Here is a 57,671-nt window from a genome sequence, read left to right on the forward strand (position 1 = left end):
ACAGAAAAAACCTGGAAAAGCGAAGCGTTCGCCTTTATCCCCGGATTTTCCCCTTTGGAAAAGGGAATCAAAAAATCTGGGGATAACAGCGAATGGAAGGTTATTCTGTCATCGGAGTGACTGTGTAAAATCTCTAGTTCAACTTATTTACACCCGCTCAAACCGGAACATTTCGCTCAGGTAGTCTCCAGACTCACTACCTACAGCAATACCCCCATACATCAAGGCATCGCCTGTAAACGTCTCTGAGCCGCCTTTCAGGCGGTAATCCGCATTTGGATCAAGCCCTTTCAGCTTCAGACGTTGAAGCGGTGCATTCGGTTCAGAGAGTACACGGAAGTAGAATACAATCACTTCACCGCCATCTGGTGCAATGAACATCCATGCCGTTTCATTGCCTTCAAACGGACTGAGTAGACGACGGAAGGTTCCGTATTGTACCGTACTGCGAATTTCCTTGTATAGTTCTACCTGTGCTTTTACAACTGCATTCTCTTCGTCTGTAAACTTCGTCAGATCCAGCTCATATCCAAAGTTGCCCGACATCGCAACATGACCGCGAATCTCCAAAGAAGTGATCCGGTTCACCTGATGGTTTGGCACAGCCGAAATATGTGAACCCATGGAACTTACAGGATATACAAGGCTTGTTCCATATTGAATCCGCAAACGGGAGATCGCATCCGTGTTATCACTGGTCCATGCTTGAGGCATGTAATACAGCATGCCCGGGTCAAAACGTCCGCCTCCGCCAGAGCAGCTTTCGAACAAAATATGCGGGAAGGAGGTAACGATACGCTCCATTACTTCGTACAGTCCGAGCATATAACGGTGCGCCGTTTCGCGCTGTCTGTCCGCCGGAAGCAATGCAGAGCCGACCTCTGTCATGTTCCTGTTCATGTCCCACTTCACATAAGTGATCGGTGCAGAGCCCAGAACATCGGACAACATCCGAACGATCTCGTCACGCACATCCTGACGGGAGAAGTCGAGCACAAGTTGCTGTCTTCCTTCGGTACGGCGGCGATCAGGCACATGCAGACACCAGTCCGGATGCTTACGATACAGCTCACTGTCCGGGGAGATCATCTCTGGCTCGAACCATAGCCCGAACTGCATGTCCAGACCTGTGACACGGTTAGCCAAGTCATCCAGTCCTTGAGGCAACTTGTTTTTGTCCACAATCCAGTCGCCCAAGGATGAATTATCGCTGTCCCGGTGACCGAACCAACCGTCATCCAGCACGAACAACTCAATGCCGAGCTTCTGCCCTGCACGTGCGATCTGCTCAATCTTATCGGCATTAAATCCGAAATACGTTGCCTCCCAGTTGTTAACCAGCACAGGACGCTCAGCATTGCGGAATTGTCCACGTGCCAGACGTTCGCGGTACAATTCATGGTAGGATTGAGACATGCCATCCAGGCCCGTAGCCGAGTAGACCATAACAGTCTCAGGTGTCTGGAACGACTCCTGCGGTTCAAGCTTCCAGCTGAACTCAAACGGATTAATACCAACAGATACACGAGTGGTATAGAACTGATCCACTTCTGCCTGTGCAGTAAAGCTACCGCTATATACTAAACTGAATCCATACACTTCACCTTGATCTTCATCCGTTCCCGGTGTCATCAAGGCAATGAACGGGTTTTGCTGGTGACTGCTGGAGCCACGGCGGCTCTCAATTCCTTGCAATCCGGAAGCGAGTGGACGACGAACGATGTCACGTTCACGAGTCCAAGCACCCGAGAGTTGCAGCAATTCGTAATCTGCATGTGGCAGGTCTACAGACGAGCTGAGTGCTCGCAGTACATTTACCACGTTAGCGCTCTCATTCACGATACGCATCGAGCGTGTAATGGCGTTAAAGGCAGTAAACGCAGTATACGTTAACTCAATTTTCACACCCGACACCTGATCTTGCATTTCAATAATAAGCGTATCCGCTTCATCTTCGGATTCTACATACGTTGCCGGAAGTCCCGTTAACGCCTCTTTTCCCTTGACCAAACGATGGCCTGTATACGTAAACTCGGATACCGTTGAACCATTCTCCAGTTCCAGCTGGATGGCCGGGTTGCGGAAATCGCTCGTTCCATAGACCGGAAGTTCCACTGGCAGGGTGTCAAACGAAATCGTACGATCCTCCGGCACCGGATTTGGACTAAAGGATGCTCTTTCCGTCCGAACATGAAGCCAGCTCAGGTCGGTATCACGCAGTTTTTTACCATAATACAAATGCACCAAATACCCCGAAGGCAATACCTGAAATACGTAGCTCGCCTCGCGGGTCTGTAAATGAAACTGAAGTTTCTCCTGATTGATGTAAATGCTCATATGTCTCCTCCATCTATCTATATATGTCTTTCGGGTAAACGGTTTCTCAGGTTCCATTATAACGAAAAGATCATCAATGTTCTACGCTTTCACCAAGTCTTAATCAAAAGAGCGCACAACACCCATAAAGGTATCGTACGCTCTTAAGATTACATTCTGAAATTGTGTGTTCCCTCACAGGAACATCCGTTGTCAACAGACAGGCGAGCAAGCACATCAAGTGCTACGCTTTACCCTAAAAATCGATTAAACCCAAGCTGATCTGCAAGGCCTCGTTGACCAATTTCATGGTCTCCTCGTCCAAATGCGTAATCTTGTCGGTCAGCCTCTGCTTATCGATCGTCCGAATCTGTTCGAGCAAAATTACCGAGTCCCGGTCAAAGCCATGCGCCGCTGCATCAATCTCGACATGCGTCGGCAGCTTTGCCTTCTGAATCTGGGCGGTAATCGCCGCCACGATACAGGTTGGACTGAACCGGTTGCCGATATCGTTCTGGATGACCAGAACCGGCCTGACGCCACCTTGCTCAGAACCGACAACGGGAGAAAGATCCGCAAAAAAAACGTCACCACGTTTTACGATCACTGTCTACACCCCGCTAACTAAGCGGTCCAGAGTGCTGTCCGCATCTTCCTCCGCGTGAAAGGCTTCGGATGCCATGGTCAGGTTAATTTTCGCCATCTCCATGTACCCTCGCTGCATTGATTCACGGATATAACGTTTCTTCCGTTCAGTCAAGTACAGCTTCATTGCTTGCCTAATCAATTCGCTGCGGTTGGAATTCTCCAGCGCTACGATGCCATCCACTTCCTGCAAAAGATAATCAGGCAAACTGATCATAATCCGCTTGGTGTTCTGCAAGTTGGCCACCTTTCTTCCACCCCCACAAACCTTTCGCCATTGTGAACCAGTATTACGCTTTTCCAGAACTTTTATACAAAGGAATATATATGCCCCGCGTATATCAAGTATGCTGTACTCCATTATAAACACGGGAATCATTATTCGTACAGACTAAACATCGCATTTCAGGATTTAATTCCTGACAACGTACATATTTCGAGATACTGCGACAGTATTCCTTCTGTTCTGAAAAAAACTTTACTGGTAATCGTGTCCAATTTGCGAATTACGTTGTCAAAAGGGGATTGATTCTGGCGACTACCTCTCCTCCCCGGGTATAGACCCGAGGAATACGATGTGCCATCATGCAGATCACTTCATAGTGAATCGTACCAAGCTGGTCTGCCACTTCACTAGCGGTAATTACACCACCAGACTGGTGACCGATGAGAACAACCTCTTCGCCGGCTTGAATTGCTTCCGCTTCTTCTGCGAAAGATTGTAGCGACACCATACACTGATCCATGCAGATCGTACCAACGACAGGAACGCGGCGGCCACGTACAAGCACTTGTGCTTTGCCTGTCAGCATTCTTGAGAATCCGTCTGCATAGCCGATAGGCAAGGTCGCTATTCGTTCATTTTCATGTGTAAAATAACGGGTTCCATAACTGACTCCCCAATGGGACGGCAGTGTTTTGACCAGAACCGCTTTTGTCTTCAGTGTCATTACCGGGAGCAGTTTCACTACCTGATGATTCACCTCTACCGAAGGATACAGTCCATACAGACTTATGCCCACACGTACCATACCATAGGATAATTCAGGTGTATCAATAGTAGCGGCACTGTTCGCCGTATGTATAATCGGGATGACACATCCCTGATTCCGAAGCGTCTCTGTAACGCTCTGAAACCGTCGATACTGTTCCAGTGTATAGGTCTTGTCTTCTTCATCTGCTTTGGCATAGTGAGTAAACATACCTTCCAGCATTACCTGATCAAGTGAGGAAACCTCTTGTATAAAGTCAATGGCCTCATTGCCAGGTAGCAGACCCAATCTGCCCATGCCACTGTCGATCTTGATGTGAACTTTCAGCTGATTTGCGAATGTGCCTGGATTCACCTGTTTGATAGCCTCAAGCACTTCTCTGCTAAACAATGTAATCGTCACATCATGTTGCCACGCTACAGCGACTCCTTCAGGCGGCGTATACCCCAATACCAGAATCGGGCTTGTGATGCCGTGCAGACGCAGTTCAAGAGCTTCGTCCAGGAACGCTACACTTAAATAATCCACGCCTACTCGTTCCAATTCTCTGGCTGTCTCTACTGCACCATGCCCGTAAGCGTTGGCCTTTACACAAGCGAGAAATCTCGTACCCTGAGGTAACGCCTTACGAAAGGCGGTTACGTTGCCTCGCAAATGATCCAGATTGATCTCCGCCTGAGTCGGCCGATATTGTCCTTGCACGTTAAGTCACCTTCTCTAATCTTCTTAATCCGGCTCACGTCAGACTCCATCGTAATGCCCCAGCATGTCACTGTCAAATAAGCAGAAATTTCGCTTCTCAGATCATATGCTGTAATAGCCTGCAGAGAATCATAATCAAGTGCAGAAGACGGCCGATAAGCACAGTTATTACAGTCCGCTTGGGTCTCAATATACAGCTGTATATAACTTGCTTACATCAGCTTATTACCCGGTTCACTGCGCGTAGAAGCGTATTTTGTATTTTTAGACTGAACTAGGCATGTTCTTGGGTACTGTAAAAATAGATAAAGCACCGGAGAATTGAATTCTCCGATGCTCTATATCATTCCTTGGGATAGCACGGCTATGCGTTCTCGTTTTATTTACCTGACTCTTCCTGCATGGAGGTCGCTATACGTACCATCTCATTCTCAGGTAGATCCGCGCTTGTAATTCGGTATTCCACGCCATCGGAAGTCCAGGTCAGCGTCTGCAAAGCATCTCCGCTAATCATACCCGCTGTAAATCCAAGATCAACCAGACGGGAAGGGGCAAGGGATACAGCACGATCCTGAGGTCTTGCTTCAAATATGGTGTAATTATAGGTTCCCTCATACCGAAGCAGAACGGAATAATCCCCGGCTTCTTCCAGAATCTGATCATCCTTCAGCTTGACACCTTCCGGCGCATATGTCGGTTGAATAACACCAAAGCTCTCTGCTTCTTGCGGTTCAGCCACAGTAGGTTCTTCGGTACCCTGCCCACTTGCTGCCCCTTCTGAACCTTCTGCTCCTTGTGTTCCTTGTTGATCCGTCCCCTCACTTACGCCTGTCTGCCCATCAACAGCTCCCCCGGTTCCCTCGGAGCCTGGCGTAGCCTGAGGATTAGCAGGCTGTTGTCCGGCGGTGTCATCGGTTTTCTCGGCTGGAGCAGCACCTGCATCTGTTCCTGCCTTATTCCCTTCTTCTGTTGCAGCCGTCATGTTGCGTTGCATATCAAAGGCATCTTTTCCAAATTCGGCTCCGAACTTGAAGCTGTCAAACTTCACGTCCACCACCACATTGGCATTAGAGTCGGACACCTCTACTTGTTTTGGTGCGTAATCACTCTTGTTCAGCCAGATTTTTTGTCTTACGAGAGCATGTGTATTGTAGTTGGCAGCAACATCGAATACATAGCTTTCCTTTTCATCTGCAAACTGACGGGTCGTATCCCCTGTAATGCTTCGGATCAACGTTTCATACAAGTAAACCTGACCCTGGTTATCTGGCCAATCACTTTGGAAACGGAAGCTTTTATTCTGGCTCGGTGTCAGTACAAACACACCTTCATCGTTACGAAGTACAATTTGCGTAACATCTTTCTTAGCATTGGTTAACGCAATGCGGTAATACGAAGGCTTCTGATGCCATACCTCGACCTTGTACTGCTGCGGTGTTTCTCCGGTATGCAGCGTCATAACGCCTGCTCCCTGGTAACTTTCCATCTCTCCAACGACTTCGTTCAGATCTTTGACCACAGCTGCCGCATCCTTCTTCCCGCAGGCGGCAAGTAAGGCCGATAAGACCAATACCATGGCAAGCATCCATGATATTCGGCGCATGACATCATCCCCTTTAGCACATGTTTTCACTTCAGGATTGTGCGTACAGCAGAACCCCTACTTGATTAGTACATGTTATGAGGGACTTGTTCGATATATGCGGACTAGTTTGACAAGCATGGCATGAAACGTTGTTGAAACGGATTTTTGTTGTCCCACAGCCTTAACTACAGACTCAGACAAGTCAGTTGCAGGAAGCTTCCAGACTTCACCCCTATCAAATAGATGCTCGGCCACGTAAGTTTTGAGAGCTTTTCGGGGCTCTTTTTACGTTTATTTGAGTTTATGCATCATCATAAAAAGTAAATAATCATATTCATTTTGTATATTATACTTTACATTTAGTCGATTATCATATACATTATATTCATGGAGGTGAGTACATGGAAGAATTACACAATCACGTTCGGGAGTTACGAGCCAGAGACCGATTGTCTCAGGCAGAACTGGCGAAGCTCATCGGCGCATCAAGGCAAACTATTGCTCTGATTGAACGTGGAGATTATTCTCCCTCGGTCGTTCTGGCATTAAAAATAGCTCATGTGTTCGGCGAATCTGTTGAAAAAATATTTGAATTGAAAGGTGGAAATATAGATGAATCAAACCGCTAATACCTCATCCAAAAAAAGAAGAATGCGTCTTCCGCTCTATGCCGCTGGCGGTGCTGTTGTCGGATTTATTTCCTCAGCCGCGTTCACCAAGCTTCCTTCTGATCTGAACTGGACCCTATCCGTTTATTACGATTACGACCTGCTATTTGCCCTGATCGCTCTGGTGGTGCTTGTTATGACCATTTGGAACAGCATTAGTCTGGCTCGTACCCCCTCTGCCCGTCCTGAAGAAGAAGAAGCGGATGATATAAGTGACCATCCCTCCTTGATGTCTCCGGCTGAACGTTCACTTGGAAGCGCCATGATGCTTAGCACGTTCAGTGTGATTACTTCATTTGCATGGGTCGCCCTTGCCTTGTCGTTATACGCATCGAGTAGAGACTTGCCCAAGTCTAGCAATCTGTTTACGCTTGGAAATTTGGTCGCCGCCTGCATCGCTGTAATCATCGTCGTTGTCCTGCAGAGCGTGACGATCAAACGTTACAATCGCTACTTCCCTGATCGCGCACTGGACTTGAACTCCCGCAACATGCAGAAAAATCACTTCGAAAAGCTGGATGAAGGCGAAAAATGGATCGTGTATCGTGCAGCCTATCGCTCGTTTCAGATGATGAATCTCCTGCTTGGCGTCGGCATGGCCGCTTTAGTCGTATATTCGATCTTATATTCCTTTGCCGCTTTCCCGATCATACTGCTGTCAGTCATCTGGATCATCAACATCGGCGTTTATTTTCGTGAAACTTATCGTGCTCAGAAGCAGTAATACACAGTGAACTACCTACTTTGGTAAAAATGACTAAAGGAGTGATGATGTGTATTTATTCAACCGAAATACCCGGTCCAAATGGAGCGCCCTGACCAGCGCATGTATGGCACTTGTTCTTTCTTTAAGCCTCTGGGCTCCCCAGGTTCAGGCTCAGACCGGGGCAACAGCCCCTGACTCTGACGGCTCGAAACAGCCTGTAACACTGAATACCGAATCGGCTAATGCTTTTCTGGATAAGTTCTTCGCCTCATCTGAAACCAAACCACATTACGTTGGTGCGTCTGTCGTCGTTGTAAAGGATGGTCAAGTTATTGCTGAAAAAGGATACGGTCATGCCGATCTGGACAAAAAAACACCTGTCGATCCGAAAAACACCGCTTTTCGTGTCGCTTCAGTCTCCAAAACCTTCACAGCTGCTGCGGTCATGCAGCTTGTTGAACAAGGCAAGGTCGACCTGAAGGCTGATTTTCAGACCTATGTGAAGGGGTTGCACTTCGAGAATCCGTTCGATGCGGAAGTAACCGTAGAACATCTGTTGACCCACACCACCGGGTTTGAAATCCGTGATCCACAGCCGGAAGACATCCACACAGACCAAGGCAAGTACATAACGATGGAGGAATACGCCGAGAAGCATATGCCTCCTGTTGTGCGAAAGCCTGGTAGCGCCTACATGTACGATAACTTCTCGTTTTTGCTACTCGGGTTGATCGTCGAAAATGTCAGCGGCGAGCCGTTTGAAACGTACATGCAAGAGCACATCTTTAAGCCTTTAGGCATGAACAACAGCAGTTTTATGCTAGATGAAAAATTCCAGAAACAGCTTGCCACTGGTTATGATGCAGCTCACAATCCGGTTGACATGTACTTCATTGATCCCAATCCATTGCCACAGGGTGGCATGCTGTCTACCGCGGATGACATCGGCAAGTTTATGATTGCCTTTCTGAATGACGGCAAGAAAGATAACCAGCAGATTTTGAAACCAGCAACCGTGAAAAGTATGGAGCAGTATCGCTCTTCCATTCACCCGTTGCTGCCGGATAGCACGTACGGATTCGAAGCACCATTTCAGCTCCCTGGGGCGGGAAGCAGTTCCAAAGTAATTACCAAAGCAGGCGACCTGTCAGGTTACAGCTCTTATCTATTTTTTATTCCTGAGCAGAACACAGGCGTATTCCTGACCTATAATCAGAATGGAGCTCTTCGTAATCTGCTCTACCAAGCTTTTATTCAGAACTTCTTCCCGCAGTACGCTAAACCGGTACAATTTAAGGAATACACGCCACAATCCGCGGAAGAGTTGCAACGTCTCAACGGTTTTTATGCCGACCTTCGGATCAGTGCACTTATCAGCAAACTGCAAACTGGCGGTGAAACGTCAAGTCAATTAAGCATTAGTGATCCGTATCTGGGTGAACGTAAGCTGATTCAAGTGGAAGACAATCTGTTCACGGATGAATTAACAGGACAGTTCACAGCCTTCAAAACCTATGAAGATGGAACAACCTACATGAGAGAGCCGTATCTCAACCCATTCGGATATGCCAAAAAAGGGCAAAAAGCGGCGGGCTTCCTGGATGTTAAGAAGAGCAATCCTTATGCTCAAGCGATCCATAGCTTGCAATCGCTTGGATATTTCGAAAATGAAGCTAACCAGTCTTTCAAGCCTAAAACGACTGTAACTCGTGCGGAATTTATCGAGGATATTCTTAAATTAAGTGGACTCAAGCCTAGCAAAACACCAGCACCTGCTGACACCGACTGGGCTACCCATGCCTCAGCTGGTTATATCCAGCTTGCTTATGAAATGGGTATGATTACAGGTGCAGACGAGAAACAGTTTAAACCCGATCAAGCCATTGTTCGGCAAGAAGCAGCAGTTATGATATGGAGAGTATTTCAGCTGCAGTATCCAAGCGAACTGTTTAAGGACGTTAAACTTGCAGGCCACACAGATGCTTGGGCTGTGCCTGCAGTGCAAATGATGGTGAAGCTGGGTATCTACGGCCCTGAGGTCAAAATGCTGGAGGACAATGCTGCAGATTACCTCTCACGCAAACCTCTCATTCGTCAGGAACACGCTGCGATCATGTATGCGTTAATCACACAGCCTACTGATCGTATTGTCGCTGAATTGATGGCTGCACAGCAACCAGAGCAGGCAGGATCTGAGAAGAATACTAAAGAAGCCGCGACGCCAGAGAGCAAAGCTGAGAATGCGCCTAATCAAGCGACAGAAAGCGCTCCTCCAGCAACAACCGTTCAATAATTATGCTATACAAGTAAATGACAAAAAGGCTTGTTCGAAAGGATTTCTCCTTTACGAACAAGCCTTTTGAATTATGCAATTAATGAGGATACATGTGTGTTTCCGTTGCGCTGATCAAACTTGGCTGCGGTAGCCTGGGCATACTCTTCAAAATAATCTGCAAGTTTGAGTAGGTTTCCCGGATCTCCCTCATACGAGAAGGAAGCTGGCAGCCGCAGACGATACCCTTCTGAGTCCTTTTCTTCAGCCCAGCGCCGCAATAACAAAGCTGCCTTCGCATAATACATCATTTTGGCATACGCATCTTCATGATCGGCTGCAAGCACCAGTGTTTCTTCAAGGATATCAATCCCTTTGGACGGATTCGTAAGTGCGAGATACTCCATCTGCTCGGAAAAACTCTGCACGAAATCATTCTCACCTTTGATTAAACGATATCCTTTAACCTGATGTTTATCTGCCTCATCCTTCCGTCCCAGACGATACAGTGGCATCAGAACTTCGGATAAGGTCAGATGTGGGATCTCCGCACAGCTCATGCGTCCTTTGAGAATCGGCTTGGCGACTTCCAGCACCTTCTCGTCGTCTCCTTTTAACATAAAATAACGCAGAATCTCGTCCTGCTCACACGCCTCGCAGTCACTCATGAAGTCACGGTCTAACGCTCTAAACTTGTCATAACTGCGCCCCGCTTCTTCCAGCTCTCCGAAATCCATAAAAATGCGGAAACGGTAGTACCAGTAAGAACGCTCGCTGTACCCATAGGACTTAAACCTTGCTCCGAAATCCTCGAGCAGCTCCATGATCTTTTCACGTGAGATTTCCGGGAAATCGGGCATTTTGCCAAGAATCCATTTATAAGACCACAATAACGTTTCTTCATCATACAGCTCTGGTTGCTGATCAAACTTGCCTAGTTGCCAGGAGAAAGCGATCAAAGCTTTCATCGGATATCCACAGAAGGTGGCGACATCCACAATCTCTGAACGTGCTTCGTATGCCTCCTCAACCATACCATTGAGATCAGCCACCCGCGCTGCTTCCTCCAAAAAACCAAGCTTTGCGGAACCATTCGGCAGCTGATAGGCCTCTTCCATCAAATCTTCGAATTCCATCTCTGTCTTCATCAGGCATCTCCCTCATGATTCGTATTTGCGCTTAAACCCCAATCAATAAACCGTACAATTCCCTGGTTCAATACTTCAAGCTCCTGCTTGTTCATTGCATAATGCCCCATCATCAGTGCATTGACATACAACATTTCAATAGCAATCGGTGTCATCTGATTATCTGGTGACGTCAACACCCGTTTAATGATCGGATTGTTCACATTCAGATACAACGTCGAGTACCCTGCCGAATTAATACCTGATGACAACGACCCAAGAACAGAGGAAAATAAGTCTGTGCTCTCTTCGCTCGCTTTTTCCAGCGCACGCAGCGTGGATGATTCCTGCGAAAGGGTGAACAACACCGGCAAGTCAGCGGGCTTGAATCCTTTCACTTCTGCGCGGCAGCGGAAACGTTGTAATGCCGAATCTGCCAGGCGTAGCGCATCATAATACTGGTTACGTTCAGCCGGTGCAACATCCGTGAATGTCATCGATACTTCATCTGGTTCAATACGCTCGGTCTCTACGTTATTCAGTATGACAGGCAGCATCCCCATCAGTTCTTTATCGTAGATGTAACCTGCGTTAACGACCAGCATGGACTGTGCAGAAGCCACATGGTGGATCTGGCGGTATTCATCAATGGTACTGGTATAGTACAGTGTCTCTCCTTCATCAATCAGTTCACCCAGTTCCCGGTGTCCTCGCGTTGTATCGAAAGGCAACCAGCGGTGAATCATCGCGTAAAATTCCTGATCCTGAACAGCCAGCGCCTTCATCGAAAGGGCGTGCAGACGAATCAACTTCTGTAGACGTTCAGTCTGCTGTTCAGCCATTTCGGTAAGTCCCATCCGCAAGGCGTCTCCGAGCTCGGAGCGCACTTCTTCCAGCTTTTCATTTTCATAAAAATGCTCTCTTGAAGCTGTCGGCTGCAGCTCGTCGGTCCAGATCAGACATTTTACAAAGAACGCCCATTCCGGCAAAATATTCTCGGCCTTCTCCGAAATAAGCATTCGCTTCAGATAGACCCGGTGAGAACGCTTGGCATTCAAATTCACGGCGTGCGGCAACACATAGGCAATGCCTCCCGTGCGCCCCGAAGCCGTTGTCAGCGGGATGAAATCCTGGAATTTCTCCCCAAGCAGACGTTCACCAAAGGCAAGCACTTCCGCACGGCAGGAACGAGCAAGCTCTGGACGTGTTAACCAGATCGGAGAATCCTGATTAACTACAGATTGCTTCCCGTCATGAATCAACGTGACCGGATATGGAAGAAGCGCACCATAATAAAATAAAGCTTCTTTCACATACTCCGCTTCAAAGTAGTGTGCCGCCTCCGGCGTACAACGCAGGTATACTTTCGTTCCGGGAGACAATTGCGTGTCCAGCTGCCTGATCGTATACGTACCATCCGGCTTGCCGCGCCACTCCATGGAAGGGCCGCCCTTCACCGATTGAGTCAGCATGACGATCTCATGACTGACCATGAAACAACTCAGCAGACCAATACCAAAACGCCCAATAAACGATGTCTCTCCATCCAGCAATTCCTGTTGTCCCCGCTTTGAGGATTGTCCAATCATCGCTAGAAATTCATGGATGTCCGCTTCGGTCAGACCAACTCCGTTGTCCTCCACCATCATCGTCAATTGATCTCCGGTTCCTGTTAGCTCAATACGAGCTTCTCCCTGATATCCCGGTTCCACTTCCTTGCGTGCCGTAATCGCATCTGTTGCATTCTGCATAAGCTCACGCAGAAAAACTTTTGGACTGCTGTATAAATGATTCGATAAAATTTGGATCATTCCGCTCAGGTTCACCTGAAAGCGATATTCATTGGGTGTACTCATAAACCACTTCACCTTTCCTTTGGATCTAACACAACACTTAGCCGGCTTTAACATCTTCACACTGAATAAATGGATGTGTTAGACGAACTCATTATGTATATATCGGCCTATACTCTATTACTCCATTATCTATAGCAATGAAACAGCAATCAAACGGCCTTCATACCTTCTTTTCAAGGATACATTGTACAGCCTGTCAAAAAAACAAACCTTAGACCCGATTTGGTGGAATTTCCCGGGGAATTATGCACTAGGATTTCAGGACTATTGAAGCAATAATATATTTCTTTAGTCTTAGTTGAACGATCTGACACCGCTGGACGTATAATCATCAAATTTAGAAAACGGACGGTGATTATACATGATTGAGGTTCTCAATATAAACAAATATTTCGGGGAGCATCAAGCGCTGCAAGATGTCAGCTTCACGATTCAACAGGGCAGTATAACCGGGCTTATTGGCCCAAACGGCTCGGGTAAAACAACCCTCATTCGGATCATGAACGGAGTTCTGGGCGCAAACAGCGGGCAGGTTACCATCCAAGGCATGGATACATCAATAGAAACAGAAAAGGTGCTGGGAATCTGCGGAACACTGACCGAGCAAAGCGGCTTGTACGAAAATATGAGTGGGCGGGATAATCTTCTGTTTTTTTCGGATGCCTTTGGGCTAAAACGTGCAACTGAACGCATTGACGAGTTGGTGCATCTCCTTGAGATTCAGGATTACCAGCATCGTAAGGTCGGTACCTATAGCACAGGGATGAAGAAACGTTTAGGTCTGGCACGGGTGCTGTTGCACCGCCCTTCGATTTTGTTTCTCGATGAGCCGACCAACGGTCTCGATCCTGACGGAATCCAGACTGTGCTTCGTATCATTCGTCAGTTAAATACGGAGCTGAACCTGACGATTCTCATCTCCTCACACGTGCTTACTCAGCTTTCCGCCGTGTGTGATCATTATATTTTTATGGAAAAGGGTCGTGTTGTTGAGAAAGGGACTGAACAGGAGATCATTCAGCGTTATCAATCAGCACCGCGGCTAGAGGTCGAAGCAGATATGCCACACGGTTGGAAGACGGGGATTTATTCGCCTGAGACGGTTACAGCGCATACAGCAACATACCAACTCTCGTCTCGAGAGCATATTCCGTTGTTGCTTCGGCAGCTGACCGAGCATGGTCAGGTCTATCAGGCACGTATGGAAGGTAATGATCTGGAAAGCATCTATTTTGCGATAAGGGAGGCGAATGCACATGAATAATCGCCAAGCGATACGTGCACTCATTCGTAAAGATATTCGTTCTGTCACATCCAGTGTGCAACTATGGCTGCCTATGCTGATTGTACCGCTAATTATCGGAATCATTGTTCCCTCTGCTATGTTGTGGGTTGCATCCCGCGTGGACCTACACTCGATTAGTAACTTAAATGTTGTATTGGACACATTAGACAAGCTCATTCAGAGTGGACAGATGCCCTCCCTTGCTACCATGAGCACAGACAATCAACGCATTGTTTATTTTCTTGGCTTGTATATGTTCGCCCCCTTGTTTCTCATCATTCCAGTGATGGCTTCCAGCATCCTGACTGCCAACAGTTTCGCTGGCGAGAAGGAACGCAAGACACTGGAAGGTTTGCTATTTACACCAATGAGCATGAGTACACTGTTTAGAGGTAAAGTTCTGGCTGCTTTCATTCCGTCAGTGTTGTTGTCCTGGGTGACCTTCATCATCTATGGGGTCATTGCCAACATCCTGATGTACCCGATCTTCGGCACACTGATGTTTCCGAACTGGAACTGGATCATTCTGATCCTTTGGGTGGTCCCTACATGCAGTTTAGCCGTTATTCTCCTCAATGTGCTGATCTCGGCTAAAGTACGGGGATTTCAGGAAGCTTACCAGCTTGGCGGACTTGTTGTCTTGCCCCTGATTGCCTTGATTGCTGGTCAGGCTACCGGCATGTTAATGATTGGGCCATGGATGTTGCTGGGCACCGGTGCAGTGATGCTGCTCACGAGCTTTATTTTACTCCGTCTCGTAACCATGTGGAACCGCCGTCAGCAACTTGCGGAGAGTCAGATCTGATTGAGAAATAAACAGACGCGAGTTATGATGTGGAGACATGTACTTGGGATGATTATAGAGAGGAATGGAACAACAGCATGGAATACAACCTACTCCAGAAATTAAAATATGCTTCATCATTAACGGCACAGGAGAAGCATATTGTGGACTTTATCCTGAACGACCCCGAAGTTGTATTCCACTCTACAGCCTATGAACTGGCTCAGCAGACTTATACAAGTGCGTCCACTATTGTTCGCCTATGCAAAAAGCTGGGTACCAAAGGGTACCCAGACTTTCAGTTAAAGCTTGCGCTTGAATATCAACAACAACCCTCTTCCCCCTTACGGACGCCGGATCATACAATCACAGAACAAGGCAATGTACTGGCTGCGATCGACTCGGTTCCCTACCTATATCACCAGGCGCTGGATGAGACACACCGTATGTTAAACGCTCCTGTTTTAGTACGAATCGCGAATTGGGTCAAAGAGTCCGCACGTATCGATATCTACGGTAGCGATATGAATTATTATTTGGCACAGCAGGCTTGCGCCAAATGGAACGAGCTTGGCGTTGCGGCGGTAGCACACAATGGTCCCAACATGCATTATTTAAATACAATGAATACCAGTCAGTTCATCCTGTCTTTTGTCATATCTCATACGGGAGAGAACTCATCCATGATTGAAGCCGCCAGAGTACTGAAGAATATGCAACGGAAAGTTATCGCCGTGACCGAAAACAATCTTTCAACACTGTCCAGACATTGTGATGAAACGCTGCTAACCTATGGTTATAACGAACAATTGAGGTTATCCAAAATGTCTTCCATGATCTCGGTACTCTATCTGTTTGATATGCTGTATATGGCGAGCATCAGCGACAACTACTGAGATTTATCATTAATCATTTATCCGCGTCCGCGGCAAAAACAATTCCCGCATTTTTGCGAGCTTCCGCCAGTACGTTCATTACAGAACGGCTGTGTTGAAGCAGTTCATAACACCGCTTATAGTTTTTAGCCAAATAAATATCTCTGAACACTTCCCACTCATAGTACAGCCAATTGGCTTTGTTCTGCGCACTATACTCCTCAGATGGCTCTTTCCCGATCTGAAGCTCGATTTCCCGGCAACCGTTCGCTCCTCCTACAACCTGAAGGTACCCTTTTTCTCCCTGGATGAGCACAAAGTTCATGCCATTCGTATCTTTAGCACCTACACATTCTGCAATGAACTCGGGATACTTGAGGACCACAACTCCTGATGTATCAATGCCGTTCGCATGCTGATTCGCTGTATACGATACGGTATTCGGACTGCCAAACAAACTCATAACCAGATGCAGATTGTAAATGTTGATATCCATCAGCGCTCCACCAGAGAACTCGGGATTAAATACGTTCGGTGTCTGCCCCGCTAGAAGATCATTGTATTTACGGGAGTATTGACTGTAGTTACACTGAATCAGTTTGATCGCACCAAGCTTTGGTAGTTGCTCCTCGATGATTTTGATATTGGGCAAATGAATGTTGGAGATGGCCTCAAACAGCAGCAGGTTCTTTTCTTTTGCAAGTGCAATCAGCGTTTCTGCTTCCTGAAGCGTGGACGTGAACGGTTTTTCACATACAACATGTTTACCATGTTGAAGTGCCTGATAGGCCTGTTCATAATGCATACTATTGGGCGAAGCAATGTAAACGAGATCTACATTTTGATCCAAAAATAAGGATTCCAGGTCTGTATAGATTGTACTTATCCCAATTTTACCTGCAAGCTCTTGCGCAGTCTCTCTCTTACGGGAGTACATCGCTGTGACCATGACATCCTCCAGTTCATTGATCGCGGATAAAATGGCATCTACAATGGAACCTGTACCTATGGTTGCTATGTTCATCATATCGTTTCTCTCCTGTCGTTGATGGTTCAGTCACATTCATGTTACCACGACCAAATTAGGTGGAGAATATTTCAGGGCGAGAATGGTAGCATCATGCGCAAATGGATTTCAAGTTGAACCGAGTATGAAATTCAATTTCATTTTCTTGCTTTTTCTCCTTTTATCCCCGCTCTCATCCCCATTCTAGATCTAACATAAATTCCATAGTTTACCGATATAACATAAGAAATTGACGACATATATATATATCCAAGGGGAGGATGAAAGAATGAAAACAGGGTATACATACGTACAACGCACCCTCTGTACATTGCTATTATTTACACTCATTACAGCAGTTACATTAACAGGCGGAACCGCTGCCCAAGCAGCTTCACTAAGCCAGTCAACCGTCTATTATGAATCTGATGGCGTACTTTACAAAGTATCCGGAGATAGTAGCAATCCAGCAGAAGTATTAATTGATTTTGAAGGCGTAGATTTGACTGCAGCGGGATCATATCTCTACTACACTCAGTCCTCTACTTCCACAACATTACTTCGCGTTCCAAATGACGGTTCCAGTGATGCACCAGAGACATTCGCTTCTGATGTCATCAATTATTATGCGGATAACGGATTTATCTACTACATAGACTCCAAGGGAAGCATATATCGTGCCAATGGCGACCAAGGTATATCATCTGCAACCAAAATTGCGGACAAAGTTAATACGGACCACCCACTTCTAATCGTGACCAAAGGACGTGTGTACTATAATACCTTGGTTGGCGGGAATACGTGGGTGGCTTCCAAAGCATCAAACGGTACTGGAAACGTACAGAAGCTGGCCCAAGGTGCTGTAGAGAGTCGTTATTTTGTGAACTTTGCCAAAAATGAATTACAACTCATGGTCAACACCAATCCTGACGAGCAATATTACTCTACAAAAGCTATTGTGATGTACAAGGCCAACTACAACACAGGTAAAGGCGCGGCCGTGAATGCAAAAGCCAAGCTTGATGTAAATGCCGTTTATTCCGGTGGCTGGAGCAACAATCTATATGTGTACAATAGTGGTATTAAGCTGGACAGCAACAAGGATTATAACTATACCCTGGGCAAAGCTTATGCATTGACAACATCCGGTAAAACATTTCAACTTCACTCCAAAAGCGTGCGAGAAGTCAGTGCAGTTGGAACAGACAAGGTGGTAATCATTGATGCGGATCAAAAAGCGTACGCCAAAACGGTTACTGCGAGCAAGGTGAGTAAAACGTCTAATCTCAACTTGAGCAACGTAACCTACGTTACGAATCAATGGATGAATGATAAACCGGATGTTGCCTACATTTCTGGAAAAAACGGCCTTTATGCAGTCAATCCATCTCTAAAAGTAAGCAAAATAGCCGCTGACGAATGGGAAACGTTCCACTTGCGAGATGATGTTCCAGGAATCTTCTACATCCATGCGAAAGATGAATTCCGTTTATATCATTCAGAGTCCAATGGAACAGGGCAACAAGCATTAAGTGATATATTCCTGGACAACATTCTTTTGATTACACTGAATTAAGTCCTTTCCAGATTCGTTAGATTTTCAGGTTTGATTAATAATGTAAGAATAAGATGGCTCTACAGCTTTGGTGCTGGGTGTCATCTTTTTTTGTGCTTACATTTAACCTATACATTTGCATTTTGTTATCGTGTTTTCTGATTTGTCGAATTTATTTTTCAAAAACGCCTTCCATTTGAGAATGATAATTGTTATCATTAAGAAAATAAGACAAAAGGATGGTCCGTATGAATGAATCGTTTCCCGTATTAACCGAAACCTCTTCTTTACCGCTACTCTCTTCCATGTGCCGAGTACGTCGCGGGAAAAATTTCCGTATACAAGGCATCACGGTAAGCCGGCCCATACTTTGTCTTATTTTAAAAGGCAACGGCCTTCTGGTTCTGGATGACATCGTTTACGAAGCACAGGCTGGTGAACTGTTTCTGATCAAACCCGGTTTGACTATCGATGCAGTGGCTCATTCAGGAATCACTGAATTCCTTATGTTAAGTATGGAACAAGTCAATATGCAGCGAGTACGAGGCAAATGGAAAATGACCGCTTCTTCCTCTCTTCCATTTGAATGGCAGGCTGGCAAAATGCGCATCCGGCATGAACAGCAGGCAGCAGAACGAATGGCCAAGTTGTATGATTCCTATCGAGGGGAACTTGCAGATCATTTTGTCAGCATACATAGTCAGTTACATGAACTGCTACAATTCCTGTCAGAGCATCGACTGGAAGAAAACCTTGAAAAGGTAGATCCTGCACTGGAGCGTAGCATTTCATATATGCGTCGTTTCATGAGTGAAGGTATTAGCATGGATCATCTGGCCAAAATCGCCGGACTGACCCCAAGCTCATATTCCCGCAGCTTCAAAAAAGCAAAAGGCATGTCACCTACCGATTATCTCAATCGGCTACGGATTGAAGAAGCTAAAAAGCAACTGATAGAGGAAAACTGTGTTCTCAAAGAGGTTGCAGAATCCGTTGGATATGGCAATGAATATTATTTTAGTCGTAAATTCAAGCAGATGACTGGCATTGCGCCAAGTATATATATGAAGAAACATCGGTTACGTGTAGCCACAATATCTAGCGCTGGCTTTGATGAGCACCTACACTTCTTGGGATTGAAGCCAGTTGAATCACTGAATTTGGGCCATAGTCAGAATAAGAAGACAGCGGAGCAAGAACGTAATCTAACGAACCAACTGGAACAACTTCGCAAGGCTAAACCCGATCTAATTATTGGTGACGGTTCCTGCCAACCTTATACTGATCAACTGAAAGGTATTGCTCCTGTTGTTATTGTTGAGGTGACCGATGATTGGAAAGAGACTCATATTCGGTTGGCAGAGCTTACCGGGCGTGAGAAGCAAGCAAAGCACAATTTCAAGGAACTTGCACTTCATCGGTTGGAAGTCGCTCCATCCTCTACATTTACATCGAGTCGCGACCGGAAGCATGTCGTTTGGACAGACCGAATGAATTCTCCGCTTATTCATTCACAAGCCAAAGGCTCCACATTGCGGATTCCCTCACAACATATACAGCGGAAAAAGAAAAACCTATTGAAGCCTGTTGTCATGCATCCTTCTACGGCGTTGGCACACGAAAACTTGAGTGTCATCGGGCGATAAAAAGCAAAGGGACCCTTCCTGACGGAATGGGTCCTTTGTTTCGAGCTTATAACTGTTCTTTCATTTCTTCTTTAATCTCTTCTTTTGGAACAAGCTTATAGATTTCTTCATCTTCCATCGTATCAATAAGCCTGTCGAGCCATCGGTAGTATGCTTCCGCTTGCAATACTTTACGCTTGTCCTCATGCAGTACTTGCAGAAGCTCAGCGTCAGTCTGCTCATCAAGCTGATCCATCAACCGGTTCATCTCATCTACGGATTTACGAAGAATCTGAAGGTTGCTCTCCACCGCTTTTCTCCATTTAATGGCGAAATAATCCGTAAACGTCTGATGCCAGTCATACTCCACTTCATATAGATCTTTTCTGGAGCCTTTGCTCCACACCTTATTTACCATTTTTAGATCCAGCAGAGTTCGTACTCCGGTGCTCATGCTTGTTTTGCTCATTTCCATTTCCCGGCCCATATCATCAAGGGTCATCGGTTTTTCTGCGAAAAATAGCAATCCATATAAATGTCCCGTGGACAACGTTACGCCGTATAGATCCATATTTCGTCCAATGGCTTCGATAACGCGTTTACGGATCTTCAGCACCGCTGTCTGCTGATCCTCTTGCAAATGGTCCAAGCTCATGCTTGCAACCTCCATTCTGACATTCCAGTCTTGGCAAAAAATCAGCATGTTCAAGCTCTGCTTACATGGGAAAGCATGTAACTGGATATTCTATAAGCTAGAAAACACCTCACACCCAATGGATTATCTTGGGAACTTTACCATGCTTCAATTTGCCTACGATGATCATTTAACCAAAAAAATAAGCTTTAATTCAGCTCATTTTCTATTGTAGGAAAAGCAATAATAAATGTAAAGATGTCTGATTAGCCATAATAAGGAGATAAACAGAGCATTTCGAAGGAAAACTTTGTACAGTTTTTACTGTATAAACATTATGTACTGTTTATTCGGTTGCTATACTGGTTAACTATTGTTAGAATACAAACCGTTACCCAGAAAGACGGGAAGCGAAGCAAAAATTACCGGATTTCGTGGCTGGGCGCACAAGTGTATGGGCTTGTGGTTGCTGAAGGCCGTTCGAAGTGCACAACACATCAGAAGGGGTGAAAACATGACCATACTTGAAGTAAAAAACGTAAGTAAACTGTTTGGCCCCCAAACCGAGCAAGGTCTTGAATTACTGGAGCAAGGTTGGGGCAAAGAAAAATTGGCCAAAGAAAAACAAATAACGGTTGGTGTCAATCGGGTCAACATGGAAATTAAAGAAGGCGAAATCTTCGTTATTATGGGCCTGTCCGGTAGTGGTAAGTCCACACTGGTTCGGATGTTCAATCGCCTGATTGAACCAACATCCGGAGAAATACTGGTTCATGGCAAAGATTTGCGAAAAATGAACAAAGAACAATTGCGAGAAGTACGCCGGAAAACGATCAGTATGGTGTTCCAGAAGTTTGCGTTGTTTCCGCACCGCACTGTTCTTGATAATGTGGAATATGGTTTAGAAATTCAAAAGGTAGATAAGGAAGTTCGCCGTGAGAAAGCCAAGACCTCACTCGAACTGGTTGGCCTTAAAGGCTGGGAAGACAAAATGCCGGATGAACTGAGCGGCGGGATGCAGCAACGTGTCGGCCTCGCTCGGGCACTTGCGAATGACCCGGAAGTACTGCTGATGGACGAAGCCTTCAGTGCGCTTGATCCATTGATTCGTCGTGATATGCAAGATGAGTTGATTGAGCTTCAGGATAAGATGAAAAAGACGATTATTTTCATTACCCATGACTTGGACGAAGCGCTGCGCATCGGCGATCGGATTGCTCTTATGAAAGACGGCGCCGTTGTGCAGATCGGTACACCGGAGGAAATTATGATTCAACCGGCCAACTCATACGTGGCCCGCTTCGTCGAAGACGTGGACTTGTCCAAGGTCCTCACAGCATCACACGTTATGCGTCGCCCTGAAACCATCACAACCGATCGTGGTCCCCGTGTTGCTCTTGAGTTAATGCGTGAACGCGGGATATCAAACCTGTTTGTCATTGATCGCTCCAAAAAATTGCTGGGTGTCATTACAGCAGAAGATGCTTCGCGTGCTATGCGTGAGAGCAAAACTTTGAATGATATTCTGATCACCGACGGGCCAACCGTTGGACCAGAAACCTTAATACATGAACTATTTGAAATCACAAGTTCAGCCCATGTGCCGCTTGCCGTTGTTGGTGAGAACGGCCGACTGCAAGGTGTTATCGTCCGCGGTGCCCTGCTGGGTGCACTTAGCGGTGAAGTCGCAACAAAGGAGGAACCTGTGAATGATTCCCAAAATACCACTAGCATCGTGGATTGAATCCATCGTTGACTGGATGAGCTCCTCGCTCTCCGGATTGTTTAAAGTGATCTCTGTCGTTATTCAGGAAGTCGTCGGATTTTTCTCGGGGCTGTTTATGTTGCCTCATCCGCTCCTGTTTATTGCTATACTAGGTGTACTGGCGTTTTTGGTAGGCAGATTGCCTCTTACCCTGTTTACTGTTATCGGATTCCTGCTTGTCGATAACCTGGGCTACTGGTCTCAATCCATGGACACGCTCGGCCTTGTTATCACGTCAGGATTGATCTCAATTCTGGTCGGTGTACCTGTTGGTATCTGGCTGGCATACAGCAAAACTGCTGCACGGATTATCACACCGCTGCTTGACTTCATGCAGACGATGCCAGCATTCGTTTATCTGTTGCCAGCGGTTACGTTCTTCAGTCTCGGCGTTGTTCCCGGCGTTATAGCATCGGTGATCTTCGCTATTCCGCCAACCATTCGTCTGACTCACCTGGGGATTAAGCAAGTTTCCAGTGAACTGGTTGAAGCAGCGGATGCTTTTGGATCAACTTCGGCTCAGAAATTGTTCAAGGTACAGCTTCCACTCGCCTTGCCTACGGTGATGTCCGGTATTAACCAGACCATCATGTTGTCCCTGTCCATGGTTGTTATTGCATCCATGATCGGTGCACAGGGTATCGGTGCAGAAGTGTACCGTGCTGTAACGCAGCTTCAGATTGGTAAAGGTTTTGAAGCCGGTCTTGCTGTCGTGGTACTTGCCATCGTGCTTGACCGCTTTACGCAAAATCTGTTTATGCCTGGCCGTAAAAAAACTTCCCGTGTCTCTACGAAACAAAAGGCATGGATTACTGCAGCGGCAACACTACTTGTACTTGTTGCTGGCTTCTCTCAATACTTCACGGGCAGCACAACATCTGCTGGTGGCAACAACGGAGCAGCCAATGCTGTAGGTAAGGAAGTGAACTATCAGATTATTGGTATCGATCCAGGTGCAGGCATTATGAAATCAACCGCCAAAGCCATCAAGGATTATAACTTGTCAGACTGGAACCTGATTGAAGGTTCGGGTGCCGCGATGACCGCTACACTGGACAAAGCCATCAAAAACGAACAACCAATCATCATTACTGGCTGGACTCCTCACTGGATGTTCAACAAGTATGATCTGAAATATTTGGAAGACCCCAAAAAATCGTTTGGTGATGCCGAAGAAATTCATACCATCGCTCGTAAAGGCCTGAAAGAAGATCACCCGGTTGCTTATGAGTTCCTGAAGCGCTTTAAATGGACTTCGGATGAGATGGGTGAGATGATGATTGCCATTCAGGATGGTACATCCCCTGAACAGGCTGCCAAAGATTATGCAGAGAAACATGCGGATCAGATTGACGAATGGACAAAAGGTCTGACACCGGTGAACGGTGATGCGTTCAAACTGAGTTATGTTGCATGGGATTCCGAGATTGCAAGTACCAACTTGCTGAAATATGTCATGGAGAACAAACTCGGATACAAAGTCAACGCACTTCAAGTTGAAGCTGGACCTATGTGGACGGGTGTGGCCTCAGGTGACGTAGATGCATCTCCTGCGGCCTGGTTACCACTGACACATGCTGACTACTGGGAACGTTACAAAGATCAAGTTGAGGACCTTGGAGCCAATATGACAGGTGTACGCACAGGTCTGGTTGTTCCTAAATATATGACGGACGTTAACTCGATTGAAGATTTGGAAACGGGGGCTTCAACTTCTGGTTCATCCTCTGAACCTGCGGCAAATGCCAACGTTGGAGATGAAGTCAACCACCGGATTATCGGTATTGACCCAGGTGCCGGTATTATGAAAACCACCGCCAGTGCCATTGAAAAATATGGCCTGACCAACTGGAACCTGGTAGAAGGGTCCGGCGCAGCCATGACGGCTACGCTGGACAAAGCTTACAAGAATAAAGAACCAATTATTATTACAGGTTGGACTCCGCATTGGATGTTCAACCAATATGACCTGAAATATTTGGAAGATCCCGATAAAGTCTATGGAGATGCCGAAGAAATTCATACCATCGCTCGTAAAGGTCTGAAAGAAGATCATCCGGTAGCTTATGAATTCCTGTCCCGCTTCAAATGGACTTCGGATGAGATGGGCGAGATGATGATTGCCATTCAGGACGGTACCTCACCGGAACAAGCTGCCAAAGACTATGCGGAGAAACACAAAGATCAGATTGATGAATGGACGAAAGGTCTGACACCCGTGAACGGTGATACGTTCCGTCTCGGTTATGTTGCCTGGGACTCAGAGATTGCAAGTACGAACCTACTGAAATATGTAATGGAAAACAATCTCGGTTATAAAGTCAATGCACTGCAAGTTGAAGCCGGACCAATGTGGACGGGTGTTGCATCAGGCGACGTGGATGCTTCTCCGGCTGCATGGCTTCCTCTGACACATGCTGATTATTGGGCTAAATACAAGGATCAATTGGATGACCTTGGTGCCAATATGACAGGTGTAAAAACGGGGCTTGTTGTTCCAGCCTATATGGATGTCAAATCCATCGCAGACTTAAAGGATAAATAAATCTTTTCTCTTGTTCAAACATTCTTTGCAGTAAGTTGATTTTGTTCTTATAGCATTGTTTCTTTTAATGGAAACGGCCTATCTCGAATGTACGAGATAGGCCGTTTTCGTTTAACTAACAAAGAGACGAAAAGGGCCTTTGTGCCTCTTCGTCTCTTCTCTTATATCATTTTTATTATGAAAGGTTTACGCGTAATCCCTTAGGTGTTAATTGCTTGATTATTTCCCTGTGCCAAGAAATCCTTCTTTGAAAATATTCAATACATAGTCGAGTGTAATCGGGTCACTGTACGTCACCGCTTTGGTATCGAGCTCGATAACCTGTTTGTTCTGAACGGCCGGAATTTTACTCCAGATTCCCGACTTCATAATCTCGTTATCCCGAGTCATGTCTCTACTGAGCACGATGAAGTCACCCATGTACTCCGGAAGAACTTCAAGTGACAAGGAGTGATAACCGTCTTTTAACGTATCATTCTTTACTTTTTCAGGCATATTCAACTTCATCGCTTGGTACAGCGCTTCCGTTCCACGTGCCCAGTGATCCCCCATGGCAAAAACTTCTTTATCAGCGATTTCGATGGTGGACACCGTTACTTTATCTCCATACTTCGCTTTAATCTCATTGCCGATCTCCCCGGCTCTTTTGGTGAAATCATCAATCCATGCTTGTGCTTCAGACTCTTTGTTCAGCACTTTACCAATCTCCAGTTGCTGTTGCAAATAATCGAGTTTACCCCATGTGTATACAATCGTTGGGGCAATTTTGGAAAGTTGTTCAAGATTTTTCATATGTGAACCTGCAATGATCAAGTCAGGATTCAAAGCGGAGACACTCTCCGGATCTTCATCACTTACGATAGCAACGTCTTTTAATTTATCCTTGAACAGCGGATTTTCTGCTGTCCATTTATCTACGCCCACTGGCGTTACATCCATAGAAAGGATATTGGGACCGTTCGTCAAAGCAACGATTCGTTGAGGTTTAGCCGGAATTTCCACGGGCCCTGTTTCGGATTGATACGTTATCGTATCCGAAGTATTCGCTGCTTCACTGCTTGTCCCTTCCGTTGCAGTTGCCTCTTGTTTTCCATTGTCTGATGCACCGCTTGAAGCCCCGTTACCGCATGCGCTGGCAATCATCGTAAATAACATCAGCACGATGAACGGTAGAATCCATTGCTTTTTCATCTGTATAGTCTCCCCTAATCGTTAATGATAATCATTATCAATTTAATGAACGTGTTGATTATATGATATGAGTCGATAGCATGTCAATCATTTATCAAAATCCCTTGTCCCAAAGTAGACTCTTGGAGAAATGTGCCTGCTTGGATACAACATATTTATCGTAACAAAAAATACAGCTTGCAGAATCGTTCTGCAAGCTGTGTCCCATCATTTCAACTTCATTTGAAACACTCTAATTATGCTTCCAATCTGGTACGAAATCCTTATTGCTGCGATCTAAACTCAATGGCGGAAAGGATTAGAGTCACGACTTCAGCCCTCGTCGCTTCTGCCTTTGGATTAAACCTGTTACCTCCCGTCCCCTTCACTAATCCTGCTTCCTGTGCAGCAGCAATGTATGGAACAGCCCATGCAGGTACTTGTGTTGCATCTGCAAACGTCAGTGATGACTTGGAATCCAGCGGCAAGCCAAGGGCTCTCACCAGCATAACGGTCATCTCTACCCGTGATATTTTGCCTGTTGAACGGAATGTATCATCCGTATATCCACTAATAATGCCTTGGTCCACTGCCTGTGCAATGAAGCTTTGAGCCCAGATAGGAATGGATGCTGCATCTTTGAAGGCTAGCGCTCTATTGCTTGCAGGCAATTCAAATGCTCGTGCCAGCATCACAATGAATTCAGCACGTGTCGCCGGCATATTCGGACGGAAGTTCCCATCCTGATATCCATTGACAATGCCCCGGATAATGGCAGCTTTGATCGCTTCTCCTGCCCAGTGACTGCCGATATCCTTCAATTCCACCAGTGGGTTGGCTGGAGCCGTGCTACTGCCATTCCCGGAATTGCCCGGTACTCCCGGTGTAGCTGGATTTGTCGTTCCTCCATTACCCGGATTGCTCGGAGTTGTTGGTGTTACAGGTGTCGTTGGAGTTGGATTGCTTGTACCACCGCCATCACCCCCACTTCCCGGTGTACCGCCATTGTTGCCGCCGCCGTTACCAGGATTGTTACCATTTCCATCTCCATCTCCTGGAAGAGGGGCGCCTTTAAGATCGGTGCTACGACCTTCCACAGCTTGATTTACGGTGCCGGTCCGATCCAGATGCTCAAGGAAAATCTCATAATCAACCAGATTTAATTCATAGTATCGGCCATCGTTTTTCGCGGCTCTCATGCTACGGTAGAAGTCTCCTCCGTTAGCCATAAATGAGTTTGTGGCCACAATATAATATCCGTTTGGATCAATATCGGTAAATGTTCCATTACCATTTTTAATCTGAACTTTTATCACACGCTTGCCTTCTTGAGTTACGGTATTTGTAGTGGAATCCATTTTTTCTCCAGGCTTTATGGAATCATAATAAAAACGCATACCTGATACCTGCGGGAACCGCCCTTCTCCCGTTTCCACACCGCTTACCCCGTTTTCGAGCGCGGCTGTAATTTCCTTGCCTGTCATTTTAAGTGCCGTGAGATTATTCCCGAACGGCATTACGGTCAGCAAATCCCCGAGCGTAATATTTCCTTCCTTGAACGAAGCACGTATACCTCCACTGTTCTGGATCGCGACGTACCCTTTGACGTCATTCTCTTTTACGATCGATTTTACTTTTTCCAGCATGCCATCGGTCATAAAATTCCCCAGATTCGTTTCCTGCTTCCTTACACTTCCGCGCTCTCCATCCAGGAATACGTTTGTTTTACCGATGACTTTTTTCTTATATTCGGCCAAAGGTGATGCATATTCTTGCAACTTCGCCAGTGCCTGTGCATCATCTTTATACACGAAAGCATCGTCGGCTCCCTTGGCATCGAGGTTCAGCAATCTTCCATTCCACTTCTTCAAGATGCCTGCTTCATCAAATGTCACATCAAGTTTACCAAGCGATACATCATATTCTCCCGTCTGCACCACCAGGGTTGGTTCCTCTGCATCCCCAACCACGATCGGTTTGTTCAAAATGGTATGGGAATGTCCGCCGACAATGATATCGATGCCTTTTACGGCTTCAGCCAGCTTCAAATCCTCGGAGTAACCGAGGTGTGTCAGGGCAATAATTTTGTTAATACCCTCTTCTTGCAACATATTTACCGTTGCTTGTGCACTAGCCTGAACATCCTGGAATTTCAGATCATCTCCTGGTGAAGACAGGGACACTGTGTCTGAAGTGGTTAAACCAAATATCCCCACTTTCTCCCCGTTCACCTCGGTTATAATCGCCGGATAAATTTTGCCATCTTCCCCTGGTTGCCCGATGCTGGCTTGATACAAACTGCCCAGATCGGTATCCTTCGTGTAGTCAATATTGGCACTTACAAAAGGGAATTCCGCTTTATGAATGAATTCTTTCAGCACGGCCGGCCCTTTATCAAATTCATGATTCCCGAAGGTCATCGCATCATATCCGATCATATTCATAAACTCCAGATCAGCGAGACCATTGAAAAGGTTGAAATATAATGTCCCTGAAAATACATCCCCTGCATCCAGCACAAGTGTATCGTCGTTGCGAGCTTCTTTTATCGCTGTCACACGGCGAGGAATGTTGTCCAGATGCGCATGTGTGTCATTCGTGTGTAGCACGCGTAGCTTAAAATCACCTGCTTCTGCCGGTTCTCCGATACTCAGCTGTGCCAGCAGCGGATCATGATCACTAACTCGTCCGTGTGAGGTTTCAAAGTCAGCGTTGACATGTACTACCTCAATTGCCGCCGTGTCTGACAGATTTTTACTCACCAGAATGTGATCCAGAGTCTGGGAATTGCCATCGTAGATGTAGGAATAACGCTGATTCTCAGGTAGCTTGTCGACCAGATTATCAAGTTCATTGCCTGCAACGATGTTTAACGTCTTGGAAAACTGAAAATCGTTAAAATCACCAAGTACAGCTACATTGACTTCAGGGTCTTTGGCAGTCAATTCTTTTACAAAACCGTTCACAAGCTCAGCTTGCTTGGCCCGCTGCACTTCACTGCTCCGCGTTGCAGGCTGGATACTGCCAAACGGTTTCAGATCACCGCCTTTGGAATTAAAATGATTCGCAATCACAACGACTCGCTCACCGTTGAATTCGAATTCCGCAGCCAGCGGTTTACGTGAACTAGCAAATGCTTCATCCGTCGGAGCAATACGGCCAGGATTAAAAGACAAGCTTCCGTCAGCGGAAACAGCGACTGCTTTGGACGCATTGCCTTTACCTATCCCCGCCGCCAAGGAAACTCGTTCTGGTTGGTATAGGAAACCTACACGAATGTTGGCCCCTGGTGCACCGCCATCCTTATTATTTTCCGGAGCAATTTCACTGAATTGATAAGTGGGGCCATGATTGGTCTTGATCGCATCGATCAGCGTCTGAAAGCTCTCATTCGCTTCCGTTGTCCCCGTATCCGCATCACCGTCATTATCCTGTACTTCCATAATGCCGATAATATCTGGTGCTTTCAGATTGTCTACAATGATTTTCCCAATTTTCACAGCTCGTGCAGCATCCTTTTTGCTGAAATTCTCCACATTAAATGTGGCGATGGTCAGCTTGTCCTCCGCTTTCTCAATAGTCGTCACCGCTTGCTGGGTTGGACCCGAAATGACGGGTGGCAATGCCCCATCGGGATTAATTCTGAAATTGCCGTTCGTATAGGTCATCACCCCAACGACGTTACCGTTCAGTTTATCTCCGGTCTTGACGGCACCAGACGGTTTTTTACCAATAAATAACCGTTGCGGATTAAGATCACTTTCGAAGGTTTCTTTTCCGTTATCCGTCAAAATAACACCGCCCGCAGGAGTACGAAGCGGATTATTAACACCATTGTCCACGACAACGGCAAGACCCGGTTGGCTAGAATATGGCCCTATAATCTCAGGATTTTCAAGCTCTACTCTCATGCCCTCCAAACTTTCATAGAAATCTATGGCATCCGTCTCGGGGTTAAATACCGACAGCGAATCGCTGTCAATAACCGTTGGAATGATACGTCCATTTTTCCCCAGCAAAGCAGGGGCTGGCAACGGTTGATCCTGACCTTCTACCGTAATGGAAGAAGCTACAATTTCTGTTGTTGCCAATTCGGATTCTGATACAGCGTACTCCTTCACTTGACCCGATACTTTGACTCTATTTCCTGTAATCATGCCATGAGATGATTTGTATACAAGGATAGCCTCCGATGTGTTGTCATCATTGTCTTCCATCCCGGGAATCTCTTGCATGTAAAACGAATTTGAATTCACCACATACGTTACAATTCCTTCAACATTTTGCACGGCTAGTCCATCATATAACGAGGAATGTGACGCCCCTTGAATATCATGAATTCTAAGATTGTCCAGTTCCTGAATAACCCTGTAACTAAAACTGTATACTTGGCTAATTTTACCGTCTAATACAGCCACTGCTTTAACTAAAGTATCCTCATGGATTGTGATTGGCTGGTTATATAAGGTGGATGCTGTCGTCGGATCAGCCCCATCGACTGTAAAATAAATGCTCGCACCCGCCATAGGCGAGGACAATGAGACGTTTGAGCCTGTTACGATTCCACCCGAAGGTACACTAGCTGTTACAGAAAGTAGATTTTCGACAACATCTGCTGACGTACGAGGAATCAGCTCAAGTCCATAACTGGTGTGATAGGTCATGACACCTGTTACTTTTTCGTATGTCTTGTCTGTTTGGAGTGCAGAAGGACTATTTTTGGCATAAATGATGATCTCGCCGCCTTGTGCATCTGTCGCATAAAAAGTAGAACTGCTGTTTTTTGTCACCGTAACTTCATTTACTTCGACAAGCATTCCTTCATATTTTCCTCCTGATCCTTTTCCCCCACCTGGCGCTGGGACAAAGTCACGGGATGTAAGCTTGAGAGGCTCGGGTAAGCCTTGATGTTTGTTCAAAATTTTAATATACCCGCCTGGAAATCCAGCTTTATCTTTCTCCACTTGAAGCAGACCATTGTATAGGCTAAGCGGGCCATAGGCTTCAATCTGATCACCTGGTTCCACACTTGCATCAGTTCCACGTATAACAATTCCTGCATTTTCATCTTGAATATACAGGTTTGCCATACCTCCGGATTCTTCTCGATAGGTAACCAACCCTTGGACAGTTACGGGTTCATTTTCTGACTTGGTTCGTGCTTCCGAGATAGAAACAGGGGTATTGTTAACCACGGTGTAATCCAAAATTGTGAAGTCGCTATCTTCCAATCCTGTTTTATGTGCGTAAGCTTCAATGTGAGTAGCATCCGTTATCGTAATCGGGGATGTGTAGGGGATAAATTCAGTCTCATCATTTAATCTGTAAGAAATGGAATCTCCAACCGTGGTTGTCTCCAAAGTAATCAAGGTTCCAGAGGGAACAGCGCCTGATGAAGGGTTCGCACTAACACTTGCTGCCTTCGTTTCAGGTTTTTCATCCACCTGTTGAAATTTGGTTGAAGAAATACTTCTAATGCCATTGACAGTGAAATAGGTTTCTAATGATCCATTCGTAATCCTGACTTTGGAATGATACAGGGAGGTATTGCTTTGTAATCCGAAAGTGCTACGAGGTGCATTCATAGGTACTTGTACCGGCATCATTTTACTGATATCCGTTTCTTCAGGACGATCTGCCAGAGCAAAATTAGTATCCGATGTAAAGGGTGGATTCAACTGAACGGACGATCCACCGTTGTAGTAGCCAACAACATAACCTTCAATCGTCGCCGTTGATTTATCGGAATTCTTCGCTTGTGCCTGGGCTACAGTTAATACTTCATCTGCTGCTGATGCTTTGCTGTCTAACAGCCCTGCTGGTATAGCCCCTGTCAGTAGCAACATTGTCGCCAGAAATATTCTGAACCACCTAATCATCTGCATACGATACATGTTCAACCTACCCCCATGTTTTTTAAATTAGCAATCATTTGTTCACATAGCTTGTACATTAGTTCAAATATAAGATAACTGAACGATAGAGACATGTAAATCATATTTCAGCGAAATGATAGAAAATAGAACATAAACATTACGAATGAATTAGTTTTTATTAACTTCGGGATCCATTCGTTCGCTTTTCAGGACTTAAAGAGGACATTTTGTAGGCAAAACTATAACAACTTAAGTATACAGACCTATATCGCGTTAACTTTAGTAACATATACATTGATTATTACTCATGGATTCGACAGTGAATGACGTAAAATATAACTAAATACACACACCATAATACGGCGATCGATAGGACCGCCGCATCTGGTTACGTTCTAATTCATTTCTGCTTCACGGATTGTTATTTCTTCACTGTGCCATTGTACTGATTGATTTTTTCCGTAATCTGCTGTGCTGCCGCATCCAGTGCTTCTTGTGGCGCCCCTTGCCCATTCAGCACGGTTTCAATCGCTCCTTCGACAATCTGTCTCGCTTCTGGAAAAACACCCATAACTGCGCCGGATGTTGCTGTCGAATCGGCTGAAGCGTGCAATTGGTCGACTGCTGTCTGGAACTGCGGATATTTCGTCATATTATCCTTAAATACTTGCTGATCGTAGGCTGCTGTCGTAATTGGGAAGTATCCTGTCGCCACACTCCAGTTCGCTTGTACCTCAGGTGTAGCCAGATACTTGATAAACTCCCAAGCGGCCTGCTGCTGGGCTTCCGACTTATTATTCATGATGTACAAGCTTGCCCCACCAACAACCACGCCGCCTTCTTTAGCATCCGCTGGACGAGGCAGGAAACCTGTTCCCAGTTCAAACTTGCCGCCTGAACCTTCAACGATTTTGCGCAGCCCTGCTGTGGAATCCAGCGTCATACCAATCTGCTGTGCCGTAAATGCTGCCGTGGTGTCGTCTGTATTGCGTCCCAGATTCGAGAGGGTTTTCTCGTCAATCATCTTTTTCCACCACGTTAACGTCTTCACACCCGCTTCGGAGTTCAGCATAGATTCGGTTGCCGCCGCGCTTCTCCCGTTTCCATTGTTTACATAATCTGCATTCTGGTTTGCGAAAAATTGTTCCATAAACCAGCCATAAATCGCCATCGACGCTCCTGGTTTACCGTCTTTGGACAAAGCCTTAGCTGTTTGCTCGAACTCTTCATACGTCTTTGGTGGATTCTCCGGGTCCAATCCGGCAGCCTTGAACATATCCTTGTTGTAATACAAAATTGGATTCGATGTATTAAACGGCATCGCATTCAGTTTGCCATCAATTGTATAATAACGAATAATGTTCGGCTCCAGTTGGGACAGATCAAACTTGTCCTTGTCGATGAACTGTTGCACCGGTGTAATCATGCCCGAGTCAATCATAAACTTACTGCCAATCTCATAGACCTGGATCAGATCCGGCCCACTGTCGGAACCCATAGATGCTTTAAGCTTATTCAAGCTCTCATCATATTTCCCCTGGTAGATCGCTTTAACCTGAATCTCTGGATGGCTTGCATTGAAATCGGAAGCAAGTTGGTTAATGGCTTTCTCGCCTGCACCGGACATGGAATGCCACCATGTCAATTGAGTTGTTTTAGCTGCTGCCGCATCAGCTTGCGCCCCACTTGCCGGGCTACTTGTTTCTGTTTTCGTACCACAAGCCGAAATAACCAACATCAGCGCTGCTAGCATTAGTGCAAAGGTTCCTCTTCTTTTCATGTCGCTCTCCTTTAGATGGCTCGCGTTATAAAAAAACATTTGTTGAGCCTGCACGTTGTAGCCGTTCCGGTTACGAATCATTCTTACGATCGCTGTTGTCTCCAGATTTACCTGAACTATTTTTTAGTCGTTAAAATCCCAGAGACAAAGGCGAACGCTTCGCTTCTTCAGAATTGATTCTTCTCCTCCACTACTCTTGCAGCTCATCAAAACCTTTTATACAAGGCGAGCCTCATTTTATTCGCTCATGGCATTTCATGCGTAACCTGAACGGTGATGCAGGTTTCCTTTATCCCTTAAGTGCTCCGGCTGCCATGCCTCGCACTAGTTGCTTTAGTCCAAAGATCAGTAGTAGCAGAGATGGCAGGATCACCATCGCAGTTCCGGCAAACACCAGATTCCACGCCGTGGATTCCTGGAACTCCAGCATAGAAATTCCGATTTGAGCCGTTCTCATCTCGGGTGTGTTGGTTACAAGCAACGGCCAGAGATACGCGTTGTACATACTGAGGAACGAGTAGATCGCCAGTGTGCCAAGTGCCGGGCGGGACAACGGCAAGACATGTGAGATGAAATAACGGATATGTCCACAGCCGTCTATTTTTGCTGCCTCGAACAGCTCTTTGGGCAACTGCATGAAGAACTGCCTGAGTAGAAAGGTGCCAAATGCGGTTGCGAGAAACGGCACCGTCATTCCCTGATAACTATCCAGCCAGCCCCAGCTGCGAATGGTCAGATAGTTAGGAATCATCGTCACTTCCCACGGAATCATCATGGTAGCCACAAACATGCTGAAGATAACGTTTTTACCTTTAAATTGCATTTTGGCAAAAGCATAAGCAGCCATACTGGCTGTAATTAATTGCCCGATCGTAGTCAACCCCGCCACCAGAAAGGTATTCCCGATGAATCGTCCAATCGGCACAATATCGAACACTTCTGCGAAGTTAGATAAATCAATGGATGTCGGGATGATATGCGGTGGATACGCACTCGCATCCTCAGGCGTCATCACGGCCATGAATAAGGTGTACATCACCGGATACAATACCAGTGCAGCGCTGATCGTCAGCAACATATAGAGCAACGTCTGGTTCCATTTTGCATTCATTGGTAATGCACTTTCCTCTCTACCCATTTGAATTGAAGCAGGGTCAGTAGCATAATGACCGCGAACAGAATTAAAGCCTGTGCACTTCCTGTCCCGAAGCGGAAGTTCACAAATGCCTCCTGATAGATGGAATACACAAACACATTTGTACTGTCCATCGGGCCGCCCCGCGTGAGAATGTTGATCTGACCGAACGATTGAAACGCACCAATGATGGATACCACCGTCACAAAGAACAACGTTGGCGACAACAGCGGCATGGAAATTTTGCGAAACGTGAGCAAAGCGCTCGCCCCATCCATCTTGGCACTTTCGTAGATCTCATCCGGAATTCCTTGTAATCCGCTGGATAGAATGATGTAGTTGAAACCAAGGTTCATCCAGATCGTCATGATGGAGATTGAAACCAATGCCCAATCGGGACTCGTTAACCAAGGAATTGGATCAATGCCTGCTTTGCCAAGCAGATAATTAAGCATCCCCAGCGTCGGATGGAAAAGAAACTTCCAGATGACGGCCGACGAGCCTACCGATAACACAACAGGCAGCGAGAAGACAAATTGGAACACACGCATTCCCTTAAAGCGGTTATGAGTCAAAGCCGCCAGAATAAGGGCTACGAATATGCCTGTCGGTACGGTGAACAGAACAAACAGTAATGTCACTTTCATGCCTTGCATAAACAGACCTGACTGGAATACCGCTTTGAAGTTATCCAGCCCTACATAAGCCGCAATCTGTCCCGTCGGGTCGGTAGAATGCAGACTCAAGTACACTGACTTGAACATGGGATAAAACAGAAACACAGCGAACAAAAGCAGCGATGGTGCTAGAAAACCGTAAGCCAGCACGTTCTCCCTCATCCGCTGCAATCGCAGGGAAGTTGTCCGACGATTGTAGTAATTCGAGGTTATACGCCGTTTTATGGCAGGCAGGCTGAACTGGTTGTCAAGATCACTCATCTGAAGTTTTTCCTCCTTGAACACCCTTCTTGGATTACACCTCTTGGGTTATGCTCTCGGTGTACAAGCTCTGAGATGAATAACCATCTGAACTCAGCACCACGAACTCTAGTTTAATTTTCCAATGTCACAGCAAAATGGAACTTGCATCAAATTCAAGTTAATCCTTGCCTAACCGTTTTACATAACGCAACATAGAACAGGATGGATTTACCAAACTGCACAAATGCGCAAAAAACCGCAAGAAACCTCCAATCTGGAGAAACCCCTGCGGTAATATGTGTAAATACTATATTAAACATTAACGTTATATTGATAAATCTTGCTTTACATTCATTTTCCATTAACGATTCAGATGATATGGCACCGTCGTCACAATCACATCTTTATAATTAATCAGATAAGCCCGAATCATGAAGCTGGTCTGGTTATGCAGTACATTTTGCCACCAGTGCTTCGTAATAAATTGCGGAATCAGGATGGTGATATGATCGGTTTCCGCTGTTTTCCATTCCACCGTATCAATGAATTTCTTCAGTGGCCCCATAATGCTGCGATATCTCGATTTGATCACGACCAAACGGACGCCTGGATTCCATTCTTCCCACTTCTGCTCCATCTTCCGTATAGCCTCATCATCAAAGCCGATGTAAAGCGCCACCACATGATCCGACATCGTCTGGGCGTAACTGATGGTATTCATCACCACCCGAGTAATGCCCGCCACCGGAATAACAATCGTATTGCCTTTCTTGGCCGGTTTATCCACCTGAATATCGATACGTAGTTCGTCTGCGATGTTGCAGTAATGGCTGCGAATGCGCATGAACACATAAACGACCAGTGGCAAGAAGATAAAGATAACCCATGTCTGTGTGAACTTGGTGAAAATAAAAATCAGCGTAATGGACAACGTAGTCAGCATACCGATTGTATTCACGAGCAGTTTTGTCTTCCACCCTGACGGCTTGATTTTGATCCAGCGTATCATCATGCCGAGTTGGGACAATGTGAATGGAATGAACACCCCGACCGCATAGAGCGGAATCAGGTTTCCGGTATCCCCTTTAAATCCAACGACCAGGAGTGCCGACATGACGCTGAGAAAAATAATCCCGTTCGAGAAACCTAAACGGTCTCCACGCACCATGAACATATGTGGCATATATTTATCCTTCGCCATCATGAAGGACAACAGCGGGAAAGCGGAGTATGCCGTATTCGCCGCGAGGAACAAGATCAGGGCCGTAACACCCTGGATAATAAAGTACATCCATCCTCTGCCAAACGTAGCTTCGGCAATCTGGGAGATGACCGTCGCTTTCGGATCAGGTTTGATGCCGTACCCAAAGGCTAACAGTGTAATGCCGATAAACATGGCACCAAGGATGCAACCCATCAGTAGCAAGGTTCCGGCCGCATTTTTCTCCGCAGGTTGCTTGAAGTTCGGAATGGCGTTACTAACCGCCTCAACCCCGGTCAAAGCCGAGCATCCAGAGCTGAACGCTTTAAGCAGCAGAAAGATGCTGACATGCGACAGACTTGTTCCGAATTCCGGAGCCGCAGCATGCATACCACCAGTCAGAAATTTGAATCCACCCGAAATAATGAGAATCGCAATCGAAAAGATAAACAGGTAAATAGGGATCGCCAGCACCGAAGCTGACTCCGTAACCCCTCGCAGATTCATAACGGTCAGAAACACAATCATAATAAGCGCAATAATGACACTATAGTCATGCAATACAGGAAAAGCGGATGTGATCGCATCGGTACCTGCGGAAGAACTTACAGCCACGGTCAGGATATAATCGACTAGCAATGAACCTCCGGCAATCAAGCTCGGTGTAGTGCCCAGGTTATCCTTGGCTACGATATACGCGCCGCCCCCTGTAGGATAAGCAAATATGGTCTGGCGATACGAAAAAATTAAAATGACGAGCAATCCCAGCACGGCGATGGAAATCGGAACCGAGTACCACAAGGCGGCGAATCCCGCCGCAACCAGCACCAGCAAAATCTGTTCCGTACCGTAGGCCACGGATGATAAAGCATCGGAAGACAGGATGGCGAGCGCCTTCCATTTCCCCAATTTTTCTGCATCCAATTCAGCCGACTTCATTGGCTTGCCGATTAAGATTCTCTTCATTTTGCCAAGCATGATCATAACTTCCTTCCATCTCTTGTCTATAAGCTTCTTTGCTTCTCATTTGGGTAACAATGTCTGTTCTTATCTATGAAGCATAGTTATTATGCAAAATCGCAGAGCCATTGACAATACGTCATTTCACCCGAAAATCGCCAGCGCGTGATAATGCATTCTACGATTCAATAATCGATAACAAAGCCTTTCTTGCTAAGCAAAATGAACGTTTTTGACCCAAAACGGCGATTGTTTGCCTGAAAAAAGAAAAAGACCTTCGGTTCAAAGAACCAAAGGCCACGATCACGATTTCATATGGTTAGCTTCATATAACACAATTGTCATATTGAGCTTGTTTACACTTCATTTTGAATGATACCGGGACGAGGAGTTACACCAAATTGTTCTGTAAGGGCAAGCAGTTGCTCATCCGTAATCCGCTGCCTGATATCGTGACCTGCAACAAGCATGTACACTTGTGCTGCTTTCTCGATGGTCTCAATCAGACCAAACGCTTCGTCAATCGTTGTGCCTGTTCCAAAAATGCCATGCTGCGGCCAGATGACCGCGTGATACTCCTGCATTTTCTCCGCCGTTGCGCGGCCGATTTCATTCGAACCGGGCATCATCCAAGGGATGATCCCAACGCCATCTGGAAATACCACCACACATTCGGTGCACATCTGCCAGAGTGTCTTGGTAAACTTGGCCTCGTCCAGTTCATGGATGAAGGTCATGGCTAGTACATGTGTCGCGTGGTTGTGCATGACAACCCGGTGGTTCGGGTCTCTTTTCAAACGTTCAATATGGCTCATAAAATGGGTCGGCAGTTCACTTGTCGGGTTCGCGCCACCGTTCAGTCCCCACAATACCTCCAGCACCTGTCCATCCGCAGATACACGCAGTACACCCAGATTGCCTTCCGGGTCTGCCAGCACGTTTTTGAAATATTTGCCCGATGCCGTAACGATAAAATATTGTCCCGCCAGTTCTTGCACGGAAAAGGCAGGTGTGATGGTGCGGATCACATGATGAATGTCAATGTAAGGTGCAACCTCTTCCTCTTTCAGTAGATAGCTGACATTACCGCCATTACGCTCATCCCATCCATTTTTCCACATATGCTGCGTAATCTCTGCCATCTCGCGTACAAATGGAATATTGAATCCGGCAGGTTGCTGTCTTTCGGTCTGAAGGGTCACGTTCATTTCTATCCTCTCCTATGTTCAAGTATAAAATGGGGCTGTCACGATCAAATTAAGTTCCTTTTTTCACATTCATTATACCTTTGTTTATGTTTGTTAGTCAATAATAAACACAGATTATTATTTTATTTATTTTTGTTTATCTTTATTTTATTGTAAAACGTCGAAAACAAGCAAAAAAATACCCCGCCGTCGCCCGGCAGGGTCAGTCACACATCTATTTAACACGAGAAGGGGTTTACAAGAGTTATCATATCCTTCCCACCTTAATAGAAGCTGAACGCGAAATAAAAAATGCATGAAAACGACTCAAGATAAGATACCCTAGAACGTTAATCAGCGGGCAGTATTATTTTTCCGTAATCTATAGAAAGGCTTCATCACACCTGTTGCTTCATCCCGTCGTTCGTGCATTTGCTCAAATCCCAGTTGGCTCAAAATGTGACATGCCGCTTCATTATCCGGATGATGACTTGCCACCAGCGTCGCTACCTCTAATTTGTCAAAAGCATAACGAACAACAGCCTGCGCCGCTTCTTGCGCATAGCCTTGTCCCCAGTAATCCCGAGTCAGCAGGAAACCAAGCTCATAGATGTTCTCCTCCGGATCATAAGGGCAGAGGCCACAGCAACCGATAAACACGTCTGAATCTTTCTGAAAAAGGGGCCAGTACTGCACTCCCTCCTGCTTCTCACGCTCGATCTCCTGAGTTAGCCTCGCCTCTACTTCATCTTCGCTCAGAACCTCGTTGCCACGAACCCAACGGGTCACCTCATGATCACCCCAGAGCGCAAACGCGAGGGCACGATCACCTTCGTCCCATGTCGTAAATACAAGTCGCTGCGTTTCCAATATTTTGGTTTGCTTACGGTTCATATTCTATCAACCTCCCGAATCCCAGGCACAGTCTCAACGTCCGGTCTATACTATTCCATTAATCGTGTACGGTTCAGAGTAAACTCTCGGGCCCCAACATTTTATGTAGTTTGATACGCCTTCCCCTGTTTACGACAAGGCTTCAATATGAAAAAGTAACCCCTGCCGACCCGGTCGGCAGAGGTTCATACGTTCTACTAACATCTGATAGATTACGCCAAAGCAACTTCAATCGTACCGGAAGCAGCACCTCCCTGGTTCGCCAGCAAAGCGAAGACCAGCACCTGACTTGCGGTAATGCTCAAACTGCTGTTCACCGGAACAATATAAGTGACAACTGGAGCATTTACACGAGTGATGACGAGAGATACCGGAAACGGTCCATTGTTGTTCACCGTAACACTTGCATTGGTGCCGCCAGACAGGTTTTCATAGTAGGATTTACCCACACCCGCTGGCAGATTGTAGAACTGTAATGGTAAAAGGATGGCCATCAAAATCACCTCCTTTTTGCTTTGATACGGTATTCTATGTTTCAAATCTAGTAAAGCCACGGTGAATTGACCCTGGTAGAACGTACATTTATAGCTGACATACAAGTTTAATAGATAACGTATCCCGCGAAATACAAAAAAAGCCCCACCGGATGATCCGGCAGAGCTGCTTGTCCAAGAACAAACTATGCGTACAGCATAAAAAAGTTCAATTCATGGCCTTGTTGTTTGAGGTAATTATAGAGCTGTGAGCGATGGTGGAACACATGTGTGAGCGTTTCGATCTGCCACTGCACCTGTAGGTGTCCATGCTCTGCGTAGAAAGCTTTGGTAGAGCGGTTCAAAAAGTCCTCTTCGCTGAGACTTGTAATATATGCTTTGTACGCCTCGAAATTGCTCCATAATGTCTTTTCCAGTTGCTCAATATCCTGGTTTCCAGATAAACGGTTCTCCACTTGACCTACTTCAGCCTCACCTTTCTCTTGCATGATGATAAGATCCGAAGCCGTAATCTGAATAAAATGATGCACCAGCTCCACAAGGGAACGCATATTGTCCTGCGGACGATACGCCCAGTCCTCCGGACGAATTAGACGAATTAACGAAGCGCCTGTGCGTACGCCTGTTTCCAGTTCCGTTAACAGATGCTCTCGAATTTGCAATGTTCCATTCATGATTCATTACTCCTTTGTGATAAGTCTATGATTCATAGTATAACGGAAGATACGGCTGCATCATTGTACTTTTCGGACAACATCTGTTGCTGCTCCTGAACAGCAACTAGCGGTGTATCACCGTAAAACTTGCGGAATTGCCTAATCAGATGCGCCTGATCGTAAAATCCATACGTCTGTGCTAGTTCAGCTCCGTCCGTAGCCAAGCCTTTGCGAATGCCATGCAGCACCTGATGGAAACGAACAATTTCACTAAAACGCTTGGGACTGATGCCCACTTGTTCGGTCATTTTGCGATGCAACTGACGTTCACTGACAGCTTCTCCCTGGGCAAGGTCTTGTATACTCAAGCGGCCATTATCCTTGAAGATCCGGTAGAGCACATTACGAAGCAAATCCTGATCAGCATGATGATGAATCGGGCTACTGCGCAGGGTCACTCGGCGGAGGTAAGACTCCATCACCTGCACACGCTGAGCAAAATTCCTCGTTCCCTCCATCTTCAACCTTAGCTCGTCCCATCGAATTGGCCAGCATTCTTCCAGCGGTATACGTCGGTCTGTAAACAAATCCAGTGACTGACCATGTAAAAAAGGAGCTCCCCCGGGAAAAAAGCGAACCCCAAACGTATATGCTCCCGTAGTAGGCGCTGTCAACGATAACGGAAAAGCAAAAGGCTGCATGTAATTGCCGCAATAGCTATACGTATACCTTTCTTGCTCTGGATTATAATCGATCAGGATGTCAGTGCAACCATCTGGTAATACCCGGGCAGAGGCCGGAAATTTCAGCCTTAAGTCATTGACCTTGATGTCCATGTCCATTCCATCTATGCCATACTTGCCATCTTCCATATGTTCCCGAGTTCCTGACTCCCAATAACAGGCTACATAAGGCGTAAGCACAGGGGAAGGACTATTCTCTATGTAGTATGTACGGGGGTCCATCCCATTCATCTGTACCGGACGATACAATGCGTGCAGACGAGCGTCCATGCATTTCCCTGCCTTTCCCTTTTATGCGAAAAAGAGCCTCATCTAATCGGTATCTCCCGGTATCTCTCAATATCTCTTGGTTCACATTATATGATTATGCTCATTCTTCTCTCTCATCATATCATGAGTATGATCGCTCAGCTAAACATAAAAAAAGTGCCCTGCTCGGAGGACAATCCGAACAGGGCCAGTCACACATCTATTTAACACGAGAAGGGGTTTACAAGATTTATATTAATGCCTCAACCTTAAGAGAAACTGAAATCCAGATGAAGAACAGATCAAAAAATGAACGAAGGACAGATGAAAAACAGAAGAAAAATAAGTTAGGCACTATTACTCGTCTTTTCAGCCTAAACCATGCAGTTTGCGAAATTTCTCTGGACTCATGCCCGTATGTCGTTTAAATATCGTACAGAAGTAACTCGCATTTTCATACCCTACCCGGTCAGCCACTTCGTAAATTCGGAGCTCCCGCTCACTGAACATCAGCTGTTTGCTACGATTGATTCGTTCCTGGTTGACATAAAACACAGGTCTGACACGAAGTGCCTTTTGAAACAACCGACATAGATATTGAGGAGATACAACAGCTACATCCGCAAGTTCCTTCAGCGACAAAGGCTGATCCAGGTGCTCTGTAATGTAACGTAGCACGGGTTTCAACCGTTCCATCTCGTCGTTATCGTTGTCCGACACAATGAGCAAAGGCTTCAGATCCAGTAGCAAGGCATACAGGTGTTTGGAACTGTCCCGATCATCGGCAGCATTCATCGCATCCCCCGTGCCTTCCTCCCTTACAAGCAACAGTTCCAAAGCGTTCAGTAGTTCGGGTTTTCTAAGCTTATATACTCCTGAACTGGTGATTCCCGCATAGGCCAGTAGCTGACTTGCCTCTCGACCCTGAAAGGATACCCACGCCAGTTCCCAGTGATCCGTAATAGGCCTATACTCATGCGGAATATCGGGGTAGGTGATAAACACCTCCCCTGGGCCAACGATATATTCTTCTTCATCCTCTATAATCAGCCTGCCTTGTCCCTGAATGACCTGATGAATCTGGTAATCGGGAAAGCCTTCCGGGCGCTCCGTTTCAAATTGATGTTCCCAATACCCAACGGTCGTCATATAGACTGGCAGACGTGCGGCTTCGTCTGTTTTACCAAAAAAAATTCGTGTATTCATGCGGTACACCACGCTCTCCAACTTTAGTTTCATATTGTGATATATATGGGCAATATTCTTTATTTTCTAAGTACCTGATCAATTCTATACTGTGAATATATTATAACATGATCAAAGGAGCTGCTGATATGCGAAAGAAACTTGTGCACACCCCTCCGGCTAACGGATATCCGGAATGGAACAACAATCCCGAGACGTTTCAGGTGAATCGTCTGCCAGCCCATGCCAATATGGTAGCGTTTCCAACTATAGAAGAAGCCTTGTCCAATGAATTCACCTCGTCCCCCTGGTATCAGACGCTAAATGGTTCATGGAAGTTCAGCTTTGCTGAAACGCCAGAACAGCGCATTACTTCTTTTTACGAAACCAGCTACGATGCCAGCAACTGGGATGACATCGCTGTCCCGTCCAACTGGCAGTTGCAGGGCTATGATTACCCTCATTACACGAACATGACGTATCCTTGGGTGGAACGCGAGCCGGAGTTAAAACCGCCCTTTGCACCAGCAACCTATAACCCTGTCGGTTCCTATATTCGCACGTTCACAGTCCCTGCGGACTGGAAAGATCGTCCGGTCTTGTTGCACTTTGAAGGTGTTGAATCTGCCTTCTATGTATGGGTGAATGGAGAACTTGTTGGTTACAGTGAGGATACCTTCACACCTGCAGAGTTTGATATCACGGCATATTTGACGGAAGGTGAGAACAAGTTGGCGGTTGAGGTTTATCGCTGGTGTGATGCAAGCTGGCTGGAGAATCAAGATTTCTGGCGGCTCAGCGGGATTTTCCGCGGAGTATATCTGCACTCGCCTTCACCGGTTCAGATCGCTGATTTCTTCGTTCGGACGGAACTCGATGATGCTTTTAAAAATGCAGAGCTACAACTGGATGTGAAGCTTTTCAATCATAACGCCGGACAACATGTAGACGGCTTGATGGTTCAAGCGCAGCTCTATGATGCGGAGCAGAAGCTTGTGCTAGATCAGCCGCTGGCGGCAGAGGTTTCTTTTACCAATGAAGAAGAAATAACGTTACACCTCTCTACTTCAGTTGTGAACCCGCTCTTGTGGAGTGCTGAAACGCCTAACCTGTACACATTGGTACTTTCCATCCAGAATACTTCGGGCGAAACGGTCGAGGCTGTTCGTACCCGTGTCGGATTCCGCAGATTTGAGATCAAGGACGGCTTGATGAAAATTAACGGCAAACGCATCGTGTTTAAGGGTGTCAATCGCCACGAATTCTCGCCAGATTCAGGACGGGCCATCGGCCGTGAGGATATGATTCGTGATATCGAGCTGATGAAAGCCTATAACGTTAATGCTGTGCGCACATCGCACTATCCAAACCAGACGCTCTGGTATGAGCTGTGTGACGAATACGGACTGTATGTGATTGACGAGACGAATCTGGAGACACATGGTACTTGGTACTATGGGCAAAAAGAAATGAACGACGACAACATCCCGGCAAGCAAGCCGGAATGGCGCGACAACGTCATTGATCGCTGTAACTCCATGTTCCAGCGGGACAAAAACCATGCGTCCATCATCATCTGGTCGCTTGGTAATGAATCGTTTGGCGGCGATAACTTTATCGCCATGTACGACTATCTGAAACAAGCCGACCCAACAAGACTCGTTCATTATGAAGGAACTTATCACTACCGCCCTACCGATTCGGCAAGTGATATTGAATCCACGATGTATATCAGCCCGAACGATATCGAACAGTATGCACGGATGAAAGGGGACAAAAAACCTTATATCATCTGTGAATACAGCCATGCGATGGGCAACTCCTGTGGCGGTCTGCACCTGTACTGGGAAATGTTTGATAAATATGAGATTTTACAAGGGGCATTTATCTGGGATTGGGTGGATCAATCCATTCGTACCAAGACAGCAGACGGTATAGAATATCTCGCTTACGGTGGAGATTTTGGCGAGTCGCCGCATGACGGCAACTTCTGCGGTAACGGACTGATTTTGGCAGATAAAACGGTTACGCCGAAGCTGGAAGAAGTGAAAAAATGTTATCAGAACGTTCGCATACAGGCGCTCAATCTGCAAACCGGACTGGTTCGCATCACGAATCATTTCCTGTTCACAGACCTGAACGAATATGCACTGGCCTGGACGTTGTCCCATAACGGAGTAACTGTGGAAAAAGGTCATCTGGACATTGCTGCACAGCCTGGCGAATCCGTTGAAGTCCATATCCCTTACACACCATCTTCCGACCTGTACACAGAAGCTGTTCTTACTGTCTCTCTGGAAACCAAGAAAGCTACGAAGTGGGCAGAAGCAGGACATGAGATTGGTTGGGAGCAATTCGTCGTATCTCCTCGTCTGCGTGCAATTCAGCAACCTGTTGCGGGAGCAAGTGACGCGCTTCAAGTGGAGGAACTGCAAGATGGCGGATTGAAGGTGAATGCGGGTGAAGTCTCCATAAGCTTCAGTTCGGTTACTGGCGCACTTACTTCCTATCAGATTAACTCTCAGGAGCAATTACTGGCACCTGCTCGTGCGAACTTCTGGCGTGCGATGACCGATAACGATCTGGGTAACAAACTGAATGAACGTGCCGCTTTCTGGCGTGATGCTCATGCGACGAACAAGTTGATTCGTTTTGAACATCATACGGATGCGCAGGGCTGTCATGTGACAACAGATTATACGTGGGATGCCAGTCCGGGAAGTACGCTGTCCATCACGTATCTCATCAAGCCGAATAGCGAGCTTGAAATCAGTCAAACCCTCGTCTCCGGTGCAGGTCTGCCTGAACTTCCTGAGTTCGGTATGCTGTTTGAATTAAAAGACAGCCTGGATACGATCTCATGGTATGGTAGAGGGCCGCATGACAACTATATCGACCGTCTGACCAGTGCACGCCTTGGCTATTACACCGGAGCCGTTCGTGATCAATTTGTTCCTTACCTGAAACCACAGGAATGTGGTAACAAAACGGATGTACGTTTTGCTGAGATTACATCGGCTGTAGGCGAAGATGCTGCAAAGGACAGCATCGGGTTGCATTTTGAAGCTAACGCACCGTTTGAAATCAATGCACTGCCATGGTCGCCTGAAGAACTGGAAGCGAACGACCACGTCTACAAATTGCCGGCAAGCTCACATACCATCGCTCGTATCAACTACATGCAGATGGGTGTTGGCGGTGACGACAGCTGGAGTGCCCGTACACATCCAGAGTATACGCTGCAAGCCAATCGTCCATATCATTTTACGTTCACGGTAAGACCCGTATAACATCAAGCAAGCACTGCTGGCGATCTGCCGGCAGTGCTTTTTTGGTTGCATGGTTAGAGTCTTACAGTCTATGTTGGAAGTTTGTCGCAGGAACATTATAATGATTGGAATATAAGGGGAATCAGATGCTATGAGTGAATTGCACTCACTTGGGATTGCTTTTCACGTGTTTGATATCATCTGCACCACATACTGTCACCGTTAATAGAAGTAATAAAAGACAAAGATTCAGCCTACCTAGTGTACCGATCCATATCATCCATCGCAGAATCATGCATTCGTTTATGATGATCTTCATGCTGGCGAACGTCATTCTTTAACTTGGCCAGAAACCCCCATCCCGTAAAGGCAAGCAACAGTACAGTAATTAATGCATACGCAAAGCTATATAAATTCATATAAAAGTTAATGAAAATAGCAGCCAGCATCAAGCCGAGAATCCATAATGTGAACTTTGTACCCTTTCTCAATTCATTCCCTCCTCCAAAATCCATATTAACAGAAGAAACCAAACCGACAAAGAAAAACTCTATGTCAGTTTGGTTTATAGGCACTTAAAATTTTAGTTCAATTTATTCTAATTCTTTGAACCTTTGAATCATCGTAGCAACTTCTGCTCTGGTTGCAAGACCAGAAGGATTTAGAGTCAGATCAGAATTACCATTCATAATGCCCTTTGACACAGCCCAATGAATTGACTCTTTGGCAAAGGCCGAAATTTTATCTGCATCTTTGAAGCTAAGAGTTGAAATTTCGCTCTGAAGGTTCAACCCTTTACTCTCTGCGTATCGATAGAGCATAACCGCAATTTGCTCACGAGTGATTGAAACATTAGGAGCGAATATCCCCTTACCATATCCGTTAACGATTTTGCTTTCGTTTGCCCAAATAATAGGATTTGAATACCAACGACCACTTTGAACGTCTGAGAACACATCTGCAAATTTAACACTAGGTTGATTGTCCATACGATATAGTGCAGTAGCAAGCATTGCACGACTCATGTTCTTTGAGGGTGAAAATTCAGTTTCAGAAGTTCCTGTGAATAGCCCCGCATTATAAACATATCTTGCAGAAAAATAGAACCAATCGTCATGTGCTATATCTGTAAAAGGAGTCTTTCTTACAAATGTAACAACGACAGTTGTATCACGACTAATCTCTGGAATGGTATAAATGTCACGACCTATGAATTTTTCGCCGTTGACAATGATATATTCTGTTTCAAATCCTTCATCAGGAATCACTCTGATCGTGGCAGAGGTTGTTGCACGAATCGTTTGATTTTCGAAGCCATCAGCAATTTTACCATTCCCACCTTTTACAGAAGCGTTAACCGTATAGTTAAGCTGATGTTTAGGGCCCCCAGAACCACTAGAAGCATTAGAACCACCGTTAGAAGCATTAGAATCCTCGTCCGTGATAACCCAACGTTTCGGGCCTACAATTTTCGAATTCTTAAAATTAGAAAATGCAATCTCAAGCAACTCTATAGCTTTTGAAATTTCCGTATCCAACGCGTTTTCATTCTCAAAAACAGCCTCAGCCTTAGAGATCGCACTTCTTAGATTTTGAGCGGATTTTGTTGTATACCAAAAGTCTGGATAATATATGACTTTGGGATTATCCGCAATCGTAACTGAAGCAAGATAAGCTTTTGCAGCCTCAATGTCTTCATATAGTGCAGACTTAGAGATTTCCTTTACACCAGAACCGACCACAATTTGTACATCTTCAAACGGTTCAATTCCCCTCAGACTTGCATCTTTATTCGTGATGAGAAAGTTACTTAAAGAAAAATCGAACGTTCCGTTATTTCTAGCTTGGAAGACGGCAGTTCCAATATTTTTCATGATTTCATCATCTTTACCGTTGGCAGTCATATCGAGATATACATAATTGATGTCACCATCGGAATAATTCATTGAAATGTCTTTTTGCATATTGACACTCGTGTTTTTTACAACATAAGAATCAAAGTGTAGCTTTCCTTGAAAACCATATACCGGCGCTTTACCCGCACCAGTATATGCAAGACTTAGTTTCACAAATATGTTCTCTCCAACATCAAATGAAGATTTTGGAGAACCTGAGCTGTCAGTTACTGTGATGTCTACACGATAACCAAGGTCAGCAGCATCGTCTGCCCCGTAGACGTATGATGGTAGAGTAGCTACCAGAAGTAGCATGCACAATATCACTTTCAAATGTTTCATCATCGTCTCAGTGCCTCCATTAGTATGAGTTGTGCATCTACAATATCAACAACACCATCACCGTTTATATCAGATCTCATCCAGTCTTCAGAAGAATTAAAGCCATTGTAGACATTATTTAATATCGCTTTTATCGTCGCCAGAACGTCTGCTCGATCTACAGCCCCACTACCATTCGTATCTCCACGAAGAAGATTAGGGGATTTTAATGTTGGTTCAAAAACAAGATTGGCTGTTAATTGTTCACCCGTGACAAGTTCTCTTGAAGAACCAATATATGCTTTTTTAAGATTGTCATACAAGAGTGTTTGTTTCTTGCCGTCAATCACAACTGTTGCTTTACCCATATTGATCTCCGTATAAATGGTGAACAATGAGAATCCTTGTGATTGCCGAACTTCATAACGATATCCAAGATCTTTCACACGAATGTTGATTACATCTGACAGTTCTTTATAGACTATTTTTCCATTCTTATCTTCAAAAGCAGAAAGTCTATAACCAACTTTGATTGCCGTTTCGCCTGGAGCCAAAGCTTCAATGGTACCATCCTGTGAAATCTTGATAATGTTCTGATTATATAGAACATCCCATACAATATCTTCTTCTTTTAAGTCCAATTCGCCACCCTGACGAAGACCTTTAACAGAAAGCACTGTTTTTCCGCCAATCCCAAGTTCGATCACATCAGGTTGATTCTGCGAGTTCTCAAGGTCAGATATAAGTTTAATACTCTCAAACTCTGACAATTCACGATTCACAAGATAAACGGGAACAACCGTTTCGTTTCCAGCTTTGTCAACTGCTTTAAGCTGTAAAGTTTCGTTTGGTTCTTGACTTGAACTCTTACGATTAACGACAAATGTCCCGTCTGGATGGATCACAATACCTTCTGAACTACCATCTAAAGTTAATGATGCAGATACCTCTGTTAGCCCATGGAAGCTATATCTTGAGTCCGCACTAACAAAAACAACTTGATTGCTGACTGTATTATCAACCGGCTCCTTATCAAGGCTTGGCTCTACTTCTTCACCTAAAAGTAATATCGGTGCACTTGTATCAACAGTAACACCTATTGCCCCTGATGATCTGCTACCTTGAATGGTGTCTCGATTTTCACTAACTGCAGTAAAGTCAATCAAATTCTCACCGTCTTCAAGGTTTTCTTCAAATGACCAAACCGTCTTAAATTCTTCAGGCGTGTTCTTGTTTTCCTTGTTCAAGGTCAATGTCATTTTGACCGGTCGATCAAACGTGTACGTTGCCTCTAATTGTCCAGTCCTTAAATAATAATTTTCTTTTGATTTGTCGATATTGGTTTCAACACTGACAAGCTTAGGTTTACCCATGGCAGGCATAACAAAGCTTTGCGATGATGCAACCTTGGTAGAGCTATAATATTCCGTAGCATTAAGTGCTGACTCGACAATTCTAACGGATTTTACTTTGATAAAATACTTCTTGCCTTCCTTTAATAGAGGGAGGTTGGTTTGGTCTTCTAATGGTTTCAACCTAATTTCGCTGTCTACAGGAAACTGACCAAAGGAATTCTCAATCTCAACCCCGTTCTCATCTTCAATCGCCACAAAATAATGGGTTGCAGTTTGGTCACTTCCATTGATGTTAACTTTCACGTATCCATCTCCACTGTATTCCGCTGATACTGATTTAGGTTCTTGTGGAAGTAATGGATTGGTAAAAGTGATTGGAGATGCAGTGATCTGCTTACTCATTCCACCCAGATGGTTAACAAGCATTGCAACCACATAATACTTCCCTTCAGGGAAAGACTCCGGAAGTGTAAAGACATGAGAACCTGATTTAATTTCATCCAGCTCAAGATTACCAATACTAATTAATGATGATGTGTCTTGCATGTTATCTGATTCAATAGTTTGCATAATGGATGGGTCTTTGGTGACATAGACATTAACTGCTCCTGAATATGCACTTTGCCCGTCCGTTGTCCAAGACACATCAAGCTCACGGCTCGTATTATTACTATGCGTAGTTTTAATACCTGTAAGCTCCGGGATATTTTCAACACTGTTTACTTCAAAATTGTCAATATACACATTTGGTGTTTTCACTGAAATGGACCAGTTACCACCAACAATAAGTGCTGGATCAATCACTGAAATATACAACGTATTTTTACCATTCATCGATTGAACAAGATAGTTTCCATTTCCCTTGTTATCGTCTTCAACCATTGTCAATTTATTACCCGCTGGATTAGTGACTATGATTTCAGATGCAGAAGGTTTGACATGGCCACGAAGTGGGATTTCAAAGAGTAGTGAATCTTTTGATGCCGGGATCACTTCTTTTGTAATGCCATCTCCAGCTCTAGTTTTAACTATTTCCTTTGTCGTGAGCCTTCTCATATTCGTTCCATATAATGCAGTGGTAGGCACAAGATTTCCGCTCGCATCCAGTTCTTCCGAGTGAACATAGTGTACAGCTTTTCCTCTAGAAGCGAGATTGATGGAACTACCAAAGTTAAAATCGCCATCCCAATAATAGATAAAGCCAAATTTCACGCCAATGACTTTCATGTTTGCACCAACAAAGTCAGATGAAACAGCTGCCTCAACGCCTCCAATTTCCTTTCCCCCTATGATGGGGACTGAAGTTGGAATATAGAATCCTGCGTATACATAACCATAGAAATAATCTTCAGTAATTTTAATCGTTATACCACCACGAACCGCCCCGGCATGAATACTAATATTACCAAAGGCATTTAGCTGAAATGGCGATATCCACTGAACATTCATTCCCGCTTCAAGATTAAGTAATCTTCCTTCATCGTCTTTTGCCAACCGACCCGTACCTTCAAGACTAAGACCGGATAGTTTTGCCTCCAGCTTGAAGTCACCTACAATAACCAGATTTATTAATAACCTTGTTCGAAGATGAAGTGTGATGGGTGGAAGTTTACCGTCTGATGTTCCGGAAATGGTCTCTGCAAGATTTCCGAAACCTCCACCAAGCCCTGTCATAAATACATATGGCGTAACGATCGGAACTTTCGTCGTATTACTTGCTAAGAAGAATGTAAGTTCATCAAGCATGATACTTGGAACATTATTTATAGGAACCTCTTTAAATGCCAGCGAGCCTTCTACTTCTAGCATGGTAAGAGCGACTCCGTAATCCAGTTTATAGATTCCATCAATGGTATCTATTGTTACTTCCGCCATAGCACCTACTTTATTTCCTACTAATGGACCTAGTATATCTTCTGGCAGAGCTACAGCTAGTGTCGTATTAACACCAATAAAACCGATTTTCTTATCTTTGCTACCATAGCGGATATCACTAATCTCGGCAGTAAGGGAGCCCTTGTAGTCATAATGCTCTTCACCTTTATTTTTATCTGCTGCTTTTAAAGGCATTGAAATCTTTCCGCCGAAGCTAATTCCAAAGTCTTCCTTATCCTGAGTCATGACACCGTACTTGATATTGATTAAAAATCCTGCAATATTTTGTAGCATAGAACCTGCATCTCCAAATTTCAGTTCTAATGCTTTAGCCTCATCCTCGGAAACAGCTTCACCATCCAAGCTGTATTTCACTCCATTTTTAACTTCATAAAACCATTTATTATGCCATACATTAACAGAGTTTATGACTTTTATGGTGCCATCGCCTTCTAATTTTGCGCCAGCGTCCGTAACCGTCATCTTAAGTGGCGTGTTGCTATCATACGTCAAGATGTTGTTAATCGTAATGTCGCCATCGGCTTTACTGGCAGAGTAATATCGATTAACACCCGTACCCATTAACCTGACTTTCCCACGAACGGTCAATAGAATTTCGGTTTCATCTTCTTCATATTTTATATTGTTATGAACAATACCATTTCTAGTGACGTTACCCTCGATGAATTTTTTCATTACATCTTCGTTTTCAAAATTAACATAATCATATAACTGTCTATGATTAGAAGAGTTTGTTAATCGAACTAGTGAAACAATACCGTAGCTTGCACTTTTATCCGCCAGATTATTGGTTACATCTAATTGAGTCGTAGAAATAATCTTTTCTTTAAACGCACTGATTAACTGTTGATTTGTAAATCTGAATTCAATGTTATATTTTCCAACGAGCAAATTTTCATTGGTCGAGAACGAAAGGGCTTGACCATCTTCAACAAAACTTATTTTTCTTTTGTCGATTAACGTAGTTGCGCCGTTTGATGCAGAGACAAGATAAAGATCCCATCCATCAATTCCTGTAATCGCTTGTTTCAATTCGTTCATATCTCCAGAAACGGTTATATTTTTGTCTCCTTCATGAAAAACTGCAGAAGGGAAAATATGTTTCATGGAGACATCAGGAAGTTCCCCTTTAATTGCGGGAATTAAAATGTTTGAATTCGCACTATACTCAACCAGTTTATGTGTGCTTGAATCCATAATTGCCGTTGCGTTTAACGAAACTATTAATCGCTTTGCTGTAATCATGGATTGTTTCTCTGCGATGATTTCTAGATCGGGAATGTCAAATACAGTACCAATGTTTAATCCACCAGAAATTCTTACCGTATATTCTCTTGTATTCGTCGCTGTAAAAGTAAGTCCCTCATCGAGAGTAAGGGTAACCACCGGTTCGATTAGTTCTTTAGCTCCTGTAACACTATTATCAATGGTTACTGTTGCTTTAAACTTACCATCGTTTAGATATCCATCTTTGCTTTTATTCACTTGAACTTTATCTGTCTGGATCCCGATTGCTACCTCTTTCTTTTGTGTTTGATCAGAAAAGTTACCCACACCATATAACAATTCTGAAATTCTCACTCCCCCTGCCTCAATCGGTTTTTCATTCCAATAATATGCTGTCGCCGTATCAGGCACTAAATATTTGTTTGAATAGTTCGTAAAGTCAACGTTAGGATTCGGTGTATAATCGTATCTTGTATTTGCAAGATTAACCCAATGTCCAACAATAACTTTATCCACATTTACATCTTTGTTCCCACTCCAACCAGACAAAAGGGCGTAGGCCATTTTGTCTGAAGCTGAAAGAGAATCCACATATCTGATTTGTTGTGGCAGGTTTTCACCACTGTATTCTGTTTCCACGATGGTCGGTTGTTTTGGGTTCACAAGGACATGGGGTGCATCGATATTTGAACCAAGCGCATTATCTAGAAGGAGACGAATACCTACCGTTCCCGCTTGGCTATTATTATTGACCACATCATATGAAATACCAACGTTTCCAACCCGCGAGTTATTAGGGTCAGTAGAAATGGAAACCTTTTGTGTGATTGTGTAACCCTTGATATCCCATGCAATCGTCAAAAGTCTATTTTGCTCAGAGACAACAGGTTCATGAAGCTTGGTATCTATTCCGAACCATCCATATTCCTGACCGAAAATATAATCTTTTCCATCGATACGAACGGTAGTAAATGATGTTCCATTGCTTCTTGCCGTATCTTCCTTATAGAGAAGCGGAATATTGTTGTCAAAAGCTTTTTGTGGATGACCATCCACGGTTTCAATCGAAAATCCACCCGTTTTTGAATTGATTGAATATTTCATAAAGTCGTTTGCAATTGAATAATTCGCACTGCTTGCATCTGCACTCAATGGGAAACTTACAAGAGTGAATAGCATCGCTAGAATAAGGGATACAGCTATGCCGCGTTTTAATCGACGATCAACCATCATTGCCTATTTCCCTCCTTTGTTTGAAACATATACAGAAATATTGAAATAATCACGCTTGTCCGTTTGAATATAGATGGTATACCAACCATTTGAGACATTATCAATGGTATACACTCCGTTTTTCTCCCGCAGGACCGTTCCTTTTGTTTTCATTTGACCTTGTGTTAAACTGCCTTTTTCATAACGTGCATACGATACTCCAGCAAAGTTTTTCAGTGAAATCTCAACTTTGTTTCCAATCACCGTTGCAACATTTGAACTGTCAGGCATGACTCCGTTCACAAGCGCTATGGTGTCATAAAGACCTACAAGACGAACTGTACGACGAATAGTCGTTTGATTTCCTGCGTCATCTCTTACTGTATAGTCTATATAGTAAGGATTAGAGCGATTAAATTCATTTGCCGAGATGTTGTCCGGATTAAATACTCGCCCGCCAACATCATAGTTGATGGTAACTTTGTCAGTTAAATCAACCTTTTTATTGGCAACCATATCCCATGCTTTAAAGTCAAGAAGCTTCGATTTATTATAGGCAATGGAAGCATCTTTTTGAGGAGTCATTCCCTCAATGAAGATGAGCTCTTCGCCATTTTCAAGTGTTAACTCCGGAGCTGTTTTGTCGATGAGACCTACGTCAACACCATACGAAGCCTGCTCTCCCGTTCTTCCTTGAAGATTAAATACATATAGTCCGTTGTTGCTATAGTTCATGGACTTATCTAGTTCCCAAACGTCTTTTCCTCCAACGGATTTCGTATCTTTATCCGTGGTTACAGTGACCGTGACATCCTGGTTTGTTATTGGATTTTTATCCGTTCCGACAACATATCCTTCTTCTTTTCCAGATGTATCAACGCCAACCGTAATCTTATTTTGATAATCCTGTTCTACCCACTTACCAGCTTCGTTTTTCACAAGATATTTATAAGACCAATGAATTTCTTTAATCTTTGGTGCTCCTACTTCAATTCCTTCAATCGTTAGCAGTATTTTTTGCGTTAATCCTGTTTTGTCTCTAACTTGGAAGACATGCTCCCCATTCGTTTTAACATTGATGACCGTATCTTTATAAGACACCTCATCCCCATCTTCATTTTCAACCGCTGTTGAAAGTGCATATTCATATCCTTTATAAGAAACGGTAAGGTCTTTCATATTTCTAAAGATGTCGAGCGGAACGCCATCACTGTCCCGAATTTGGTCAAATGACACATCAACGCTTAACTTATCTTTGGCTAATGTTGCGGTTGCGGTAACTTGTGGTGGTGAAGATACAATATTGGAAACGGTAATAATATCATGACCTTCGTTACCATAGTCATCGACAAAGGACATCGTAACTGTACCATTTTTTCTAAGGCGAACTGCTTTGGTACCAGGGATATGAACGATGTCCCTATAGGTCAAGCTGCCAACTGGCTCAACACCTGTGACCCGAATTGTTTTGATATCTTTGCTAAACTGTGTTAACTCCACATTGACACTTTGTGTAGTAATTTCAGTTGGTAGCGTGCTGTACGCTCTCGCAGTTGCAACTGGCGCTACTTTGTTAATATTTGAGACAGTTATTGGAGTAACCCACTTGTTTCCTGCGTAGTCATACGCTGTCACATAATAGATACCTGAGCTATCCAGTTCAACGACATATTCATTCTCAAGCGGCTCACCTTTGAATGGGTACACGACATCGTCCTTCTTAACCTCTGCAAATGATATTTCACCTGAATCGTCTGTTAATGTGATCGTTGCGTGTATATTTTGATTCGTCTTTGCTGTGTTGGATAACACATAAGAGGTTTGACCTATCGTGTTGTCAAAAAGCTTATAGCTAACCGTTCGAGAATTTGTGTTTCCTGCCTGATCTCTAAACTCAAAGGTGAATGAATTAACATCTTCAGTTAGAATTCTTGAGAATGAAGCATTGTTATTAGTCATCGATAGAGTTTTCTGACCACTGATCGGCTTAACGGTTGCCATTACTCTTCTATAAGCCTTGCCATCTTCAATTGGAACCCAATTCCCTAGATAGTTCTCGTAGGTGTATTCCACCCTGTAGTGTACGTCTTCTGCAATTGGCGTTGTATCAATATTTGAAATGGTAACGGGTACGGTTGTTTCTATTCCCGCTTTGTTTGTTACTTTGAAATATACCGTTGCATTCTGTTCAAATCTTTCGGTATGAGATGCAATGGAATCAATTTGCTCAAAGTTTATCCCATCATATGAACGTTCCAGTTTCATAATCCCGCTTTCCGGGTCAGATATTGAAAGCACTGCATTCACAATTTGGTTTGTTGGCTCAGTCGTTGAATACACCACATCAGTAACAGCTGCAGTTTCATCAACGACTGAGATAGCAACATACGCATCTTCCATCCGATCAGCTTCAACTCCTTCAGTTGTATAGACCTCGAAGTAAGCTGACTTGGTTGTCTTCCCATCTCTTAGCGCTTCAAATACAAGCTTGGAATAAGCCGTTCTTCCTTCTACCTCTGTAAATGAAGGATCAACTACACTTAGCTCCGTATTTAGTTCTAAGCCTGACAATACGGCATTTTCAACAAAGAAAAATTGTCCGGAATACTTAGGATTAGGATCAATCACATAGGTGAGCTTATCGCTTTCCGTATAGGATATAAATCCCCCATTTTGAATAGGAGCTCCATTCTTCTCTACATTTCCTGTAATCTCAAATCCTTGAATGAATTCAACAGTAGGTGTGAACTTTAGAACACGATCCCTTCCAGCCTCATCCTGAACATATAGACTAATTTCGTTATTGTTCTGAATAACCAGATCATGGTCTATCGCATACTCAACAGATGTTGTTAATAGCCCTGTATACAGTTGGTTCGACCTTGCCATTTCATTCACCTTATCACCCTCATTTGGTGCATTAGGCATGATTGTTACTGGAACATTGAATGTCACATTAACCGTTGAAGTCGTTTTGGTTATTTGAGGGTTTGCGTTAACACTTACAATGGATGCCTCCGCGTCCACCAAATTCACACTGGAGTCAACGAATACTTTTTCAGTAATATTGCCTGAGTTATCCGCTGCTTTAATCCCAATTGCA

The 57,671-nt window shown here is 44.9% G+C and carries 36 protein-coding genes (1 of these 36 cut by a window edge); 11 read left to right on the top strand and 25 right to left on the bottom strand.

Going from position 1 to position 57,671, the window contains the following annotated elements:
• Positions 1 to 147: 147 nt before the first annotated feature.
• From BLQ13_RS08590 to BLQ13_RS08610, 5 genes are all read right to left on the bottom strand, one after another.
• Positions 148 to 2,337, bottom strand: a complete 2,190-nt coding sequence (locus BLQ13_RS08590; protein ID WP_090918139.1) for an alpha-galactosidase — start codon at positions 2,335 to 2,337, stop codon at positions 148 to 150.
• Positions 2,338 to 2,572: 235 nt separating this feature from the next.
• Positions 2,573 to 2,923: a type II toxin-antitoxin system PemK/MazF family toxin gene (locus BLQ13_RS08595; RefSeq protein ID WP_024630714.1), complete on the bottom strand. Its 351-nt coding sequence runs from the start codon at positions 2,921 to 2,923 to the stop codon at positions 2,573 to 2,575.
• A 3-nt stretch (positions 2,924 to 2,926) separates the two neighbouring features.
• Positions 2,927 to 3,208, bottom strand: coding sequence for a CopG family ribbon-helix-helix protein (locus BLQ13_RS08600; RefSeq protein ID WP_024630715.1), 282 nt, complete (start codon positions 3,206 to 3,208; stop codon positions 2,927 to 2,929).
• Positions 3,209 to 3,467: 259 nt separating this feature from the next.
• Complete coding sequence (alr, locus tag BLQ13_RS08605; protein ID WP_090918141.1) at positions 3,468 to 4,655, bottom strand: alanine racemase; 1,188 nt, start codon at positions 4,653 to 4,655, stop codon at positions 3,468 to 3,470.
• A gap of 379 nt (positions 4,656 to 5,034) precedes the next feature.
• Positions 5,035 to 6,258: a DUF4367 domain-containing protein gene (locus BLQ13_RS08610; RefSeq protein WP_090918143.1), complete on the bottom strand. Its 1,224-nt coding sequence runs from the start codon at positions 6,256 to 6,258 to the stop codon at positions 5,035 to 5,037.
• A gap of 383 nt (positions 6,259 to 6,641) precedes the next feature.
• On the opposite strand from BLQ13_RS08610, the gene BLQ13_RS08615 reads away from it, so the two are divergent.
• From BLQ13_RS08615 to BLQ13_RS08625, 3 genes are read left to right on the top strand one after another with little or no spacing between them, the layout of a single operon-like run.
• Positions 6,642 to 6,869: a helix-turn-helix transcriptional regulator gene (locus BLQ13_RS08615; protein WP_090918145.1), complete on the top strand. Its 228-nt coding sequence runs from the start codon at positions 6,642 to 6,644 to the stop codon at positions 6,867 to 6,869.
• Positions 6,853 to 7,632: a DUF3169 family protein gene (locus BLQ13_RS08620; protein ID WP_090918147.1), complete on the top strand. Its 780-nt coding sequence runs from the start codon at positions 6,853 to 6,855 to the stop codon at positions 7,630 to 7,632. Before BLQ13_RS08615 ends, BLQ13_RS08620 begins: the two co-directional genes overlap by 17 nt.
• Before the next feature lie 49 nt (positions 7,633 to 7,681).
• Positions 7,682 to 9,907, top strand: a complete 2,226-nt coding sequence (locus tag BLQ13_RS08625) for a serine hydrolase domain-containing protein (protein WP_090918149.1) — start codon at positions 7,682 to 7,684, stop codon at positions 9,905 to 9,907.
• A gap of 71 nt (positions 9,908 to 9,978) precedes the next feature.
• Here BLQ13_RS08625 and BLQ13_RS08630 read toward each other — a convergent pair whose 3' ends face one another.
• Complete coding sequence (locus tag BLQ13_RS08630; protein ID WP_090918151.1) at positions 9,979 to 11,034, bottom strand: hypothetical protein; 1,056 nt, start codon at positions 11,032 to 11,034, stop codon at positions 9,979 to 9,981.
• A complete protein-coding gene (locus tag BLQ13_RS08635) occupies positions 11,034 to 12,869 on the bottom strand; it encodes an HSP90 family protein (protein ID WP_090918153.1) in 1,836 nt (611 codons plus the stop codon). The genes BLQ13_RS08630 and BLQ13_RS08635 overlap by 1 nt, the downstream gene beginning before the upstream one ends.
• Positions 12,870 to 13,230: 361 nt before the next feature.
• Between BLQ13_RS08635 and BLQ13_RS08640 the strand changes: the two genes are divergently transcribed.
• The 3 genes from BLQ13_RS08640 (at position 13,231) to BLQ13_RS08650 (ending at position 15,834) form a co-directional block, all read left to right on the top strand.
• Positions 13,231 to 14,133 carry an ABC transporter ATP-binding protein gene (locus BLQ13_RS08640; protein WP_090918155.1) on the top strand — a complete coding sequence of 301 codons (903 nt, stop codon included), beginning with the start codon at positions 13,231 to 13,233 and terminating at the stop codon, positions 14,131 to 14,133.
• Entirely contained in the window at positions 14,126 to 14,959 is an 834-nt protein-coding gene (locus tag BLQ13_RS08645) for an ABC transporter permease subunit (RefSeq protein ID WP_167375682.1), read from the top strand. The genes BLQ13_RS08640 and BLQ13_RS08645 overlap by 8 nt, the downstream gene beginning before the upstream one ends.
• 77 nt (positions 14,960 to 15,036) lie before the next feature.
• A complete protein-coding gene (locus BLQ13_RS08650) occupies positions 15,037 to 15,834 on the top strand; it encodes a MurR/RpiR family transcriptional regulator (RefSeq protein WP_090918159.1) in 798 nt (265 codons plus the stop codon).
• Between the two features lie 13 nt (positions 15,835 to 15,847).
• On the opposite strand, the gene BLQ13_RS08655 is transcribed toward BLQ13_RS08650, so the two are convergent.
• Entirely contained in the window at positions 15,848 to 16,837 is a 990-nt protein-coding gene (locus BLQ13_RS08655; RefSeq protein WP_090918456.1) for a Gfo/Idh/MocA family protein, read from the bottom strand.
• Between the two features lie 271 nt (positions 16,838 to 17,108).
• Here BLQ13_RS08655 and BLQ13_RS08660 point away from each other — a divergent pair, with 271 nt between their 5' ends.
• Both BLQ13_RS08660 and BLQ13_RS08665 read left to right on the top strand, forming a co-directional pair.
• A complete protein-coding gene (locus BLQ13_RS08660) occupies positions 17,109 to 18,395 on the top strand; it encodes a hypothetical protein (RefSeq protein ID WP_090918161.1) in 1,287 nt (428 codons plus the stop codon).
• Positions 18,396 to 18,622: 227 nt separating this feature from the next.
• Complete coding sequence (locus BLQ13_RS08665) at positions 18,623 to 20,020, top strand: helix-turn-helix domain-containing protein (protein WP_167375683.1); 1,398 nt, start codon at positions 18,623 to 18,625, stop codon at positions 20,018 to 20,020.
• 46 nt (positions 20,021 to 20,066) lie between these two features.
• Here BLQ13_RS08665 and BLQ13_RS08670 read toward each other — a convergent pair whose 3' ends face one another.
• Entirely contained in the window at positions 20,067 to 20,654 is a 588-nt protein-coding gene (locus BLQ13_RS08670) for a GbsR/MarR family transcriptional regulator (protein WP_090918165.1), read from the bottom strand.
• Positions 20,655 to 21,147: 493 nt separating this feature from the next.
• On the opposite strand from BLQ13_RS08670, the gene BLQ13_RS08675 reads away from it, so the two are divergent.
• Both BLQ13_RS08675 and BLQ13_RS08680 read left to right on the top strand, forming a co-directional pair.
• Complete coding sequence (locus BLQ13_RS08675) at positions 21,148 to 22,377, top strand: quaternary amine ABC transporter ATP-binding protein (protein WP_090918167.1); 1,230 nt, start codon at positions 21,148 to 21,150, stop codon at positions 22,375 to 22,377.
• The gene (locus tag BLQ13_RS08680) at positions 22,343 to 24,943 is read left to right on the top strand and encodes a glycine betaine ABC transporter substrate-binding protein (protein ID WP_090918169.1); all 2,601 of its coding nucleotides are present in this window, start codon (positions 22,343 to 22,345) and stop codon (positions 24,941 to 24,943) included. Before BLQ13_RS08675 ends, BLQ13_RS08680 begins: the two co-directional genes overlap by 35 nt.
• A gap of 219 nt (positions 24,944 to 25,162) precedes the next feature.
• Here the strand turns inward: BLQ13_RS08680 and BLQ13_RS08685 are convergent, their stop codons facing one another.
• The 12 genes from BLQ13_RS08685 to BLQ13_RS08740 all read right to left on the bottom strand — a co-directional run bounded on the left by BLQ13_RS08685 (position 25,163) and on the right by BLQ13_RS08740 (position 43,414).
• Complete coding sequence (locus BLQ13_RS08685; RefSeq protein ID WP_090918171.1) at positions 25,163 to 26,134, bottom strand: ABC transporter substrate-binding protein; 972 nt, start codon at positions 26,132 to 26,134, stop codon at positions 25,163 to 25,165.
• A 263-nt stretch (positions 26,135 to 26,397) separates the two neighbouring features.
• Positions 26,398 to 32,007 carry a 5'-nucleotidase C-terminal domain-containing protein gene (locus tag BLQ13_RS08690; RefSeq protein ID WP_090918173.1) on the bottom strand — a complete coding sequence of 1,870 codons (5,610 nt, stop codon included), beginning with the start codon at positions 32,005 to 32,007 and terminating at the stop codon, positions 26,398 to 26,400.
• A gap of 403 nt (positions 32,008 to 32,410) precedes the next feature.
• Entirely contained in the window at positions 32,411 to 33,769 is a 1,359-nt protein-coding gene (locus BLQ13_RS08695; RefSeq protein ID WP_090918174.1) for an ABC transporter substrate-binding protein, read from the bottom strand.
• Positions 33,770 to 34,058: 289 nt separating this feature from the next.
• Positions 34,059 to 34,880: a carbohydrate ABC transporter permease gene (locus tag BLQ13_RS08700; protein ID WP_090918176.1), complete on the bottom strand. Its 822-nt coding sequence runs from the start codon at positions 34,878 to 34,880 to the stop codon at positions 34,059 to 34,061.
• Positions 34,877 to 35,743 (bottom strand): carbohydrate ABC transporter permease, encoded by an 867-nt coding sequence (locus BLQ13_RS08705; protein ID WP_090918458.1) that lies wholly within the window; start codon positions 35,741 to 35,743, stop codon positions 34,877 to 34,879. The genes BLQ13_RS08700 and BLQ13_RS08705 overlap by 4 nt, the downstream gene beginning before the upstream one ends.
• A gap of 442 nt (positions 35,744 to 36,185) precedes the next feature.
• Positions 36,186 to 38,003 (bottom strand): APC family permease, encoded by a 1,818-nt coding sequence (locus BLQ13_RS08710; RefSeq protein ID WP_090918178.1) that lies wholly within the window; start codon positions 38,001 to 38,003, stop codon positions 36,186 to 36,188.
• A gap of 338 nt (positions 38,004 to 38,341) precedes the next feature.
• On the bottom strand, positions 38,342 to 39,193 hold the full coding sequence (gene rhaD / locus BLQ13_RS08715) for a rhamnulose-1-phosphate aldolase (RefSeq protein WP_090918180.1): 852 nt from the start codon (positions 39,191 to 39,193) through the stop codon (positions 38,342 to 38,344).
• A gap of 333 nt (positions 39,194 to 39,526) precedes the next feature.
• Positions 39,527 to 40,066, bottom strand: a complete 540-nt coding sequence (locus BLQ13_RS08720) for a GNAT family N-acetyltransferase (RefSeq protein WP_090918182.1) — start codon at positions 40,064 to 40,066, stop codon at positions 39,527 to 39,529.
• Positions 40,067 to 40,278: 212 nt separating this feature from the next.
• A complete protein-coding gene (locus BLQ13_RS08725) occupies positions 40,279 to 40,560 on the bottom strand; it encodes a hypothetical protein (RefSeq protein ID WP_090918184.1) in 282 nt (93 codons plus the stop codon).
• Between the two features lie 185 nt (positions 40,561 to 40,745).
• Positions 40,746 to 41,234 (bottom strand): DinB family protein, encoded by a 489-nt coding sequence (locus BLQ13_RS08730; RefSeq protein WP_090918186.1) that lies wholly within the window; start codon positions 41,232 to 41,234, stop codon positions 40,746 to 40,748.
• Between the two features lie 32 nt (positions 41,235 to 41,266).
• Positions 41,267 to 42,229, bottom strand: a complete 963-nt coding sequence (locus BLQ13_RS08735; RefSeq protein ID WP_090918188.1) for a helix-turn-helix domain-containing protein — start codon at positions 42,227 to 42,229, stop codon at positions 41,267 to 41,269.
• A gap of 348 nt (positions 42,230 to 42,577) precedes the next feature.
• Positions 42,578 to 43,414, bottom strand: a complete 837-nt coding sequence (locus BLQ13_RS08740; protein ID WP_090918190.1) for an AraC family transcriptional regulator — start codon at positions 43,412 to 43,414, stop codon at positions 42,578 to 42,580.
• A 128-nt stretch (positions 43,415 to 43,542) separates the two neighbouring features.
• Here BLQ13_RS08740 and lacZ point away from each other — a divergent pair, with 128 nt between their 5' ends.
• A complete protein-coding gene (lacZ, locus tag BLQ13_RS08745) occupies positions 43,543 to 46,683 on the top strand; it encodes a beta-galactosidase, LacZ type (protein WP_090918192.1) in 3,141 nt (1,046 codons plus the stop codon).
• A 233-nt stretch (positions 46,684 to 46,916) separates the two neighbouring features.
• Here lacZ and BLQ13_RS08750 read toward each other — a convergent pair whose 3' ends face one another.
• From BLQ13_RS08750 to BLQ13_RS08765, 4 genes are all read right to left on the bottom strand, one after another.
• A complete protein-coding gene (locus BLQ13_RS08750) occupies positions 46,917 to 47,153 on the bottom strand; it encodes a hypothetical protein (protein ID WP_090918193.1) in 237 nt (78 codons plus the stop codon).
• Positions 47,154 to 47,255: 102 nt separating this feature from the next.
• Complete coding sequence (locus BLQ13_RS08755) at positions 47,256 to 48,902, bottom strand: S-layer homology domain-containing protein (protein ID WP_090918195.1); 1,647 nt, start codon at positions 48,900 to 48,902, stop codon at positions 47,256 to 47,258.
• The gene (locus tag BLQ13_RS08760) at positions 48,899 to 54,589 is read right to left on the bottom strand and encodes a dockerin type I repeat-containing protein (RefSeq protein ID WP_090918197.1); all 5,691 of its coding nucleotides are present in this window, start codon (positions 54,587 to 54,589) and stop codon (positions 48,899 to 48,901) included. The genes BLQ13_RS08755 and BLQ13_RS08760 overlap by 4 nt, the downstream gene beginning before the upstream one ends.
• A 3-nt stretch (positions 54,590 to 54,592) precedes the next feature.
• Positions 54,593 to 57,671 carry the end of a hypothetical protein gene (locus tag BLQ13_RS08765; RefSeq protein WP_090918199.1) on the bottom strand. The gene runs 3,740 nt beyond the window's last position, so the window shows 3,079 of its 6,819 coding nt (coding positions 3,741–6,819); its start codon lies off the right edge, out of view; it ends in the stop codon at positions 54,593 to 54,595.

The sequence above is a fragment of the Paenibacillus polysaccharolyticus genome (genome assembly GCF_900102085.1).
Taxonomy (GTDB): Bacteria; Bacillota; Bacilli; order Paenibacillales; family Paenibacillaceae; genus Paenibacillus; species Paenibacillus polysaccharolyticus.

Bases quoted from the DNA above. Each gene is read 5' to 3' on its own strand.
- BLQ13_RS08725 (WP_090918184.1), bottom strand. From the start codon at position 40,560: ATGGCCATCCTTTTACCATTACAGTTCTACAATCTGCCAGCGGGTGTG.
- BLQ13_RS08635 (WP_090918153.1), bottom strand. From the start codon at position 12,869: ATGAGTACACCCAATGAATATCGCTTTCAGGTGAACCTGAGCGGAATG.
- BLQ13_RS08705 (WP_090918458.1), bottom strand. From the start codon at position 35,743: ATGAGGGAGAACGTGCTGGCTTACGGTTTTCTAGCACCATCGCTGCTT.
- BLQ13_RS08690 (WP_090918173.1), bottom strand. From the start codon at position 32,007: ATGTATCGTATGCAGATGATTAGGTGGTTCAGAATATTTCTGGCGACA.
- BLQ13_RS08615 (WP_090918145.1), top strand. From the start codon at position 6,642: ATGGAAGAATTACACAATCACGTTCGGGAGTTACGAGCCAGAGACCGA.
- BLQ13_RS08670 (WP_090918165.1), bottom strand. From the start codon at position 20,654: ATGAGCTTGGACCATTTGCAAGAGGATCAGCAGACAGCGGTGCTGAAG.
- BLQ13_RS08735 (WP_090918188.1), bottom strand. From the start codon at position 42,229: ATGGACGCTCGTCTGCACGCATTGTATCGTCCGGTACAGATGAATGGG.
- BLQ13_RS08610 (WP_090918143.1), bottom strand. From the start codon at position 6,258: ATGCGCCGAATATCATGGATGCTTGCCATGGTATTGGTCTTATCGGCC.
- BLQ13_RS08740 (WP_090918190.1), bottom strand. From the start codon at position 43,414: ATGAATACACGAATTTTTTTTGGTAAAACAGACGAAGCCGCACGTCTG.
- BLQ13_RS08695 (WP_090918174.1), bottom strand. From the start codon at position 33,769: ATGAAAAGAAGAGGAACCTTTGCACTAATGCTAGCAGCGCTGATGTTG.
- BLQ13_RS08645 (WP_167375682.1), top strand. From the start codon at position 14,126: ATGAATAATCGCCAAGCGATACGTGCACTCATTCGTAAAGATATTCGT.
- BLQ13_RS08650 (WP_090918159.1), top strand. From the start codon at position 15,037: ATGGAATACAACCTACTCCAGAAATTAAAATATGCTTCATCATTAACG.
- BLQ13_RS08720 (WP_090918182.1), bottom strand. From the start codon at position 40,066: ATGAACCGTAAGCAAACCAAAATATTGGAAACGCAGCGACTTGTATTT.
- BLQ13_RS08680 (WP_090918169.1), top strand. From the start codon at position 22,343: ATGATTCCCAAAATACCACTAGCATCGTGGATTGAATCCATCGTTGAC.
- lacZ (WP_090918192.1), top strand. From the start codon at position 43,543: ATGCGAAAGAAACTTGTGCACACCCCTCCGGCTAACGGATATCCGGAA.
- BLQ13_RS08655 (WP_090918456.1), bottom strand. From the start codon at position 16,837: ATGAACATAGCAACCATAGGTACAGGTTCCATTGTAGATGCCATTTTA.
- BLQ13_RS08620 (WP_090918147.1), top strand. From the start codon at position 6,853: ATGAATCAAACCGCTAATACCTCATCCAAAAAAAGAAGAATGCGTCTT.
- BLQ13_RS08700 (WP_090918176.1), bottom strand. From the start codon at position 34,880: ATGAATGCAAAATGGAACCAGACGTTGCTCTATATGTTGCTGACGATC.
- BLQ13_RS08760 (WP_090918197.1), bottom strand. From the start codon at position 54,589: ATGATGGTTGATCGTCGATTAAAACGCGGCATAGCTGTATCCCTTATT.
- BLQ13_RS08590 (WP_090918139.1), bottom strand. From the start codon at position 2,337: ATGAGCATTTACATCAATCAGGAGAAACTTCAGTTTCATTTACAGACC.
- BLQ13_RS08755 (WP_090918195.1), bottom strand. From the start codon at position 48,902: ATGATGAAACATTTGAAAGTGATATTGTGCATGCTACTTCTGGTAGCT.
- BLQ13_RS08660 (WP_090918161.1), top strand. From the start codon at position 17,109: ATGAAAACAGGGTATACATACGTACAACGCACCCTCTGTACATTGCTA.
- BLQ13_RS08730 (WP_090918186.1), bottom strand. From the start codon at position 41,234: ATGAATGGAACATTGCAAATTCGAGAGCATCTGTTAACGGAACTGGAA.
- BLQ13_RS08685 (WP_090918171.1), bottom strand. From the start codon at position 26,134: ATGAAAAAGCAATGGATTCTACCGTTCATCGTGCTGATGTTATTTACG.
- BLQ13_RS08710 (WP_090918178.1), bottom strand. From the start codon at position 38,003: ATGCTTGGCAAAATGAAGAGAATCTTAATCGGCAAGCCAATGAAGTCG.
- BLQ13_RS08675 (WP_090918167.1), top strand. From the start codon at position 21,148: ATGACCATACTTGAAGTAAAAAACGTAAGTAAACTGTTTGGCCCCCAA.
- rhaD (WP_090918180.1), bottom strand. From the start codon at position 39,193: ATGAACGTGACCCTTCAGACCGAAAGACAGCAACCTGCCGGATTCAAT.
- BLQ13_RS08665 (WP_167375683.1), top strand. From the start codon at position 18,623: ATGAATGAATCGTTTCCCGTATTAACCGAAACCTCTTCTTTACCGCTA.
- BLQ13_RS08630 (WP_090918151.1), bottom strand. From the start codon at position 11,034: ATGAAGACAGAGATGGAATTCGAAGATTTGATGGAAGAGGCCTATCAG.
- BLQ13_RS08640 (WP_090918155.1), top strand. From the start codon at position 13,231: ATGATTGAGGTTCTCAATATAAACAAATATTTCGGGGAGCATCAAGCG.